At 68.3% G+C, this 56,769-nt stretch carries 58 protein-coding genes (2 of these 58 only partly in view); 39 read left to right on the top strand and 19 right to left on the bottom strand.

The features are described 5' to 3' along the window. Positions 1-79: the 5' portion of an SAV_6107 family HEPN domain-containing protein gene (locus C8D87_RS30175; RefSeq protein ID WP_109640533.1), read on the bottom strand. The gene continues 326 nt to the left of window position 1, outside the view; the window shows 79 of its 405 coding nt (coding positions 1-79); the start codon lies at positions 77-79; the stop codon falls past the left edge of the window. 203 nt (positions 80-282) lie between these two features. Between C8D87_RS30175 and C8D87_RS30180 the strand changes: the two genes are divergently transcribed. Continuing rightward, on the top strand, positions 283-771 hold the full coding sequence (locus tag C8D87_RS30180; RefSeq protein WP_233440110.1) for a YbaK/EbsC family protein: 489 nt from the start codon (positions 283-285) through the stop codon (positions 769-771). Beyond that, on the top strand, positions 768-1,328 hold the full coding sequence (locus tag C8D87_RS30185; RefSeq protein ID WP_109640531.1) for a GNAT family N-acetyltransferase: 561 nt from the start codon (positions 768-770) through the stop codon (positions 1,326-1,328). The genes C8D87_RS30180 and C8D87_RS30185 overlap by 4 nt, the downstream gene beginning before the upstream one ends. On the opposite strand, the gene def is transcribed toward C8D87_RS30185, so the two are convergent. After that, positions 1,325-1,837, bottom strand: a complete 513-nt coding sequence (def, locus tag C8D87_RS30190) for a peptide deformylase (protein ID WP_112229218.1) — start codon at positions 1,835-1,837, stop codon at positions 1,325-1,327. The genes C8D87_RS30185 and def overlap by 4 nt on opposite strands. A gap of 51 nt (positions 1,838-1,888) precedes the next feature. Here def and C8D87_RS30195 point away from each other — a divergent pair, with 51 nt between their 5' ends. Both C8D87_RS30195 and C8D87_RS30200 read left to right on the top strand, forming a co-directional pair. After that, complete coding sequence (locus C8D87_RS30195; protein ID WP_112229219.1) at positions 1,889-2,524, top strand: GntR family transcriptional regulator; 636 nt, start codon at positions 1,889-1,891, stop codon at positions 2,522-2,524. Continuing rightward, positions 2,521-3,507 carry a 1-aminocyclopropane-1-carboxylate deaminase gene (locus C8D87_RS30200; protein ID WP_112229220.1) on the top strand — a complete coding sequence of 329 codons (987 nt, stop codon included), beginning with the start codon at positions 2,521-2,523 and terminating at the stop codon, positions 3,505-3,507. Before C8D87_RS30195 ends, C8D87_RS30200 begins: the two co-directional genes overlap by 4 nt. Here C8D87_RS30200 and C8D87_RS30205 read toward each other — a convergent pair whose 3' ends face one another. Then, positions 3,508-8,052, bottom strand: coding sequence for an ATP-dependent helicase (locus C8D87_RS30205; RefSeq protein ID WP_170166632.1), 4,545 nt, complete (start codon positions 8,050-8,052; stop codon positions 3,508-3,510). A 110-nt stretch (positions 8,053-8,162) separates the two neighbouring features. On the opposite strand from C8D87_RS30205, the gene C8D87_RS30210 reads away from it, so the two are divergent. The 8 genes from C8D87_RS30210 (at position 8,163) to C8D87_RS30245 (ending at position 15,250) form a co-directional block, all read left to right on the top strand. After that, positions 8,163-9,989 (top strand): Hsp70 family protein, encoded by a 1,827-nt coding sequence (locus C8D87_RS30210; protein ID WP_112229222.1) that lies wholly within the window; start codon positions 8,163-8,165, stop codon positions 9,987-9,989. 52 nt (positions 9,990-10,041) lie between these two features. Then, positions 10,042-11,292, top strand: a complete 1,251-nt coding sequence (locus C8D87_RS30215) for an MFS transporter (protein WP_109640525.1) — start codon at positions 10,042-10,044, stop codon at positions 11,290-11,292. Positions 11,293-11,301: 9 nt separating this feature from the next. After that, positions 11,302-11,496 carry a DUF3046 domain-containing protein gene (locus C8D87_RS30220; protein ID WP_170155231.1) on the top strand — a complete coding sequence of 65 codons (195 nt, stop codon included), beginning with the start codon at positions 11,302-11,304 and terminating at the stop codon, positions 11,494-11,496. A gap of 146 nt (positions 11,497-11,642) precedes the next feature. Then, a complete protein-coding gene (gene recA / locus C8D87_RS30225) occupies positions 11,643-12,689 on the top strand; it encodes a recombinase RecA (protein ID WP_112229223.1) in 1,047 nt (348 codons plus the stop codon). A 14-nt stretch (positions 12,690-12,703) separates the two neighbouring features. After that, positions 12,704-13,213 (top strand): regulatory protein RecX, encoded by a 510-nt coding sequence (locus tag C8D87_RS30230; RefSeq protein ID WP_112229224.1) that lies wholly within the window; start codon positions 12,704-12,706, stop codon positions 13,211-13,213. After that, positions 13,176-13,841, top strand: coding sequence for a nucleotidyltransferase family protein (locus C8D87_RS30235; RefSeq protein ID WP_233442359.1), 666 nt, complete (start codon positions 13,176-13,178; stop codon positions 13,839-13,841). Before C8D87_RS30230 ends, C8D87_RS30235 begins: the two co-directional genes overlap by 38 nt. Before the next feature lie 45 nt (positions 13,842-13,886). After that, entirely contained in the window at positions 13,887-14,336 is a 450-nt protein-coding gene (locus C8D87_RS30240; RefSeq protein ID WP_109640522.1) for a MarR family winged helix-turn-helix transcriptional regulator, read from the top strand. A gap of 113 nt (positions 14,337-14,449) precedes the next feature. Beyond that, complete coding sequence (locus C8D87_RS30245; protein ID WP_112229225.1) at positions 14,450-15,250, top strand: alpha/beta fold hydrolase; 801 nt, start codon at positions 14,450-14,452, stop codon at positions 15,248-15,250. 61 nt (positions 15,251-15,311) lie between these two features. Here C8D87_RS30245 and C8D87_RS30250 read toward each other — a convergent pair whose 3' ends face one another. After that, entirely contained in the window at positions 15,312-16,118 is an 807-nt protein-coding gene (locus C8D87_RS30250) for a S1 family peptidase (RefSeq protein ID WP_112229226.1), read from the bottom strand. Between the two features lie 185 nt (positions 16,119-16,303). On the opposite strand from C8D87_RS30250, the gene C8D87_RS30255 reads away from it, so the two are divergent. The 4 genes from C8D87_RS30255 to C8D87_RS30270 all read left to right on the top strand — a co-directional run bounded on the left by C8D87_RS30255 (position 16,304) and on the right by C8D87_RS30270 (position 19,517). Beyond that, the gene (locus C8D87_RS30255; protein ID WP_109640519.1) at positions 16,304-17,047 is read left to right on the top strand and encodes a hypothetical protein; all 744 of its coding nucleotides are present in this window, start codon (positions 16,304-16,306) and stop codon (positions 17,045-17,047) included. A gap of 139 nt (positions 17,048-17,186) precedes the next feature. Continuing rightward, a complete protein-coding gene (locus tag C8D87_RS30260) occupies positions 17,187-17,954 on the top strand; it encodes an RNA ligase family protein (RefSeq protein ID WP_112229227.1) in 768 nt (255 codons plus the stop codon). Positions 17,955-18,021: 67 nt separating this feature from the next. Beyond that, positions 18,022-19,080, top strand: coding sequence for an AAA family ATPase (locus C8D87_RS30265; protein ID WP_215732529.1), 1,059 nt, complete (start codon positions 18,022-18,024; stop codon positions 19,078-19,080). Between the two features lie 56 nt (positions 19,081-19,136). After that, entirely contained in the window at positions 19,137-19,517 is a 381-nt protein-coding gene (locus C8D87_RS30270) for a hypothetical protein (RefSeq protein ID WP_112229229.1), read from the top strand. A gap of 173 nt (positions 19,518-19,690) precedes the next feature. Here C8D87_RS30270 and C8D87_RS30275 read toward each other — a convergent pair whose 3' ends face one another. Further along, a complete protein-coding gene (locus C8D87_RS30275; protein ID WP_170166633.1) occupies positions 19,691-20,908 on the bottom strand; it encodes a DUF4142 domain-containing protein in 1,218 nt (405 codons plus the stop codon). Positions 20,909-21,179: 271 nt separating this feature from the next. Here C8D87_RS30275 and C8D87_RS30280 point away from each other — a divergent pair, with 271 nt between their 5' ends. The 3 genes from C8D87_RS30280 to C8D87_RS30290 all read left to right on the top strand — a co-directional run bounded on the left by C8D87_RS30280 (position 21,180) and on the right by C8D87_RS30290 (position 24,900). Continuing rightward, the gene (locus tag C8D87_RS30280; protein ID WP_112229343.1) at positions 21,180-21,707 is read left to right on the top strand and encodes a sigma-70 family RNA polymerase sigma factor; all 528 of its coding nucleotides are present in this window, start codon (positions 21,180-21,182) and stop codon (positions 21,705-21,707) included. Positions 21,708-21,759: 52 nt separating this feature from the next. Further along, positions 21,760-22,137, top strand: a complete 378-nt coding sequence (locus C8D87_RS30285; RefSeq protein WP_112229231.1) for a hypothetical protein — start codon at positions 21,760-21,762, stop codon at positions 22,135-22,137. Positions 22,138-22,359: 222 nt separating this feature from the next. Then, positions 22,360-24,900, top strand: coding sequence for a BREX system ATP-binding domain-containing protein (locus C8D87_RS30290; RefSeq protein ID WP_170166634.1), 2,541 nt, complete (start codon positions 22,360-22,362; stop codon positions 24,898-24,900). Here the strand turns inward: C8D87_RS30290 and C8D87_RS30295 are convergent. The 4 genes from C8D87_RS30295 to edd form a co-directional block, all read right to left on the bottom strand. After that, entirely contained in the window at positions 24,860-26,095 is a 1,236-nt protein-coding gene (locus C8D87_RS30295; protein ID WP_112229233.1) for an MFS transporter, read from the bottom strand. The two genes, C8D87_RS30290 and C8D87_RS30295, sit on opposite strands and share 41 nt — an antisense overlap. Beyond that, the gene (locus C8D87_RS30300; protein WP_233442360.1) at positions 26,095-28,062 is read right to left on the bottom strand and encodes a PEP/pyruvate-binding domain-containing protein; all 1,968 of its coding nucleotides are present in this window, start codon (positions 28,060-28,062) and stop codon (positions 26,095-26,097) included. The genes C8D87_RS30295 and C8D87_RS30300 overlap by 1 nt, the downstream gene beginning before the upstream one ends. 214 nt (positions 28,063-28,276) lie before the next feature. Continuing rightward, a complete protein-coding gene (eda, locus tag C8D87_RS30305; RefSeq protein WP_233442361.1) occupies positions 28,277-28,924 on the bottom strand; it encodes a bifunctional 4-hydroxy-2-oxoglutarate aldolase/2-dehydro-3-deoxy-phosphogluconate aldolase in 648 nt (215 codons plus the stop codon). Between the two features lie 282 nt (positions 28,925-29,206). Further along, positions 29,207-31,063 carry a phosphogluconate dehydratase gene (edd, locus tag C8D87_RS30310; RefSeq protein ID WP_170166635.1) on the bottom strand — a complete coding sequence of 619 codons (1,857 nt, stop codon included), beginning with the start codon at positions 31,061-31,063 and terminating at the stop codon, positions 29,207-29,209. Between the two features lie 227 nt (positions 31,064-31,290). On the opposite strand from edd, the gene C8D87_RS30315 reads away from it, so the two are divergent. From C8D87_RS30315 to C8D87_RS30340, 6 genes are all read left to right on the top strand, one after another. Beyond that, positions 31,291-31,581, top strand: a complete 291-nt coding sequence (locus tag C8D87_RS30315; RefSeq protein WP_109640511.1) for a hypothetical protein — start codon at positions 31,291-31,293, stop codon at positions 31,579-31,581. Between the two features lie 84 nt (positions 31,582-31,665). Further along, positions 31,666-32,430, top strand: coding sequence for a hypothetical protein (locus C8D87_RS30320; protein WP_109640510.1), 765 nt, complete (start codon positions 31,666-31,668; stop codon positions 32,428-32,430). Between the two features lie 9 nt (positions 32,431-32,439). Beyond that, positions 32,440-34,308: a fumarate reductase/succinate dehydrogenase flavoprotein subunit gene (locus tag C8D87_RS30325; RefSeq protein ID WP_109640653.1), complete on the top strand. Its 1,869-nt coding sequence runs from the start codon at positions 32,440-32,442 to the stop codon at positions 34,306-34,308. Further along, complete coding sequence (locus C8D87_RS30330; protein WP_109640509.1) at positions 34,305-35,054, top strand: succinate dehydrogenase/fumarate reductase iron-sulfur subunit; 750 nt, start codon at positions 34,305-34,307, stop codon at positions 35,052-35,054. Before C8D87_RS30325 ends, C8D87_RS30330 begins: the two co-directional genes overlap by 4 nt. A 177-nt stretch (positions 35,055-35,231) precedes the next feature. Then, positions 35,232-35,648, top strand: a complete 417-nt coding sequence (locus C8D87_RS30335) for a hypothetical protein (RefSeq protein WP_112229234.1) — start codon at positions 35,232-35,234, stop codon at positions 35,646-35,648. A gap of 17 nt (positions 35,649-35,665) precedes the next feature. Beyond that, complete coding sequence (locus tag C8D87_RS30340; RefSeq protein ID WP_146771910.1) at positions 35,666-36,043, top strand: hypothetical protein; 378 nt, start codon at positions 35,666-35,668, stop codon at positions 36,041-36,043. On the opposite strand, the gene C8D87_RS30345 is transcribed toward C8D87_RS30340, so the two are convergent. Further along, a complete protein-coding gene (locus C8D87_RS30345) occupies positions 36,044-36,682 on the bottom strand; it encodes a response regulator (protein ID WP_170166636.1) in 639 nt (212 codons plus the stop codon). A gap of 135 nt (positions 36,683-36,817) precedes the next feature. Between C8D87_RS30345 and C8D87_RS30350 the strand changes: the two genes are divergently transcribed. From C8D87_RS30350 to C8D87_RS30360, 3 genes are all read left to right on the top strand, one after another. Continuing rightward, positions 36,818-37,099 carry a hypothetical protein gene (locus C8D87_RS30350; RefSeq protein WP_112229237.1) on the top strand — a complete coding sequence of 94 codons (282 nt, stop codon included), beginning with the start codon at positions 36,818-36,820 and terminating at the stop codon, positions 37,097-37,099. A gap of 91 nt (positions 37,100-37,190) precedes the next feature. Further along, positions 37,191-37,370, top strand: coding sequence for a hypothetical protein (locus C8D87_RS30355; RefSeq protein ID WP_112229238.1), 180 nt, complete (start codon positions 37,191-37,193; stop codon positions 37,368-37,370). After that, positions 37,355-37,618, top strand: a complete 264-nt coding sequence (locus C8D87_RS30360) for a hypothetical protein (RefSeq protein WP_112229239.1) — start codon at positions 37,355-37,357, stop codon at positions 37,616-37,618. Before C8D87_RS30355 ends, C8D87_RS30360 begins: the two co-directional genes overlap by 16 nt. A 49-nt stretch (positions 37,619-37,667) precedes the next feature. On the opposite strand, the gene C8D87_RS30365 is transcribed toward C8D87_RS30360, so the two are convergent. The 4 genes from C8D87_RS30365 to C8D87_RS30380 form a co-directional block, all read right to left on the bottom strand. After that, positions 37,668-38,558: an amino acid ABC transporter permease gene (locus C8D87_RS30365; protein ID WP_112229240.1), complete on the bottom strand. Its 891-nt coding sequence runs from the start codon at positions 38,556-38,558 to the stop codon at positions 37,668-37,670. Next, on the bottom strand, positions 38,555-39,202 hold the full coding sequence (locus C8D87_RS30370) for an amino acid ABC transporter permease (protein WP_112229241.1): 648 nt from the start codon (positions 39,200-39,202) through the stop codon (positions 38,555-38,557). The genes C8D87_RS30365 and C8D87_RS30370 overlap by 4 nt, the downstream gene beginning before the upstream one ends. A 78-nt stretch (positions 39,203-39,280) precedes the next feature. Further along, positions 39,281-40,174: a glutamate ABC transporter substrate-binding protein gene (locus C8D87_RS30375; protein ID WP_112229242.1), complete on the bottom strand. Its 894-nt coding sequence runs from the start codon at positions 40,172-40,174 to the stop codon at positions 39,281-39,283. 38 nt (positions 40,175-40,212) lie between these two features. Beyond that, complete coding sequence (locus C8D87_RS30380; protein WP_211337648.1) at positions 40,213-40,941, bottom strand: amino acid ABC transporter ATP-binding protein; 729 nt, start codon at positions 40,939-40,941, stop codon at positions 40,213-40,215. A 159-nt stretch (positions 40,942-41,100) separates the two neighbouring features. On the opposite strand from C8D87_RS30380, the gene C8D87_RS30385 reads away from it, so the two are divergent. Together C8D87_RS30385 and C8D87_RS30390 are read left to right on the top strand one after the other, a co-directional pair. After that, positions 41,101-41,778 (top strand): response regulator transcription factor, encoded by a 678-nt coding sequence (locus tag C8D87_RS30385; RefSeq protein WP_112229243.1) that lies wholly within the window; start codon positions 41,101-41,103, stop codon positions 41,776-41,778. Positions 41,779-41,809: 31 nt separating this feature from the next. Further along, the gene (locus C8D87_RS30390; RefSeq protein WP_109640498.1) at positions 41,810-43,195 is read left to right on the top strand and encodes a sensor histidine kinase; all 1,386 of its coding nucleotides are present in this window, start codon (positions 41,810-41,812) and stop codon (positions 43,193-43,195) included. A 39-nt stretch (positions 43,196-43,234) separates the two neighbouring features. On the opposite strand, the gene C8D87_RS30395 is transcribed toward C8D87_RS30390, so the two are convergent. Then, positions 43,235-44,149 (bottom strand): TAXI family TRAP transporter solute-binding subunit, encoded by a 915-nt coding sequence (locus C8D87_RS30395; RefSeq protein WP_233442362.1) that lies wholly within the window; start codon positions 44,147-44,149, stop codon positions 43,235-43,237. 57 nt (positions 44,150-44,206) lie between these two features. Between C8D87_RS30395 and miaB the strand changes: the two genes are divergently transcribed. Together miaB and C8D87_RS30405 are read left to right on the top strand one after the other, a co-directional pair. Continuing rightward, positions 44,207-45,673 (top strand): tRNA (N6-isopentenyl adenosine(37)-C2)-methylthiotransferase MiaB, encoded by a 1,467-nt coding sequence (gene miaB, locus C8D87_RS30400; RefSeq protein ID WP_109640496.1) that lies wholly within the window; start codon positions 44,207-44,209, stop codon positions 45,671-45,673. Next, positions 45,670-46,137 (top strand): Rv2732c family membrane protein, encoded by a 468-nt coding sequence (locus C8D87_RS30405; RefSeq protein WP_233442363.1) that lies wholly within the window; start codon positions 45,670-45,672, stop codon positions 46,135-46,137. The genes miaB and C8D87_RS30405 overlap by 4 nt, the downstream gene beginning before the upstream one ends. Positions 46,138-46,182: 45 nt before the next feature. Here C8D87_RS30405 and C8D87_RS30410 read toward each other — a convergent pair whose 3' ends face one another. After that, positions 46,183-47,517: a DUF349 domain-containing protein gene (locus C8D87_RS30410; protein ID WP_112229246.1), complete on the bottom strand. Its 1,335-nt coding sequence runs from the start codon at positions 47,515-47,517 to the stop codon at positions 46,183-46,185. 170 nt (positions 47,518-47,687) lie between these two features. Here C8D87_RS30410 and C8D87_RS30415 point away from each other — a divergent pair, with 170 nt between their 5' ends. Genes C8D87_RS30415 through dapF form a run of 3 tightly spaced genes read left to right on the top strand, consistent with a single transcriptional unit; the run spans position 47,688 to position 50,055 of the window. Continuing rightward, positions 47,688-48,368 (top strand): class III extradiol dioxygenase subunit B-like domain-containing protein, encoded by a 681-nt coding sequence (locus C8D87_RS30415; protein ID WP_112229247.1) that lies wholly within the window; start codon positions 47,688-47,690, stop codon positions 48,366-48,368. After that, the gene (gene miaA, locus C8D87_RS30420; RefSeq protein ID WP_215732530.1) at positions 48,365-49,273 is read left to right on the top strand and encodes a tRNA (adenosine(37)-N6)-dimethylallyltransferase MiaA; all 909 of its coding nucleotides are present in this window, start codon (positions 48,365-48,367) and stop codon (positions 49,271-49,273) included. The genes C8D87_RS30415 and miaA overlap by 4 nt, the downstream gene beginning before the upstream one ends. Beyond that, positions 49,261-50,055, top strand: coding sequence for a diaminopimelate epimerase (gene dapF, locus C8D87_RS30425; RefSeq protein WP_109640492.1), 795 nt, complete (start codon positions 49,261-49,263; stop codon positions 50,053-50,055). The genes miaA and dapF overlap by 13 nt, the downstream gene beginning before the upstream one ends. A gap of 18 nt (positions 50,056-50,073) precedes the next feature. On the opposite strand, the gene C8D87_RS30430 is transcribed toward dapF, so the two are convergent. Together C8D87_RS30430 and C8D87_RS30435 are read right to left on the bottom strand one after the other, a co-directional pair. Next, positions 50,074-50,955, bottom strand: coding sequence for an SMP-30/gluconolactonase/LRE family protein (locus C8D87_RS30430; protein WP_112229248.1), 882 nt, complete (start codon positions 50,953-50,955; stop codon positions 50,074-50,076). Beyond that, positions 50,948-52,189 (bottom strand): MFS transporter, encoded by a 1,242-nt coding sequence (locus C8D87_RS30435; RefSeq protein ID WP_112229249.1) that lies wholly within the window; start codon positions 52,187-52,189, stop codon positions 50,948-50,950. The genes C8D87_RS30430 and C8D87_RS30435 overlap by 8 nt, the downstream gene beginning before the upstream one ends. 54 nt (positions 52,190-52,243) lie before the next feature. On the opposite strand from C8D87_RS30435, the gene C8D87_RS30440 reads away from it, so the two are divergent. The 3 genes from C8D87_RS30440 to C8D87_RS30450 are packed head-to-tail and all read left to right on the top strand — an operon-like array spanning position 52,244 to position 55,165. Next, entirely contained in the window at positions 52,244-52,744 is a 501-nt protein-coding gene (locus C8D87_RS30440; RefSeq protein ID WP_267899894.1) for an ArsR/SmtB family transcription factor, read from the top strand. Between the two features lie 25 nt (positions 52,745-52,769). Next, positions 52,770-54,215, top strand: a complete 1,446-nt coding sequence (gene hflX / locus C8D87_RS30445; protein WP_109640488.1) for a GTPase HflX — start codon at positions 52,770-52,772, stop codon at positions 54,213-54,215. A gap of 35 nt (positions 54,216-54,250) precedes the next feature. Further along, positions 54,251-55,165 (top strand): SdiA-regulated/phytase-like domain-containing protein, encoded by a 915-nt coding sequence (locus C8D87_RS30450; protein ID WP_112229250.1) that lies wholly within the window; start codon positions 54,251-54,253, stop codon positions 55,163-55,165. A 193-nt stretch (positions 55,166-55,358) separates the two neighbouring features. Here the strand turns inward: C8D87_RS30450 and C8D87_RS30455 are convergent, their stop codons facing one another. Next, positions 55,359-56,453, bottom strand: coding sequence for a cytochrome P450 (locus tag C8D87_RS30455; RefSeq protein WP_112229251.1), 1,095 nt, complete (start codon positions 56,451-56,453; stop codon positions 55,359-55,361). Positions 56,454-56,577: 124 nt separating this feature from the next. On the opposite strand from C8D87_RS30455, the gene C8D87_RS30460 reads away from it, so the two are divergent. After that, positions 56,578-56,769, top strand: partial view of a GbsR/MarR family transcriptional regulator gene (locus C8D87_RS30460; protein ID WP_170166637.1) — the 5' portion only. Its footprint extends 570 nt past the window's final position; the window shows 192 of its 762 coding nt (coding positions 1-192); the start codon lies at positions 56,578-56,580; its stop codon lies off the right edge, out of view.

Raw genomic sequence — 56,769 nt, forward strand, 5'->3', positions numbered from 1 at the left:
CGAGCGAGTCGCGAGCCTGCTGCAGCAGCGCGAGCGCGGATGCGGGTGGCAACGGGATGGGGAAGTCGATGGCAGTCATCTCGGCCTCCTCGTGGCGTCGGTGAACGACGTCTCCGCCGAGGGGAAGCCGGCGGCTCCCGGAGGTGGGGTGCTTCCCCCACCCCACCTCCGGGGCATGGTGCGACTCGAACACATGTTCGAGTCCCTCTCAGCGTAGCTCCCGGCCGATGGATTCCTCAACCCGCCCCACCACGTGGGGGTCAGTCGTGGTCTGATGGTGATGTGAGTGCGCTCGAACACCCTGGAATCCGCAGAGTCGCCGAAGCCCTGCCACCCGCCACCGCCGAACGCATCGTCGTGCTGCCGGACGCCGTGCGGACCGCGGCAGCCGCAGCGGACGCGGTGGGCGTGCAGGTCGGCGCGATCGCGAACAGCCTGCTGTTCGCCGCGGTGCGCGACGGCGTGGCGACCCCGCTGCTGGTGCTGACCTCGGGTGCGCACCGGGCGGACACGTCACTCGTCGCCGAACTGGTGGGTGCGGACGCGGTGAAGCGCGCCGACCCGGAGTTCGTGCGCGAGCACACGGGCCAGGTGATCGGCGGGGTCTCGCCGGTCGGGCACCCAGCGCCGATCGAGACGGTGGTGGACGAGGCGTTGTCCGGCTACGAGGAGATCTGGGCGGCCGCGGGACATCCGCACGCCGTGTACCCCACGACCTTCGCGGAACTGGTGGCGCTGACGGGCGGACGTGTGGCGGTGGTGTCGTCATGACGGCGTCGCCACGCCTGGAGCGCATCGTCGAGATGTCCGCGTCCGAGCTGAACCTCCGCCTCGGTGAAGCGCTCGCGCTGTACGTGACCGCGATGAACTACCCGCCCAGCACCGTCGAGCAGCGTGCCCCGATGTGGCTCGCGCACATGATGCGGGAGGACTGGCGCTGCGTCGTGGCGCTGGGGGAGCAGGACGAGCTCGTCGGCATCGGGTACGGCTATCGCGGCGCCGCCGGGCAGTGGTGGCACGAGCAGGTGCGGCGTGGGCTGATGGCCGTCGCGTCACCCTCCGTCGTCGAGGACTGGCTCACCGACTACTTCGAGCTGACCGAGCTCCACGTGCTGCCGCGCGCGCAGGGCCGTGGCCTCGGCGAGGACCTGTTGCGCCGGCTCTTGGAGAGCGTGCCGTCGTCCCGCGTGCTGCTGTCCACGCCCGAAGGCCCGAGCAAGGCGTGGAAGCTCTACCGGCGCGTCGGTTTCCTGGACGTGTTGCGGCACTACCAGTTCACCGGCGACCCGCGCCCGTTCGCGGTGCTCGGCCGGATGCTGCCTCTCTAGCTCGCCCAGAACCACTCCGACTCCCGTGCCGCGCGCAACGCCTTGCGCCGCAGCTCCGGAGTGAGCCGGGACAGGTACAGCTTCCCGTCGAGATGATCGGTCTCGTGCTGCAAGCACCGCGCCAGCAATCCGGTTCCGCGCACGACCACAGGCTCGTTGCGCAGATCAACGCCACGCACGACGGCCTCCTGTGCGCGCACCGTCGGGTACCAAAGTCCTGGCACTGACAGGCATCCCTCGCCGTCGTCCTGCGTCTCCTCGGACAACTCGACGATCTCCGGGTTGATCACGTACCCGGTCAGCCGTCCGTCCTCGGTGGGGACGTCGTAGCTGAACGCGCGCAGCCCCACCCCGATCTGCGGCGCCGCGAGCCCGGCTCGCCCGTCGGGCTTCACCGTGTCGAGCAGGTCGCTGATCAACGCTTCGAGGTTGCGGTCGAACCGCGTCACCGGGCCGGCACGGCTCATCAGCACCGGGTCACCGAAATATCGGATATCGCGTACTGCCATGCCGTCCAGCCTAGGTTGCGATCACCGGACCACGCCCCTACTCTCACCAATATGCAATATATTGGATATGGGTCACTGAAGGAGCGGGCGGCCGCCGAGATCAGGTCGGCGATCGTGCGCGGCGACCTCGAACCGGGCACCGCCATCAAGGACGTCGAACTGGCCGAGAAGCTCGGTCTTTCCCGCACCCCGGTGCGCGAGGCGCTCGCCACGCTGGCCGACGAGGGTCTCGTCGAGACCAAGCCGCACGCGTACACCCGTGTCACCGCGCTGGAAGCGGAGCCGGTGCTCGACGCGCTCGTTGTCGTGCAGTCGATGCATTCCCTCGCGACCGGCCTGGTCGTGAAGTCGCGGTCGATGACGGCCGAGGACATCGCCGCGATGCGCGCCGCGAACAAGGCCTTCAAGAAGGCGCTCGACGCCAACGACGCCGTCGCCGCCCTGGCCGCCGACGACGAGTTCCACGCGGTGGCCGTCCACCGCTGCAACAACTTCGCGATCGCCGCGACCATCGACCGCTACACCCCGCTGGTCCGCCGCCTCGAACACAGCAGGTTCTCCTCGCCCAACGCCCGTCACTCCGTGACCCAGCACGACCAGATCATCGAGGCGTGCGAGCAAGGCGACCACGCGCTGGCCTCGACCCTGGTCGACAAGAACTGGAGCACGCTGCAGGAGGAACTGTGAACAGATTCCCGCTTCTCTTCGGTCCCTCGCCGGTCCACCGCCTGGACCGCCTGACCGCGCACCTCGGCGGCGCCTCGGTCTGGGCGAAGCGCGAGGACTGCAACTCCGGCCTCGCCTACGGCGGCAACAAGACGCGCAAGCTCGAATACCTCGTCGCCGACGCGCTCGCCACCGGCTGCGACACCCTCGTGTCGATCGGCGGCATCCAGTCCAACCACACCCGCCAGGTAGCGGCCGCCGCGGCGCGCGCGGGCCTGAAAGCCGTGCTGGTGCAGGAAAGCTGGGTCGACTGGACCGACGTGGGCCACGACCGGGTGGGCAACATCCTGCTCAGCCGCATGATGGGAGCCGATGTCCGCCTGGTGAACGCCGAGTTCGGCATCGGCGTCAAACCCGCCTGGGAACAGGCCATCGAGGACGTCCGCGCGTCCGGCGGCAAGCCCTACCCGATCCCGGCCGGCGCCTCCGACCACCCGCTGGGCGGCATGGGCTTCGCGAACTGGGCCGACGAGGTCCGCCAGCAGGAAGCCCAGCTGGGCGTCTTCTTCGACACCATCATCGTCTGCTCGGTCACCGGCAGCACCCAGGCGGGCATGGTCGCCGGTTTCGCGAACGACGCCAACCGCCGCGTGCTCGGCATCGACGCGTCCGCCAAGCCCGCCGAGACTCTCGACCAGATCACCCGCATCGCCCACAACACCGCCAAGCTCCGCGAGGTCACGGTGTCCGAGAAGGACATCCTCCTCGACGACCGCTTCCACGCCGGCACCTACGGCATCGCCGACGAGTCGACAGTGGACGCCATGCGGCTCGGCGCCCGGCTCGAAGGCATGATCACCGACCCCGTCTACGAGGGGAAGTCGCTGGCAGGCCTCATCCACCTCGTGTCGTCGGGTGAGATCGACCGCGACTCCACGGTTCTCTACGCCCACCTCGGCGGCCAGCCGGCCCTGAACGCCTACAGCTCGCTCTTCCCCGCCTGATCAAGCTCTCAACCGCAGTCCCTTCGGTGTGGCACGGAAACCCGCTTCCTGCAGCACCGTCGCGAGGTGCGAGGTCAGCGCGACCTCGCCGTCGGCCCGCTGCACGGCGAGCTGACCGAGCCAGCCGTCACGGACCGCCCGGCTCAGCGCGTTCGCGGCGACGCGCAACGTCGGGTCGTCGTCGGTGAAGGACAGCAGGGACTTGCCGCCCCGCTCGACGTACAGCGCCGGGCTGCCGTCGACCAGGACCGCCAGCGCACCGGCCTTGCGCGCCGGCCGGTGTTTGCCCTCTCCCAGCGGATCCGGCCACGGCAACGCGGCACCGTACGGCTGGGCCGGGTCGGCCGCCGCGAGCACCACGGCAGCCTGGTCGGCCTGCGCCGGCTGACCGGGCGGACGGGACAACGCCCGCAGCCGGTCCACCGCGCCGCGCGCCGCGAACTGGGCCGCGCCCAGCCCTTCGACGACGTAGCCGCGGATCACCTGGCCCGATTCCTCCATGGCCCGCAGGACCTTGTAGACGCCGCTGAACCCACCGGTCACGCGTTCGGTGTCGAGGGCGCCACGGGTCAGCACGCCGTGGCGTTCCAGGAAAGCCTCGGCTCTGGCGTGCGCCCGGCGAGTCGGGTCTTCCGCCGGGCTCACCGCCAGCGACCAGCGGCCCGCGGCCGTCGGCGGACCCGTGCGCGACGGCATGTCCGGACGAGCCGCCCGCAGCCGGGCGTAGCGACCCCGCGGAGCGCTGCGGCGAGGTTTGTGGGCCGCGCCGCCACCGGACACCAACGCGCGCAGCGGAGACAGCGTGTCGTTGGTGATCAGGCCCGCCCACACCAGGTCCCACAGCGCGCCGACGACCTCGGCGTCTGTGCACTCCACGAACAGCGAGACCCGGTTGACCACCTGCCGGAAGAACAGCGCGCCACCGGACAGGGTCTCCAGGACCGCCGTGTGCAGCGGCGACTCCGGGATCGACTCCGGCACCAGGTCGGGCAGCAGCAGATCGGCCACGTCCGTCGGGGCCAGCGCGATCCAGCCGTCGCCACCGGCCAGCGAACCGCAGCCCGTCCACGTCACCTCGCCGGAGGCGGTCAGCTCGTCCAGCAGCGCCGGGTAGTAGCCCGGCAGCCGGGAGGGCAGCAGCAGGGATTCCAAGGCACTCGCGGGAAGTGGCGCTCCCGCGAGCTGTTCCACCACCGAGAACACGTCGTCGACCGTCGGCGCCGAACGCAGCCGCCGGCCCAGACCGTGCCACGACGGCAGGAACCGGCCCAGCGCCGCCGGTTCGACCGGCTCCACCTCGGAACGCAGGCGGGCCAGCGAGGCGCGGCGCAGGCGGCGCAGCACGTCCGCGTCGCAGTATTCGGTGTGCGTGCCGCCGGGCCGCAGCTCACCGCGGACCAGCCGGCCCGTGGCCGCCATCCGTTCCAGGACGCCCGTCACCACGGCCACGCCCAGACCGAAGCGAGCAGCGGGTTCCGCGGCGGCGAACGGGCCGTGGGTGCGGGCATAGCGGCTCAGCAGGTCGCCCAGCGGATCGGCCACCGGTTCGGTGAACGCCTCAGGGACACCAACCGGGAGCGCGGCACCGAGCGCGTCGCGGACCCGGCCGGCGTCTTCGATCGCGATCGTGCGTTCCTCACCGGCGATCCGGACGCGGATCGCCCTGCGCGCGGACACCAGCTCGTCCAGCCACGCGCGGGGCACGCCGCGTTCGAGAGCCTCCGCGTCGGAGAGATCTCCCAAGAACCGCAACAGGTCCGCGGTGTCCTCGGCGTGCCGCGGGCGGCGGTCCTCGGTCAGGCGCCGCAGGCTGCGCTCGACCTCGGCCACGACCTCCGGGTCCAGCAGTTCCCGGATCGCCTCGGAGCCGAGCAGCTCCGCGAGCAGCGTCGAGTCGAGGGACAGCGCCGCCGCACGGCGTTCCGCCAGAGGAGCGTCCAGCTCGTAGAGGAACATGCCGACGTACCCGAAGAGCAGGCTGCGGGCGAACGGCGACGGCGACGGCGTCTCCACCTCGACCACGCGGACCCGGCGCGCGCGGACGTCCGACATCAGCTCGCGCAGGCCCGGCACGTCGTAGACGTCCTGCAGGCACTCGCGCATCGCCTCCAGGACCACCGGGAACCGCTCGTACTTCGCCGCCACCGACAGCAGCTGCGCCGAGCGTTGCCGCTGCTGCCACAACGGGGTGCGCCGTTTCGGATCACGGCGGGGGAGCAGCAGCGAGCGGGCCGCGCACTCGCGGAACCGGGCCGCGAACAACGCCGAGCCGCCGACCTCGGCCACCACGATCTGTTCGACCTCGTCGGGATCGAGCAGCACGTCCTCGGCGCTCGCCGTGATCTCCACGCCCTCGAAGTCGAGCGCGTCGGGCAACCGCAGCACGATGCCGTCGTCGGAGTGCGCCGCCTGCACCTCGACGCCACGGCGTTCGCGCAGCCGTGCCGCGATCGCCAGCGCCCACGGCGCGTTGACCTGGGCGCCGAACGGGGAGTGCACCACGAGCCGCCAGTCACCCAGCTCGTCGCGGAACCGTTCCACCAGAACGGTTCTGTCGTTCGGGACGTGCCGCGTCGCCTCCCGCTGCTCGCTCAGGTACGCCAGCAGGTTGTCCGTCGCCCACTTGTCCAGCCCGGCGGAGGCGGCCCGTTCGCGAGCGGCCGAATCCTCCATCGTGGACACTTCGCGGAGGAACTTGCCCATCGCGCGGCCGAGTTCCAGCGGACGGCCCGGTGCGTCGCCCTTCCAGAACGGCATCCGCGCGGGCTGACCCGGCGCGGGCACCACGATCACCCGGTCGTGGGTGATGTCCTCAACCCGCCACGACGACGTGCCCAGCAGGAACGTGTCGCCGACCCGCGACTCGTAGACCATCTCCTCGTCGAGCTCGCCGACCCGTGAACCGGGACCGTTCTCCGATGGCGGCGTCATCACCGCGAACAGCCCGCGGTCGGGGATCGTGCCGCCGGACGTGACCGCGAGCCGTTGCGAGCCGGGCCGCCCGCGCAGCTCGGAGTTCACCCGGTCCCACGTGATCCGCGGCCGCAGCTCGCCGAACTCCTCGGACGGGTACCGGCCCGACAGCATGTCCAGCACCGCGTGCAGCGCCGAGTCCGGCAGCCCGGCGAACGGCGCCGCCCGCCGCACCAGCGCGGTCAGCTCCTCGACCGTCCACGTCTCCATCGCCACCATCGCGACGATGTGCTGTGCCAGCACGTCCAGCGGGTTGCGCGGGAACTTCACGGCCTCGATCGCGCCGTTCTGCATCCGCTCCGCCACCACCGCGCACGACACCAGGTCGCCGCGGAACTTCGGGAACATGACGCCCCGCGACACCGCGCCCACCTGGTGCCCGGCGCGGCCGACGCGCTGCAGCCCCGAAGCGACCGACGGCGGCGCCTCGACCTGCACGACCAGGTCGACCGAGCCCATGTCGATGCCGAGCTCCAGCGACGACGTCGCCACCACGCACGGCAGCCGCCCGGACTTGAGGTCTTCCTCCACCGCCGTGCGCTGCTCGCGTGACATCGACCCGTGGTGCGCGCGGGCCACGGACGCGGTCTTCTGGACCGTGAGCCCCGACTGACCGATCGCCTCGGCCGGGAAGGACTCCAGCTCGGTGGCTTCCTCCGCGAGCTCGTTCAGGCGCGCGGTCAGCCGTTCGGCGAGTCGCCGCGAGTTCGCGAAGACGATCGTCGACCGGTGTGCCCGCACCAGTTCGAGCACCCGTGCCTCGACCGACGGCCAGATCGAGGCGCGCTGCTCGGCTCCCGCCGCCGAGCCCGAGACCTCACCCGTCGGCTGGCCGAGCAGCGACATGTCCTCGACCGGCACCTCCACCTCGACCTGGATGGTCTTGGGAGTCTTCGGCTGCACCACCGACACCGGGCGGCCGCCGGAGAGGAACGTGCTGATCTCCTCGACCGGCCGCACCGTCGCCGACAGCCCGATCCGCTGCGCCGGCCGTTCGAGCAGCGCGTCCAGCCGTTCCAGCGACAACGCGAGGTGCGCGCCGCGTTTGGTGCCGGCCACCGCGTGCACCTCGTCGACGATCACCGTCTCCACGCCGCGCAACGACTCGCGCGCCGACGAGGTCAGCAGCAGGAACAACGACTCCGGCGTCGTCACCAGCACGTCCGGCGGAGTGCGCCCGAACGCCCGCCGTTCCTCCGGGGACGTGTCGCCCGTCCTCATCCCGACCGTGATCGACGGCTCCGCCAGTCCCAGCCGGTGCGCGGCCTGCCGGATCCCGGCCAGCGGCGCGCGCAGATTTCGTTCGACGTCCACCGCCAGCGCTTTCAACGGCGAGACGTAAAGGACCCGGCACCGTTTTTTCGGCTCCGCGGGTGCGCCGGAAGCAGCCAGCCGGTCGAGTGCCCACAGGAACGCGGCCAGCGTCTTGCCGGAACCCGTCGGGGCGATGACCAGCGCGTGCTCGCCCGCCGCCGCGGCCGCCCACGCGCCGGTCTGCGCCTGGGTGGGCGCGGCGAAAGCCCCGGCGAACCACTGCCTGGTCGCCGGTGAGAAAGCCTCCATCACGTCCATGGGCACCATCATGACGGCGGGGTCTGACAATTTCTGATTACGCAGGTCCGAGCACCTGCCGGAGGCCGCTGTGGCACGATCACCGAAGTACGTCCTGCGAGGGGAGCACGGTGCGCGTCCTGTCCGTCGACCTGGGCACCGCCAACACGGTTGCGGTGCTGTCCGACCACGGTGTGGTGGATCTGGACGGAGGGCCGACCATGCCCTCGTCCGTCTACCTCGACGAGGACGGCACCCTTCGCGTCGGCAGGGAAGCGGAGCGGCGTTCGCGCCAGGACCCGTCGCGCTACGAGCCGAACCCGAAGCGCCACATCGACAAGGCGACGATCAAGCTCGGCGAGACGAACCTGCCGGTCAACGACGCGCTCGCGGCCATCTACGCGCGCGTGTTGGAGTCCGTGACCCCGTTGCTCGGCGGCGGTCAGCTCGACGAGATCCGCCTCACGCACCCCGCCGAATGGGGCCCGACCAGGCGCAACAAGCTGCTGTCCTCGGCGAGGCTCGCGGGCATGACCGGCCAGCTCGTGCCGGTCCCCGAGGCCATCGCGGTCGCGTCGCTCGGTGGCGGCCGCCCGCTCGCCGTCTACGACTTCGGCGCCGACACGTTCGACGTCTCCGTGCTCGACTCCGAGCACCGCATCCTCGCCGACGGCAGCCTCAGCGACGTCGGCGGCCTCGACGTCGACCAGGCGCTGCTGGAGCACATCGGCCGCGCGGTCTCCCACAAGGACCCGGCCGGCTGGCAGCGGTTGCTGCGCCCGGTCACCGTGGACGACCACCGCGCCCGCCTCGGCCTGCGCGAGGAGCTGCGCCTCGCCAAGGAGGACCTCTCCGAGCTGCCTCAGGTCGAGGTGATGATGCCGGAGCCGTTCGAGAAGGTCGTCGTCACGCGCGCCGAGCTGGAGGCGCTGATCCGGCCGAGCCTGATCCGCAGCGCCGAGCTCCTCATCACCACCGTGCAGAAGGCCGGTGTCACGCCGGAGCACGTCTACCTCGTCGGCGGCTCCTGCCGGATGCCGCTGGTCGCCCAGGTCATCGCGGAGAAGGTCGGCATCGTCCCGACCAACCCCGACCACCCGGAGACGATCGTCGCGTCCGGCGCGCAGGTCGTGGACCGCGCGACGATCACGTTGAAGGCAGAGGACGACAAGCCCAAGTTCGTCGAACCGCCCACGGTCGTCACCACGCCGGTCAGCCCCTCCGTCAGCGGCTCGTACCCGGTCAGCCCGACGACCAGCGGCTCGTACCCGGTCAACCCGAACGTGAGCGGGCCGTACTCGGCGAGCGGCTCGTACCCGGTCACCGCGCCGTACCAGGTGAACCCGTCGGTCAGCGGCAGCTACCCGATGAACTTCCCGCAGCAGGCGCCGAAGAAGGACAACAAGAAGGTCCTCCTCGGCATCGGTGGCGCGGTCGTGGCGCTGGCCGTCGTGATCGGCGCTGTGTTCGCGTTCTCCGGTCCGGACCTGCCCAGCGCGGACGAGTGCAAGGACGACACCGCCCAGGACGGCCAGGGCTTCACGAAGTGCCTGCGCCAGCTCGCGGGCCACGTGCCCGACGGCGGAGGCTGCGAGAAGGCCGGCTCCGCGCAGATCACCGGCATGGAGGAGATCAAGGGCACGGTCGTGAGCTGCACGATCCGCGACGGCTACGAGGTCCAGTACATCCTCACCGACAGCGTCACCGGCGCCGAGAACAACGCCGACGCCATCGCGAAGTCGTTCCAGACCGACCGCGTCGAGGCCGACTGGACCGGCAACGGCCTGGAGGGCACCTACCGCGCGGCCACCTCGACCGGCACCGGTGTGCTGGTGTTCACGGCCAAGGGGCGCCCCATGTTCGGCATCCTCACCAAGCACGCAGAGGAGAACGCCGACGAGCTCAAGCCGGACGAGATCGCCGATTTCTTCGAGAACTCCGTTCAACCGGGTGAGTAAGCGCCCCTGATGGACCTGTCGGCGCGCGGCTGAGCGTGCCACCATCGCGATCATGGTGACGGTCGCGCCGCAGGTCGAACGCGTGCAGCGCAAGGTCGTCCGCGTGCTGACCGGCACCCAGGTCCTGGGGTCGGCCGCGGTGACGATCGGGCTCGCGATCAGCACGCTGATCGCCGCGTCGCTGTCCGGATCCGATGCCGTCGGCGGGCTCGCGCAGACCGCGGCCGTCGCCGGAGCCGCGTTGCTCGCCCTGCCCGGTGCCCGTCTGGCGCAACGGCGTGGGCGCCGGCCCGCGCTCCTCCTCGGCTACGGGGTGGGCGCGCTCGGTGCGTTGGTGGCCGCTGTCGCCGTGAGCGCCGGGCTGTGGCAAGTGCTGCTGGTGGGGCTCCTCCTGTTCGGAGGGGCGTCCAGCGCGAACTACGCGGCTCGTTATGCCGCAACGGATCTGGCGGATCCGCAACGCCGCGCGCGCGAGCTGTCCCGTGTGGTGTGGGCGGCCATGATCGGCGCGATCATCGGGCCGAACCTCGCCGATCCCGCCGGGCGGACGGCTGCTTCGCTGGGGCTGCCGGTGGGCGCGGGACCGTTCCTGCTCGCCGCTCTCGTGCTCGGCGCGGCGGCGCTGGTGATCCAGCTCGGGTTGCGGCCGGACCCGTTGGTCGTCGTGAAAAGCACTCGACCGGTTGAATCTCCGCACTGCTCCGGCGGAGGCACACCCGGTGGTCTGAGGATCTGGGGATCGCTCGGGCCGATGGCGCGGCTTGCACTCGTTGGAGTGATGTTGTGCCACACCGCGATGGTCGGGCTGATGTCGATGACGCCGGTGCACATGAACCACTCCGGGTCGTCGTTGCGCGTGGTCGGCATCGTGATCAGCCTGCACGTCGCCGCGATGTACGCCGCGAGCCCGTTGTTCGGGTGGATGGCGGACCGGCTCGGGCGCGTGCCGGTGCTCGCGATCGGCGCGTCGCTGGTGGTGGCGGCGTCCGGGATCGCGGGGATGGCGCCGTCGCACGACGCTCCGCAGCTTGCCGCGGGACTGGCGCTGCTCGGGTTCGGCTGGTCGGCGGGGCTGGTGTCGGGATCCGCACTGCTGACCGAGTCCGTGCGGGTGGAGGACCGGCCGGCCGCGCAGGGACTGTCCGATCTGGTGATGAACGTCGGTGGCGCCGTTGGTGGCGCCGTGTCCGGGATCGTCGTCACCGCGTGGTCGTACGCGGCGCTCGGGCTGATCGTGGGGTTCACCGCGCTGCCGCTGCTGATCGTGTGCCTCTTCGCATCGCTGCACAGGCCCGTTCGTTAGTGTCTGCAGGTGCGCATCACCATGTTCCGCAAGCTCATGGCAGGGGAGTTCGGCCAGGTCAGGGCCGAGATGATCGCCCGTGACCACGTCCTGTCGTCGCTCGGCGGACGCACCGCCGACGAGGCTCTGGAGGCGGGGATCGGGGCCAAGGAAGTCTGGCTCGCGGTCTGCGACGCGTTCGAGATTCCCGAGAATCGTCGCTGAGCTGGCCCTTCGGAGTGTCGCGTGTGCTCGAACACGTGTTCGGCTAGAGTGGCCCCGACCCCGGCTTCGCGAAATTGTCAGACCCCGCCAGTAGCGTCAGGTCCAACATGACGAAGCAACGGCAGACGACAAGAGGTGGACCCAAGATGGCACCCGCAGCACCCGACCGGGACAAGGCGCTCGAGCTGGCCCTGGCGCAGATCGACAAGCAGTTCGGCAAGGGCTCCGTGATGCGCCTCGGCGAAGAGGGCCGCGCCCCGATCGAGGTGATCCCGACCGGTGCGATCGCGCTGGACGTGGCGCTGGGCATCGGCGGTCTGCCGAAGGGCCGCGTCGTCGAGATCTACGGTCCTGAGTCCTCCGGTAAGACCACCGTGGCCCTGCACGCCGTCGCGAACGCCCAGAAGGCCGGCGGCATCGCGGCGTTCATCGACGCGGAGCACGCGCTCGACCCCGAGTACGCGAAGAAGCTGGGCGTCGACACCGACGCGCTGCTGGTCTCCCAGCCCGACACCGGTGAGCAGGCGCTCGAGATCGCGGACATGCTGGTCCGCTCCGGCGCGCTCGACATCCTGGTCATCGACTCGGTCGCCGCGCTCGTGCCGCGCGCCGAGATCGAGGGCGAGATGGGCGACAACCACGTCGGTCTGCAGGCCCGCCTGATGAGCCAGGCGCTGCGCAAGATCACCGGTGCGCTCAGCGCGTCCAACACGACCGCGATCTTCATCAACCAGCTGCGCGAGAAGATCGGCGTGATGTTCGGCTCCCCGGAGACCACGACCGGTGGTAAGGCGTTGAAGTTCTACGCCTCCGTGCGCCTGGACGTCCGCCGCATCGAGACCCTGAAGGACGGCGGCGAGCCCGTCGGCAACCGCACCAGGGTCAAGGTCGTGAAGAACAAGGTCGCGCCGCCGTTCAAGCAGGCCGAGTTCGACATCCTCTACGGCCAGGGCGTCTCGCGCGAGGGCTCGCTCATCGACATGGGCGTCGACCAGGGCATCCTGCGCAAGTCCGGTGCCTGGTACACCTACGAGGGCGACCAGCTCGGCCAGGGCAAGGAGAACGCGCGGAAGTTCCTGCGCGACAACCCGGACATCGCCAACGAGATCGAGAAGCGCATCAAGGACAAGCTCGGCATCGGCGCCACCCTCGACGCCGAAGAAGCCGCTCCCGCTGCGCCGGTCGAGTTCTAAGAGGTAGCAGAAGGTTGGACGAGGCTGAGGAGCAGCGCAAAGCGCGCGACATCTGCTACGCGCTGCTCACCGCTCGCGCCCGATCCCGGCAGGAGCTTCACGACGCGTTGCTGCGCAAGGGGATCAGTGCCGGTGTGGCCGAGGTCGTGCTCGGCAAGTTCGACCGCGCCGGCCTGATCGACGACGCCCAGTTCGCCGAGATGTGGGTCCGTTCCCGCCACACCTACAACGGTCTGGGCCGCCGTGCCCTCGCCATGGAACTGCGCCGCAAGGGCGTGGCCGACGAGGTGGTGGCCGAGGCCGTGGCCGCGGTGGACGGTGAGGCGGAGGAGGAACGGGCCCGCGAACTGGTCCGCAAACGCCTGCGCACGATGTCCGGTGTGGACGAGACGGCGAAGATCCGCCGTCTCGTGGGGGCGTTGGCGCGCAAGGGTTACGCGGAAGGGCTCGCGTACCGGGTGGTGCGCGACGAACTGCGCGCCGCCGGTGACGAGGCGTCGGCTCTGGACGAGCCCTGGTCGTGAGACCGGTGCCGTGCTGATCGGCCGGCTTCCCGTGGACGAACAGGTCGACGCACTTCGTGCTGCACTCGCCCGCAACGAGGTGCTGATGGAGGTCCTGGCCCGTGCCGCGAAGCTCGGCCTGCCGGGGTGGTACCTGACGGCCGGATGCGTGTTCCAGACCGTGTGGAACGTGGTCACCGGCCGCCCGCCGGCCGAGGGCATCAGGGACTACGACCTGTTCTACTTCGACGACTCCGACCTCGGCTGGGATGCGGAGAACGAGGTCATCCAGACAGGTGCGCACGTTTTCCGCGACCTGCCGGCCGTCGTCGAGATCCGCAACGAGGCACGCGTGCACCTCTGGTACGAGGACCACTTCGGCGTTCCGTGCGAGCCGTACACGTCCACCGAGGCGGCCATCGACTCGTTCGCGGCCACGACCTGTTGTCTCGGCATCCGTGTCGACCGTGACGATCGGTGGCGGATCTACGCGCCGCACGGCCTCGCCGACGTGTTCAACCTCGTCGTCCGCCCGAATCCCGTGCTCGCTCCCCGCAGCGTCTACGAGGCGAAAGCCCGGCGATGGCGCGAACAGTGGCCAGAACTCACGGTGCTGCCCTGGCCTGAACACGCTGGCGACGTCCCGTAACCGATCTCGCCGCTTGGCCGTTTCGTCCCGAGTAGCCTGAAACCCGTGAGCACCACTCCCGACACGTCCGCCGCCACTCCCACCGTCGCGGACCTGCTCTGCTTCGACCTGTACACGACGTCGCGAGCGGTCACGGGCTTCTACCGCCCGATCTTGGACAAGGCGGGCATCACCTACCCGCAGTTCCTCGTGATGCTCCTGCTGTGGGAGCGGGACTCGCGGCCGATCCGGGAACTCGTCCAGGAGCTCGACCTCGAGTACAGCACGCTGTCGCCGTTGATCAAGCGGCTGGAGAAGAGCGGGCTGCTGGTGCGCGTCACGCACCCCGACGACGAGCGGTCCGTGCTCGTGCAGCTCACCGACAAGGGCCGTGACCTGCGGTGGATCGGTGCCGAGATGACCAACCGCCTCGGCGAGGCGCTCGGCATGACCAGCGATGAGATCACCGTCCTGAGGAAGGCGTTGAACCGGGTCAAGCACGGCGCCGAGCGCTAGTGGCCTGAAACACATCGCACACGAGGTATCTCGTCCGGTAACTTACATCGTGTACGACCTAATCGAGCGCGATGAACCGTCACCGCGGTGTCCGACGAGAGAGTGAGAGAGCAATGCGAGTTCGTAAGGTGTTCACCGTTCTTGGGACGCTGCTGGCCCTGGCTGCTTCCGTTCCGTCGGGTGCCGGTGCCACGGAGGCCGCCGGGAAGTCCGGCGCCAAGAAGCCGACCATCGTGCTGGTGCACGGCGCGTTCGCCGACGCGTCCAGCTGGAACGGTGTAGTGGAACGCCTACAGCGAAAGGGATTCCCGGTAGTCGCCGTCGCGAACCCGTTGCGCGGCCTCAGCTACGACGCGAACTACCTGCGCAAGGTGCTCGCCTCGATCGACGGTCCGATCGTTCTCGCCGGACACTCCTACGGCGGCATGGTCCAGTCCCAGGCCGCGCTCGGGAACCCGAACGTGAAGTCGCTCGTCTACGTCGCGGCGTTCGCGCCGGAGAAGGGCGAGAGCGCGCTCGAGCTGTCGAACAAGTTCCCCGGCAGCACACTGGGCGACACACTGCAGATCATCGACCTCGGTGACGGCACCAAGGACTTCGCGATCCAGCAGGACAAGTACTGGCAGCAGTTCGCGGCCGACGTGTCCCGCCGGGACGCGACCATCGCGGCGGCGACGCAGCGGCCGGTCAACGACAGTGCGCTGACCGAAGGCGCCGGCGAGCCCGCGTGGCACACCGTCCCGTCCTACTTCGTGGTCGCGGGCAAGGACAAGAACATCCCGATCGTGGCGCAGAAGTGGATGGCCGAGCGCGCCCACGCCCGCGCCGTCGTCGAGGTCGGCAACGCCTCGCACTCGGTGGCCGTGTCCCACCCGGAGACCGTGGCCGACCTGATCGTCCGCGCGGCGCGGTAGTGAAAGCGGAAAGCCGGGGCGCTGCAGGGGCGTCCCGGCTTTCGTCATGCGCGGTGTTCGCTCATCGGGGCTTCGCGACCTTGCACCCCGGCAGCGACAAGTTCAGCGTCGTGCCAGGACCGAAGCAGGACACGAAGTCGAACGTCTGCTGGCCGTAGTTGGTGCCCTTGCGGACGGTGACCCTGCCGGCGGCGTTGACCTCGCACGGGTTGTTCATCGTGCAGCGTCGGCCGCTCTCGTTGCCGGTGTTGTTGACACCGACGACCTGGCCGCTCACGTTGTCGATGATCGGCGAACCCGAAGTGCCGCCGATGGTGTTGCACGACGACGTGTAGCGCAGCGAGTCACGCCAGGTCCAGTCGGCTTCCTTGAGCTGGTACACGAAGCCGTCGATCTGGCAGGGGTAGATCTTCTTCCAGTAGCCGGAGACGACGCGGATCTGCGTTTTCGCCACGGGATGCGAGGCCGACAGCTCCAGCGCGCGGCTGCCGTACTGCTGCTGGATCTGCCCGTACGTCGTGTTGAGCTGGTAGAACGCGGCGTCGGTGCCGGTCATCGTCGCGTAGAGGAGTTTCGTCGAGCTCAGGTTCGCGATCTTCGAGCCGGAGGCGCCGAGCAGATCGAACCTGCGCTCCTTCACCGTCGTGTTGACGAACACCTGGCCGGGCTTCATGAGTTCGACGCAGTGTCCGTTGGTGAGAACGAGCGCCTTGTCCGCGGCGGTCGAGGTCGGCAGCCGGACCAGCGAACCGGAGCAGTTGTCGAGTTTCACGGCGCCGGTGAAATCGACGGCGGCCTGTGCGGGCGCTGTCGTGACGCCGAGTGCGGCGATCGCCGCGAGCAGGGATCCGACGAGTTGTCGTGCCATGTGCAAGTTTCCTTTCACGGATGGCATCCAGCACCAAGCCTCTACGGATCGTAGCCATTCCGCTACCTTCGGAAGTCGGCTGGCGGGCCGCGAGTAACTCGATCGAGTGAGGATGCAATGCCCGGCTAACGGGTGAAGCAGATCAATCGACGTCGTGGTCACACTCGCAACCGCCAGGAGCCGTGATGACCTATTCGACGCAGCCCGCCTACGCCCCTCCTCCGGTCGCACCGCAGAAGCCCGCGAGGTTCGGTGCGCTCGCGTGGACCGCGTTGATCCTCGGGATCGTCGGTGTTGTCTGCTCGTGGGTCATCTTCCTCAACAACCTCACCGCGATCGCCGCGTTCATCGGGATCGTGCTCGGCGTGATCGCGTTGTTCGGCACGCGCAAGATCCTGGCGGCCATCGGCGTCGTTCTTTGTGTCACGGCGATCGCCTTCACCGTGGTGGCGCAGCAGTCCGCGGTCAAAGAGCTCGACAAGGTTCTCGACCAGGGCGTCGTGAGCGAGACTCCGAACCAGGAAGCGCTTGCCGAACCTCTGACCTGGGGCACGCGCTACACGTGGGCGAACGGCCTCTCGGTCGACGTCGCCGCGCCCGTCGCGTGCACGCCCGGCGAGTACGCGGCACCGCAGGGCATCGTCCGCGGGACGAAGTTCAAGGTCACGATCACCAACGGCACGAGCGCCGCGTTCGAGACCGCGCTGCTGTCGCTGGGCAACGACGCCCAGTTCAACGAGCAGAAGGCTCCGAAGGTGTTCGACACCAGCGGGGGTTGTAACAGCACTGTCGACAACGCGACTGTGCTGCCCGGCAAGACCTACACCTACGAGGTCTCGTACTCGGTGGGCGCGCAGCCCGGTGAGATGCAGCTCGTGTTCGAGCCGAGCTTCAACTCCGAGAAGGCGGTGTTCGTCGGTCAGGCGTAAGCCGTTCGCGAGCGGGCGCTCGGACGGGTTACAAGACGGGTGCCGTTCCGCGTGATCGCGGGACGGCACCTCGTCATCAACCATCGGTCCGGCGTAAACCGTTAGCGACCGGGTGCTCGGACGGGATACAAATCGAGGCATGTTGCGCAAGTACCCGCGAACGCCCCACCTCGAGGGCTCGCGCCTGCAACCGGGCGACGAGGACCTCGACCAGGTGCCGTTCCGTGCGATCGCGGGACGGCACCTCGTCGTCGAGGAGAAGCTCGACGGCGCCAACGCGGGCATCAGCTTCGACTCCTCCGGCGTGCTGAAGTTGCAGTCACGCGGCCATTTCCTGACGGGTGGACCGAGAGAGCGGCAGTTCGCGCCGTTGAAGGCGTGGGCCGCGACGCACCAGGGCGTGCTGTGGGAGAGGCTCGGCACGCGCTACGTCCTCTACGGGGAATGGTTGTACGCCAAGCACACCGTGTTCTACGACGCGCTGCCGCACCACTTCTGCGAGTTCGACCTGCTCGACCGCGAAACCGGCGACTTCCTGTCCACACCGGAACGCCGCCGCGTGCTCGAAGGAGCGCCGGTGGTGGCCGTGCCGGTGCTGCACGAGGGCCCGTTGCGGACGTTGAAGGATCTGACGGCGCTGATCGGTCCGTCGACGTGCCGCACGCCCGCGTGGCGTGATGCGCTGGTCGAGGCGGCCCGTGCGGCGGGTCTGGATCCGGAAGTCGTTGTCGCGGAAACAGATTCCGACGACCACATGGAAGGCCTCTACATCAAGGTGGAGGAGAACGGCCGCACGGTCGAGCGCTACAAGTGGGTCCGGCCGACCTTCGTCACCGCCGTCCTGGACTCGGGCAGCCATTGGCAGGACCGCCCGATCCTGCCGAACAGGGTGGTGTCCCGTGTTTGAGCAACTCTGCCCAACCGGTCCACAGTGGACTCTGGATTGGAACGCCGTCCGGTCGGCGTTCGCATGGGTGCGCGCGCTGGAAGGCGTGCCGCAGGATCCGATCCATCACGCGGAAGGCGACGTCGCCACGCACACCCGCATGGCCTGCGAGGCGCTCGTCGCACTGCCGGAGTGGAGGGAGCGCCCGGAACCCGATCGCGTGCGCTTGTTCGCCACGGTGTTGCTCCACGACGTGGCGAAGCCGTTCCGCACCCAGATCGAGGACGGCCGGATCACCGCACACGGCCACTCCCGCGCCGGAGACCTGTTGGCACGCAAGGTGTTGTGGGAGATGGACCGACCCATCGCCTGGCGCGAACACGTTGCCGCGCTGGTGCGCCACCACCAGGTGCCGTTCTGGGCGCTGGAACGCCCCGATCTCGACCGCATCGCGTTCCGGGTGAGCCTCGTCGCCCGCAACGACGACCTGGCGACGCTGGCCCGCGCCGACATCCTCGGCCGGATCTGCGGTGACACCGAATCCGTGCTGGACAACATCGCCCTGTTCGAGGAGTACTGCCGCGAGCGCGACTGCCTCGACCGCCCGCGCGAGTTCCCCTCCGACCACGCGCGGTTCCAGTACTTCCGCACCCCTGGCCGCGATCCGGACTACGCCGCCTACGACGACACCCGCGTCGAGGTGACCGTGCTGTCCGGCCTGCCTGGTGTCGGCAAGGACCATTGGATCGCCGCGAACCGGCCGGGCTGGCCGGTGGTGAGCCTCGACGCCGTGCGCGCACGGCTCGGCATCGCTCCCGACGGTGACCAACGCGCGGTAGCCGCCGCAGCCTTCGACGAAGCGCGGACGCTGCTGAGGGCAGGGGAGCGGTTCGTCTGGAACGCGACCAACATCTCCCGCCAGCTCCGCGAACGTTGCATCGGCCTGGCCGCCGACTACCGCGCCCGAGTCACGCTCATCGGCCTCGAAGCCCCGAAGACCGTGATCCACGCACGCAACCGCACCCGCCCCGAGCCGGTGCCGGCCGCGGTGATCGACCGGCTCGTCGGCAAGTGGGAGGCGGTTGATCTCACTGAAGCGCACGCCGTCGAACGGGTGGACACGGCACAAGTACCGACACGTACATAGCCCTGCCCCCGATGCCTCATACAAGGGAGCCTCGCCCACCCTTGGAGGCACGCGTCATGACCGACGTTCCGCTGACCAGATCCGTCCGTCTTATCTTCGAGTTCGCCGCAGACGGGGTCCGCCTCGTGGAGCAGCACCCGGTCAACATCACGGTCGGCCTGTCCCGCGACCACCAGGCCGGCGACTACGTGGAGGTCCGCGACCGCGACGGCCGCATCATCAGCCGCGTGCCGGTCCGGGTGGGCCTCGGCACCAGCGTCGAGACCTTCCCCCAAGATCCATATACCGGTTCGGACGCCCCGCGCGTCCTCACCGTCGTGGTGCCCGCCCCACCCGAGGCCGACCACGTCGCTGTCATCCGCGACAGCGAGCGCGGCGCCAACAGCACCATTCAGTCCGGCATCGAGGTTCTCGGCACGTTCCGCCTTCAACGTTGATTATGTCAACCTCCCACGCCGCTGACCTGCGCCCTAGCAATGAGTCTTTTGACGACGTCGTCAAAAGACTCATTGCTAGGGCAGGGAGGCGCGGTGCCCGGCGGGCTGGCGGACGGCCCGCTGGGCGCTGATATATCGGAGGGCGAGGGCTGCGGCCGATATATCGGTGGAAGTCAGCGTCGGTGCTCGCCGCGGTGGCCGATGGCGCGGACCAGCCAGAGCGTGCCCGCGCCGGCGACGACGAGGACGGCGATGCCGGTGAGGAAGCCGACGCTAGTGGGGGAGTCGTCCGGCTGGGGTGGCGAGCTGTTGTTGGACTTGGGCTGGGCGATGGCCGGGAGGTCGGTCATCTGAAGGGAGTTCGCCTTCACCAGGCCAGTGCCCTCCAGCAGAAGCATGTGCTTGAGCAGGAGCGTGAGACCGGTCTGTGCGGCTACCCGCGCCGGGACGCTCTTGGTCGTCGCGCGCGCCTGGGCGACCTGGACGATGAGCGAGCCGTCGGCGGCACGCGACAGGTTCGCGTACATGCGGTCGAACTCCTCACCCGAGCTGGACGAGATGGCGTTCGCCCACGACTTCTGTTCGGTCGTCGGTTCAGCCGGGAGATCAACGCCGATCTGGCCGGCCGCCTCGTTGACCGTGGCGGTGAGCTGGGTGTGCTCGGCGGCGAGCTGGCCCGCGACCTTGCGGACCTTCGCGTCACGGGCGCGGTCGGAGCTCTCGCGGCTCGCCGGTTTCTGCCAAAGCGAATGCTGCATGAGCAGAACGAGCAATTCCCGGTCCGAAGGTTCGACGTTCTGACCGATGACGCGAACTGCGTTCAGCTGAGCCTTGGCCGTCACCAATTCGAGCGCGGACGGGTCGACCAGGCCGGTGTTCTCCAGGACCGTCATCGTGCGGATCAGCATTTGCACCGTTTGGTGGGCGAGCGTGCGAATTGCGGTGTTCTGCGTCGTGGCGCGCGTTTGTGTCGCCATTACGAGAAGTCCGCCCTGTGCCTGCCGGATGATCGTCGCGTAGGCGCGGTCGTGGTTGTCGCCGGTGCGTCCGGCCATCTCGTTGATGAGTGACTGGTGTTCACTGTTCGCGTCGTTCGGCAGTACCACGCCGAACTCGCCGGCGGTTTTGAGCAGATCGACGTCGAGTCGGGAATGTCCTTCGAAGATATCCTTTCCGGCGTTGCTGATTCCTGCATTGGTGGTGCGTGTCGGAACCTCTTTGCTGACAGGAATCAACCACGAGTTTGCTTGCCGCAGAGATACCATGAAAGAGCGGTCTGGCGGTTGCACGTCTGTGGACTGCGCATTCGCGGGGACTGCTCCGATGAATGCCCCGAAAAACACCGCTGACGTGACGGCGAAAAGCGCTGCGTGCTGTCCCAGCGTGCCCAACCGGTGACGCATAGTGCCCGTTCCCTCCCGCGATCGAGCTGCCTTCAAAGGTGATACGCGCTGGTTGGGCTGGGGTTCACGACGCATGCGCACCTGTCGATGTGACGTGCATCACGGTAAGATCTGCGAACCATTCGCGCCATATTTACGTACCCGAGAGGATTTCGCGTTCCCGTTGTAGGATGCATGGGATTCCATGCTCGGCCACCGAGTCGCTAGGCCTGCCGCCCGAAGCGAGACGTCGCCGATACCTGGGGAGGGCGCAAGCTTCATGGTTGATCAGGTCAGGGTTGCTGAAGCCCATCAGGACGAGGAATTGCTGACGTTGCTCTACGGGCAGTTCCAGCGGATGTTGTTCTCCCAGGTCCTGTGTCTGACCAACTACGACCGTCAATGGACCGAGGATGTCGTCCAGGAGACGTTGATCAGGGCTTGGCAGAACTCCGAGCACCTTGTTCGTGAACCGGGGATGTTGCGCGGATGGCTTTGTACCGTCGCTCGTCGCATTGTGATCGACGGATGGCGCAGCCGGCAGGCGCGCCCGCAGGAAGTCGAATTGCTTCGTCCGGACATCGCCGAATCTCCCGACGACACGGAACAGACACTTTCGGTGATGGTCATTACCGAAGTTGTACGCCAATTGAGTGACGAACACCGTTCAGCTATCTACGAAACGTATGTCATGGGTCGGACGGTGAAGGAGGCAGCGGTCGTTCTCGGAGTCCCGGAAGGAACCGTCAAGTCCCGGCTGTACAAGGCGATGCACACCATCCGCCGGGCGCTGCAGGACAGGAGCTAGCGTGATGGTGACACGTCAACCACATCACGAGCACGTGTACGTAGTAGGAGCCGTGGACGACGAAAGCCGCACGGGCCCAGACGGGCCGTGCGGTGACGTTGCGGCGTATGTGCTCGGGGTCCTCGAACCCGCGCAGCATGTGATCTTCTCCCGGCACCTAACCGGGTGCGAGAGCTGCCAGGGCGACGCGGCCGACTTCGGCATGTTCGCGCCGACGCTGCGTCAGGTCGTCAGTCAGCCGACGGAACAACAGCCGTGCCACATCAGCCGCAGCATCCTGCTGGTGGCGGCAGGCGTCGTGGTGGCCATCGCCGCGGTGCTGTCGGTCGTGGAGTCGCTGTCCTCGCACGCCGAGCCGGCCGAACTCGGCTCTCTGACCCGCGCGGCCTCTGTGCACGGTGAGCCGTTTCCGCTGTTCCGTCACGTGTGAGCCGGTGGCCGGGCCGATGAGCAGGCAGGCGAGGCGGAGCCATCCGCGCATCAGCCTGGCCCAGATCATCGGTCGCTCCCGCACAGCTCACAGTTCCGTTCACCATTACCTGTGGGTAAGTTTGCCCGACGACGAAGCGCAGGTCTTTACGGTCCGCACCGAAGGAACACCGAAACCTTCGAGCCGCGGTCCTCTCGGTACCGAAGGCAGGGGTACGTAGAGGTGACATCTCCACTACTCGGCCGGGACGCGGAACTCGCAGCTCTCGGACGTTTGCTCGATGACGCACTGCGGGGGACGGCATCCTGCGTGGTCGTCACCGGGGGCTTCGGCATCGGCAAGTCCGCGCTGCTCGACGCGTTCACCGCCGAGGCACGGGAGCGCGGCTTCACCGTCCGCCTGGCCAAGAGCGCCCGGCTGGAAAGCCACTTACCGGGTGCGGTGGTGCGGCAGCTCGCGCCGTGCCTTGCGAACGAACGTGACCTCGAAGAGCTGTACGCCCGTGCCGCGAGCTCCGCGCGCAAGGCACCGATCCTTATGGTCGTCGACGACGTCCACGTCGCCGACACCTTCTCCAAGCGCGCGCTCGCCTACCTGCGGCCACGCCTGCAGGGCATGCCGGTCGTCATGGCTCTCGGTGCCTCCCAGGGCTACCTCTCCACGGACGAGGTGACGCTGCCCGAGATCGCCGGCGCCCACCCGCACCGCATCGACCTCGCCGGCCTCGACGTCACGGCCATCGCGCAACTCACCGAAGACTTCCCGGACAGGGACCCGCAGCGCTGCCACGAGCTCACCGGCGGCAACCCGTACCTGTTGCAGGCCCTGCTCCGTGAGGAAGGCGAGGGCTCGGCCGCGGTCGGCGAGATGATCGGCATGCGGCTGCGCGAGTACACCGGTGCCGCCGAAGTCGCCCGATCCGCCGCGGTGCTGGACGGTGACGCCGGTCTCGAACTGCTGTCCGCGCTGACCGGGTTCGACGCGCTACCCGCCGTCGACACGCTCGTCCGCCTCGGGGTGCTCGCCGACACCGACCCGTTGACGTTCCGGCATCCGTTCGTGCGCAACAGCATCCTCGCCGACATGCCGATCGCCGTCCGTTCCGCGGCACACGCCCGCGCTGCCTGGCTGCTGTTCGAGTCGGACGCCCCGGACGAACGCGTCGCCGAGCACGTGCTGAAGGCCAGGTCCGTCCGCCTGCCGTGGTCGGTGGACCTGCTGCGCGAGGTCGGTGGCATCGAGCACCTCGAACGGGCGCTCGACGAACACCTGTCCGATGAGGACCGCCTGGCGATCGAGGTCGAGCTCGGCCACGCCGAACACCTCAAGAACAACAGAGAAGGCCGTGACCGGGTCCGGGACGCGCTGACCGCCTGCGAGGACCCGCACCTCGCGGCGAACGTCGCGCTGTCGTTGATCCAGAACATGTGCACCGGCTCGGACGCGCACTTCGCGGTGTCGCTGGCGATCATGGTGATCGCCCGGCTGCTGCCGGAGGACCGCGACCTGGTCTGGCACCTCGTCTGCACGACCTATCTCCTCTCCGCCAACCGCGACGCCCAGATGGCCCACTGCGCCGGCAAGTACTTCGACGACCTCGTCGGCGACATCCCGCAGGACCCGAATCTGAAGCGCGCGCGGTCGGCGTTGCTCGCGGTCGGCAACGCCCGCAGCGGCGACTCGTCCGCGGAAGCCGTCGAGCACGCGCTGGACGCGCTCGACGGCGAGTGGGTCGACGTTTTCGGCGAGCCCTACCTGTTCACGTTCTTCGTGCCGGTGCTCGCCGACGATCCGGCGCACATCAACAAGCTGTGGCTCTCGCACAGCACCGCGCCGGTCTCACACGACCCGCACCTGCGCCGCGGAATGCTGAGCATGATCGCTCGCGCCGCCGCCTTCCACAACAGCGGTGATCTCGCCCGTGCGTACACGTTCCTGACGCCACCGGTGGCGACCGGCAACACGGAATGTCCCTCGGTCCTGCTGGCCTCGGCGAAATTCGCCGAGGTGTGCATCGAGATGGGGCAGTTCGACGAGGCGGCTCCGCTCGTCACCGAAGACGGCGACCTGTTGCAGCACATCAACGTCTGTTACGCCCGCGGCCGGCTGAAGCTCGCGTCCTGCCACGCGGAGGGTGCGCTGGAAGACCTGTTGGAGGCGGGCCGGCGACTCGCGGCACGCGAGATGCCCAACCCGGCACTGCTGGCGTGGCGTCACCACGCCGTGCGCGCGTACCTGGCGCTGGGCAACCGTGACGACGCTGCCCGGCTCGCGCACGAGGAGCTGGACCTGGCCAAGCGGTGGGGTTCGACGCGCGTCATCGGGACCGCGTTGATGAGCGTCGGCATCAGCACGGACGACATCGATGTCCTCGTTGAGGCGGAACAGCTTCTCGCCTCGTCACCGCACCGGCTGCTGCACGCACAGTCGTTGTACTGGCTCGGCCACCACCTGCGCCGCAAGGGCCGTACCGAAGCCGCGGCCCCGCATCTGCGCCGCGCCTTCGACCTCGCCCGCCAGCTCAGCGCGCACCCGCTGGCGAAGCTCGCCGGGGACGAGGTCCGCGACAAGGACGACCAGGTGCAGGGCCTGACCAGGCAGGAGAACAGGGTCGCGCGGATGGCGGCGCAGGGCCTGACGAACCGGCAGATCGCCGAGACCCTGCACCTGACCCGCCGCACGGTGGAGTTGCACCTGTCGAGTGCCTACCGCAAGCTCGGCATCACGGGACGAGCCGAGCTCGTCGCCGCCTTGTGGTCCTGACCGCGATCAGCAACCCTGCCAGCAAGGCCATCAGGATCACGGTGACGGCGGACGACAGCACCAGGAACTCGTTGAGCCGCCCGCCGGCGAGGTAGGCACCGAGCGCGACCGCGACGACCGCGCACACGGCACGGTCCATGATGGACTCCATCGAGAGAAGCGTTGCACGGTAACGGGAATCCGGGATCGCGTCGTTGAGCAGCTTCTTCTGGATGGGGAAGCTCATGCCCGCCGTCACGGAGAACAGGCACAGCAACACGATCGTCACAACACCGCCCGAGGGCACGACGAAGCCGATCGACAACGCCATCACGACGGTCAGCAGGAACACCGACTTCGCGGGCCCGATCTTCTTCGACAGCCAGAGCGGGCGCGCGGCGGCGACCGCCTCGAAGATCGTCATCGCGGCGAGCACCGAGCCGTACCAGTTGACCGAGACGTGCTTCGACTCCAGCACCGGCTGGAACAGGTTGACCTGCAGGATCCGGACCAGCGTGAACATCGCGATGCCCTGGATCATCAACAGCAGCAGCCAGCGGGACTTGCGCAGCGCCCCGAACGCGCCGCCGACGCCGGCGAGCAGCTCCGAAGTCTTGCCCGCCGGCCGTTCCCAACCAGGAATCGGCGGCAGCTTCAGGGCGAGCACCACCGCGATCGCGGCGTTGATCGCGGTGAGCCAGTACGGCGACGGCATGTTCCACTGCATCAGCAGGCTGATCACCGGCCAGTACACGATCTTGCCGACCAGGCTGTACGAGCGGCCGACGCCCTCGACCTTGAGGTAGAGGTGCCCGGCGTTGTGCGCGTTGAGGTACTCGTAAAGGTACGCGCTCTGTGCGCCCGAGATCAGCGACCTGGCCAGCGCGATCAGCAGGAAGTGGATCAGGAACCCGGTGTAGTTGCCCGCGAACACCGGCACCGTGTTCGCGACGACCAGCACGCTCGCGCCGAGCCACAACGACGTGCGGTAGTCGAAGCGGTCCGCGACCATGCCGGTCGGGATCTCCATGAGGCAGAACGCGATGTAGTAGATCGACTGGATGCCGAAGATCTCGGCGTCGGAGAGCCCCAGCTGCTTCTGGTACTCGTAGAAGATCGGGATCCACAGCAGCAGCCCGAAGAAGAACTGGAAGCCGTACGTCAGGCGGACGGCACGCGCCACTTCCGGAGTCGCCGGTACGCGAAGACCCAGCATCAGATCGAGTACGGCCGCAGCTGCAGGACGTACAGGATCTCGTCGGTGGCGAGCCACTCGATGTCGACCGGCGAGTCGAACGTGTAGTCCGGCGAGAAGTGCGACTGCAGCAACCGGCCCACGATCGCGAGCCGCTGCAGCTGTGCGTGCCCCTTGACGTCCAGGTCCTCCTTGGCGTCACCCAGGGAAACCGTGCGGCCGCCACCCTCCACAGTGGAGTAGAGGTACTGCATGGGCTGCTTCGAGCCCTCGACGACGTCGGTTACGTTCGGCGAGACGTTGATGTAGACGTTGCGGAAGTCGTTGCGGTTCATGGGGTTCGTGGTGACCATGACGCCGCCGAAGTCCGCGTTGACCTGCTCCTGGATCACGACGCCCATGAAGCAGTCGTCGAGCGAGATACCTGCCTGCTGTCGCAGCCGCACGCTGCGCGCGGAGACGAGGGACGCCCACACCTCCTTGACCGACTCCACGATCTTCTCGGCACTGGTGACGTGGTTGTACGACTCGTAGATGCCCGCTGCGGAGAACCCGGCAAGGTCCTCGGCGTTCGACGAGCTGCGCACCACGAACGTCCTGACACCCGCGAGGTTCTCGACGAGTGCGGTGTCCAGGTCGGACAGCAGGTAGTCGGGCACGCGTGTCTTGCGGATCAGCTGCTGCAGCTCGACGCACAACGGCTCGATCTCGCGGGCGTTGAGCTCCAGCGCCATCTTCAGCTTGCCGATGGCCTGCTGGATCTTCGGCGACGACTCCAGGAAGCCCTGGTGCATCGAGAACGGCAACGCGACGCCGCGCGGCACCCGCACCCGTTCCGCGAGCAGCTGCTGGGCGGCGGCGAGCAGGTCGGCGTCTTCGTCTTCGCCGAGGAGTTTCGCCAGGTAGGGCATGAGGTTGTCGCGCGGCGGACGCGGCACCGAGAAGAAACCCAGCAGCCGGCGTGGCGACTCGGCCGCGAGCACGTGGTGCAGCTCGCCGAGGTTCGCGGCCTTGGTCCCGTAACGATGGCTGTCGTTGTAGCGGATCTTGCTGAGGTTGAGGATCGGGTTGTAGGTGTCCTCGGGCTCTTCGAGCGTGACGCGCTGCGCGTACCAGGCGGGGCGCTGGCCGAGATCGTCCGGCTCGTCGATCAGCCGCAGTCCGACCGAGGCGCCCTTGGCCGACACCTCGTACTCGACCCACTGGCCGTCGAGGTCCTCCCGGTCGATCAGGTCGAACGCGCCGATCTGGATGGCGTTCGGAATGGACCAGCCCGTCGCCAGAACGTTCGTGTGCGACAGGGGAGTGGTGTGGCTCGCGTTGATGATACCGGCGAGCCGCGGAATGTCGTCGGGAACGCGGTGCATCACGACGATGTCGAACCACTCCAGCATGTTCTCCCGGTACTCCTGCTCGGTGCGAAATGCGCGCAACCGGCCCCTCGTCGTGCCTGGGTTCAACGCCACGAACTCGGCCGTCGAGAACAATTCGTGCGCGAGGATCCGTGGAAGCCTTTCCACGGGAAGCTCCGCGACTTCCTGCTCCTGGAGATGGTTGGCGGGCTTGAAGAACAACGGCACCACGGCGTCGACGTTCCTGCGCACTTCCGCGTAGAAGAACTCGATCATGTCGGCCGACATGGTGTCGACCTCGACCGTCTCCAGCGAGAACATGCGCTTGTCCTCGCGCTTGTGCAGCGACAGGATGCCGAGGAAGAACCGCCGGTCAGGGGAGTGGTAGAAGCTCTGGTTGAACTCGTCGATCCGTGCGCGCATCTCCTGCTCGCCGATGCCAAGGATCTCCTGGCCGATGTAGATCGCGTGGAACTCGTTGCGCGCGTTGTTCAAGAAGTGGATCGTCTCGTTGTGTCGGTCGACGACCACCTTGACGAAGGAATAACCACCCAGACTGCCGGACAGCTGGTTGAACGCCGACATGGTCAGCTGTTCTCCGACCAACCCCGCCACGTCGGCTTCCTGGACAGCCACATCCGCTCCTCTCTTGCGCCATTGCAACGAGCGAGTGTGACACCGGGGAGGTGAGCGTTATTCCGGAAGAAATCTCAACTGGCGGCTGTTCGGCTCGCCTTTCCTCAAACCCCGATCAATCAGAGACCGGCGTCACCACCTGTTGGGGGAAGAATCCAACGTGGTGGAACGCCGGTCTCGTGATGTGAGCCGAATTTCCGGTTCGTGACCTGGCTTACCCGAGCCGGCTCGCCTCGCGGGCGAGGGTTTCGATGCGGTCCCAGTCGCCGTTCGCGAGGGCGTCCTTCGGTGCCAGCCACGAGCCGCCGACGCAGCCGACGTTCGGCAGCGCGAGGTAGGCCGGCGCGGTCTGCGGCGTGATGCCGCCGGTCGGGCAGAACTTCACGTGCGGGATCGGCCCGCCGATCGACTTCAGGTAGTCGACGCCACCCGCGGCCTCGGCCGGGAAGAACTTCAGCGCGGACAGCCCGCGCTCGGCCAGCCGCATCACCTCGGACACGGTCGCCGCACCCGGCAGGTACGGCAGCCCGGTCGCGTCGGCGGCGTCGAGCACCCGGTCGGTCGTGCCGGGGGTGACGAGGAACGCCGCCCCGGCCTTCGCCGCCTGCTCGGCGTGCTCGGGTGCCGTGACGGTGCCCGCGCCGATCACGATCTCCGGCACCTCGCGGGCGACGTTCTCGATCGCGGCGAGTGCAGCCGGGGTGCGCAGCGTGAGCTCGATGACGCGGACACCACCGCGCAACAGCGCCTGGGCGAGCGGCACGGCGTGATCGGCGTCGTCGACCACGACGACCGGGATGACGGGCGAGAGCGCGAGCAGGTCGGCGCCGGTGGTCGCTCCGAGATTGTCGCCGTTGGCCACGGTGTCACTCCTTGATCGAAAACCGATATATCGCATGCTGCCACACGCCACCCACACCCCATCCGGATGCAAAAAACGTTTGCGGACGAAGTCAAAAGACTCATTGCAAAGGTGGGCGAGGGTGGACGGACGGGGCGGGCGGTGGTGAGGTCGGCGGGCGGGTTGGGTTGAGCGTCGCCGCCCCTTTGCAATGGGTCTTTTGACGACGAAGTCCAAAGAGTCATTGCTAAGGGCCAGGTCAGCGGCTTGGGTAGGGCCAATATATTGGTGGTGCGGGCGGGGCTAGTGGTGCGTGACCGGGGCGAAGTGGTCGGCGGTGATGGGGCCGAACACCGTCGCGCCGCGGTCAGCAGGTCCGACGGTACGACGCAAAGCGGCGAACAGCTCGCGACCGGTGCCGACCCATTCGCGGCCCGTCGGGGGGAAGTCCACGAGCGGGCGCGAGGCGAGCTCCTCCGCGGACACGTGGACTTCGAGGGTGCCGGCGGTGGCGTCGAGACGGACGATGTCGCCGTCCCGGACCCGGCCGAGCGGGCCGCCGACCGCGGCCTCCGGGGTCAGCTGGATGGCGGCGGGGATCTTGCCCGAGGCGCCGGACATGCGGCCGTCGGTCACCAGGGCGACCTTGTAGCCGCGGTCCATCAGGACACCGAGGGGCGGGGTCAGCTTGTGCAGCTCGGGCATGCCGTTGGCCTGGGGGCCCTGCTGGCGGACGACGACGACCACGTCGCGGTCGAGCTCGCCTGCCTTGAAGGCCTCCTGGAAAGCCTCCTGCGTGGTGAACACGCGGGCGGGCGCCTCGACGACGTGGTTCTCGGACGCCACCGCGGAGACCTTGATGACCGAGCGGCCGAGGTTGCCGGAGAGCATGCGCAGACCGCCGTCGGAGGCGAACGGGTCCGAGACCGGGCGCAGGACGTCGAGGTCGAGCGAACGGCCGGGGCTGTCGACCCAGACCAGCTCGCCGTCGGCCAGCATCGGCTCCTGGCGGTAGCGGTCGAGGCCGTGACCCGCCACGGTGTTGACGTCGTTGTGCAGCAGGCCGGCGTCCAGCAGCGTTCCGACCACGAACTGGACGCCGCCGGCGGCCTGGAAGTGGTTGATGTCGGCGCTGCCGTTCGGGTAGACCCGCGCGATCAGCGGCACGACGGCGGACAGGTCCGAGAAGTCGTCCCAGCTCAGCTCGATGCCCGCGGCGGCGGCGATGGCGACCAGGTGCATCGTGTGGTTCGTGGAGCCGCCGGTCGCCAGCAGTGCGACCACGCCGTTGACCACGGCCTTCTCGTCGACGATGTGCGCGATCGGCGTGTAGCGCTCGCCCTTGGCCATCTCGACCGCGCGGCGGCCGGCGTGCTCGGTGAGGGCGCGACGCAACGACGTGCCCGGCGGGACGAACGAGGCGCCTGGCAGGTGCAGGCCCATGACCTCGACGACCATCTGGTTCGAGTTCGCGGTGCCGTAGAACGTGCAGGTGCCGGGGGAGTGGTACGAGGCGGCCTCGGCTTCGAGCAGGTCCTCGCGCGTTGCCTTGCCCTCCGCGTAGAGCTGCCGGACGCGAGCCTTCTCCTTGTTCGACAGGCCCGTCGCCATCGGGCCCGCGGGCACCAGGATCGACGGCAGGTGGCCGAACGACAGCGCGCCGATCAGCAGGCCCGGCACGATCTTGTCGCAGACGCCCAGCAGGACCGCGGCGTCGAACATCTCGTGCGACAGGGCGACGCCGGTGGACATCGCGATGACGTCGCGGCTGAACAGCGACAGCTCCATGCCCTCGCGGCCCTGGGTGATGCCGTCGCACATGGCGGGCACGCCGCCCGCGAACTGGGACACGCCGCCGGCGGTGCGGACCGCGTCCTTGATCCAGGCCGGGTACTCCTGGAACGGCTGGTGGGCCGACAGCATGTCGTTGTAGGACGACACGATCGCGACGTTGGACTTGCGCAACGCCCGCAGCGCCGCCTTGTCGCCACCGGTGATTCCGGCGAAGCCGTGCGCCAGGTTGCTGCACGCGAAGCCGGACCGGGAGGTACCGTCCTGCGCGGCCGTTGCCACACGTTCCAGGTACACGCGGCGCGAGTCAGCGCTGCGGGCGGCGATCCGGCGTGTGACCTCTGTCAGTACGGGATGCAGTTGGCTCATGGGTTTCTCCGGGTCATCACGGGCCGTGGTGGGGCCCTCACGAGACGACAACGGTGGCGTCCCACGGACGGGCGTGACGCCACACACAGTAAGTCATGGCTGGTCGTAGACACAAAAACGATTCAGTAACTGGGAAGGAACCAGTTTTGAATCTTGGCGTGTGGTGCTTGTCACATGGCTTGAGATTGGGCAGAGTGCGGGGCACGACCTTGGAACGGAGGTGTCCCATGACGTCCACGGAGATCGTCGAACTGCGCCGGGTCATCGGTCAGATGCGGCACTGCGTCAGCTCCTTGCGCGCCAGGTACGGCGACGTGGCGGCTGTCCAACGCCTTGCCAACGACGTTGAACGCATGGACATCGACGCCACCGAACTCGTCGACCTCAGCACCCCGAGGCAGCGGGAAGCGCCTCAAGTGGAACGCGAGGTCGTGGTCGTGCCCGACACGCCCTACGACGAGTCGTTGTGGAAGGACGCAGACGACGAAGGACTCGGTGGCTACCGCAACCGGACCTGAGCCGAGCTGATCACACGGCCCCCGCCTGACGCGGGGGCCGTATGCGTTCCTCCACAACGACGTGGACCCCCAGAAAGGTGAGTAATGGCGAGGGCAGAGATCGCCGCCAGGACTCTGCGCACGGACCGATGGTGGTTGCCGCCGCTGACGACCTTCGTCGGCCTGCTGCTCATCTCGATCTACGCGGCGTTCCGCACGTTCCAGGGGGACTACTACTGGGTCGACCAGTACCACTACCTCACACCGATGTACTCGCCGTGCCTCACCGAGGAGTGCGTCCCCGCGGCCTCGCACTTCGGTCAGTGGTTCCCGGCGCTACCGGGCTTCCTGACCCCGCCGGTGATCATCATCCCGTTCCTGCTGGGGTTCCGGATCACCTGCTACTACTACCGCAAGGCCTACTACCGGGCGGCCTGGGCGTCGCCGCCCGCGTGCGCCGTGGCCGAGCCGCACAGCAAGTACACCGGCGAGACCCGGTTCCCGCTGATCGCGCAGAACCTGCACCGCTACTTCTTCTACGCGGCCTCGATCCTGCTGCTGATCAACATCTACGACGCGGTCCTCGCGTTCGGCACCGGCGTCGGCCTGGGCAACATCATCCTGCTCGTCAACGTGGCTCTGCTGGGCGCGTACACGCTGTCGTGCCACTCGTGCCGCCACATCGCGGGCGGGCGGCTCAAGCACTTCTCCAAGCACCCGGTCCGGTACTGGATGTGGACCCAGATCTCGAAGCTGAACAACCGGCACATGCTGCTCGCGTGGGCTTCGCTGATCTTCGTCTGCCTCACCGACCTCTACGTCGCGCTGGTCGCCTCGGGAACGATCTCCGACCTCCGCTTCATCAACTAAGGAGTGGTTTTGCCCGAGCTGGAAAGGCATTCGTTCGACGTCCTCGTGATCGGCGCGGGTGGTGCCGGTCTGCGTGCCGCGATCGAGGCCCGTGAGCACGGCATGCGCACCGCGGTTCTCTGCAAGTCGTTGTTCGGCAAGGCCCACACGGTGATGGCGGAGGGTGGCATCGCCGCCGCCATGGGCAACGTGAACTCGTCGGACAACTGGCAGGTGCACTTCCGCGACACCATGCGCGGCGGCAAGTTCCTCAACAACTGGCGGATGGCCGAGCTGCACGCGCAGGAGGCACCGCAACGGGTCTGGGAACTGGAGACGTACGGCGCGCTGTTCGACCGCACCAAGGACGGCCGCATCTCGCAGCGCAACTTCGGTGGCCACGAGTACCCGCGCCTCGCCCACGTCGGTGACCGCACCGGTCTCGAACTGATCCGCACGCTGCAGCAGAAGATCGTTTCGCTGCAACAGGAGGACTACAAGGAGTTCGGCGACTACGAGGAACGCCTGCGGGTGTTCCAGGAGTTCACCGTCACCGACCTCGTCAAGGACGGCGACCGCATCGCCGGCGCGTTCGGCTACTGGCGCGAGTCCGGCAGGTTCGTGCTGTTCGAGGCACCGGCGGTGATCCTCGCGACCGGCGGCATCGGCAAGTCGTTCAAGGTCACCTCGAACTCGTGGGAGTACACCGGCGACGGCCACGCGCTGGCACTGCGCGCTGGCGCCTCGCTGATCAACATGGAGTTCATCCAGTTCCACCCCACCGGGATGGTCTGGCCGCCGTCCGTGAAGGGCATCCTCGTCACCGAGTCCGTCCGCGGTGACGGTGGCGTGCTGCGCAACTCCGACGGCAAGCGGTTCATGTTCGACTACATCCCCGAGGTGTTCAAGGACAAGTACGCCGACAACGAGGAGGAAGCCGACCGCTGGTACACCGACCAGGCCAACAACCGGCGCCCACCGGAGCTGCTGCCGCGGGACGAGGTCGCGCGGGCCATCAACTCCGAGGTGAAGGCCGGCCGCGGGTCACCGCACGGCGGCGTTTTCCTCGACGTGTCAACACGTCTGCCCGCCGAGGAGATCCGGCGCAGGCTGCCGTCGATGCACCACCAGTTCAAGGAGCTGGCGGACGTCGACATCACCGCGCAGCCGATGGAGGTCGGACCGACCTGCCACTACGTGATGGGTGGCGTCGAGGTCGACCCGGACACCGGATCCTCTTCCGTGCCGGGCCTTTACGCCGCCGGTGAGGTGTCCGGTGGCATGCACGGCTCGAACCGGCTGGGCGGCAACTCGTTGTCGGACCTGCTCGTGTTCGGCCGGCGTGCCGGTGCGGGAGCCGCGGAGTACGTGCGGGCGATGGACGAACGCCCTGTCGTGGCCGAGGAAACCATCACCGAAGCGCGGGCGACGGCGCTCAAGCCGTTCCAGCAGGAGGGCGGCGAGAACCCGTACACGCTGCACATGGAGCTGCAGCAGTCGATGAACGACCTCGTCGGCATCATCCGCCGCGCCGGTGAGATGGAAGAGGCGTTGCAGCGGCTGGAGAAGCTCAAGGAACGGGCCCAGTCGCTGACGGTCGAGGGACACCAGCAGTTCAACCCGGGCTGGCATCTCGCGCTCGACCTGAGGAACATGTTGCTCGTGTCGGAATGCGTGGCGAAGGCGGCGCTGCTGCGCACGGAGTCCCGCGGTGGCCACACCCGCGACGACCACCCGTCGATGGACGCCGAGTGGCGGCGGAAGCTGCTGGTCTGCAGGGCTTCCGGTGACGGGGCCGTCGTGGAGGAGAAGCCGCAGATCCCGATCCGCAGCGACCTGCTGGACCTGTTCGAACGCACCGAGCTGGAGAAGTACCTCACCGCCGAGGAGTTGTCATGAGCTACCAGGGGAAGTTCCGGGTGTGGCGCGGTGACGACTCCGGCGGCGCGCTGGAGGACTTCACCGTCGAGGTCAACGAGGGTGAGGTGGTGCTCGACATCATCCACCGGCTGCAGGCGACGCAGGCACCGGACCTCGCGGTGCGGTGGAACTGCAAGGCGGGCAAGTGCGGGTCGTGCTCCGCGGAGATCAACGGCCGCCCACGCCTGCTGTGCATGACGCGGATGTCGGTCTTCGACGAGTCGGAGACGATCACCGTCACGCCGATGCGGACGTTCCCGATCATCCGCGACCTCGTCACCGACGTGTCCTTCAACTACACCAAGGCGCGGGAGGTCCCGTCGTTCGCGCCGCCGAAGGACCTGGCCCCCGGCGAGTACCGGATGCAGCAGGTCGACGTCGAGCGCTCGCAGGAGTTCCGCAAGTGCATCGAGTGCTTCCTGTGCCAGAACACCTGCCACGTGGTGCGTGACCACGAGGAGAACAAGGAAGTGTTCTCGGGGCCGCGTTTCCTCATGCGGGTCGCCGAGCTGGAGATGCATCCGCTCGACACGGCCGACCGCGTCGACCAGGCGCAGGACGACCACGGGCTCGGGTACTGCAACATCACCAAGTGCTGCAGCGAGGTGTGCCCCGAGCACATCCACATCACCGACAACGCGCTCATCCCCATGAAGGAGCGCGTGGCCGACCGCAAGTACGACCCGATCGTCTGGCTCGGCAACAAGCTGTTCAGGCGTTCGTAGCAACCATCGTCGCGTGGGCCGGGGATCGTACAACCGGCCCACGCGACGGCGTGGTGTTTTCCCTCATTTGGCACGTTCGTGGCTTCCTCCCCGTTTTCGGCGCACCGATGCCGTTGGCCGGTGCTGTACTGACGGCGGATCGCATTGAGCGGTCCGGTACGAAAATGGGGGAGCGGAATGCGAAAGCTGTTCGTCGCCGGTGTGGCGGCATTGATGGCCTGCCTGGTTGTTCCGCCCGCCGCGTCGGCTGAGACGCCGGCCGCCGCGTCGTGGTGCGCCCCTCCAGGTTCGGAGGGAAACGGGACGATGAACGTGTTCATCGTCCCGACGAGCGGCGACAACTGCGGGGTGCTCCGGATGGTGGCGCAGCTCGCGCCCGTGTCAGGCCTGCCGACCCAGACCGGGTTCTTCCGGATGTACGGCCCGAACGGGCACATCGGTGACAGCACGACCAAGTACTGGACGTATCAGGAGTCGTATCGCGTCGACGTGAACCAAAAGGCGTTCGACGGTTCGTTGTGGTGCGCGGAGTTCTGGATGCAGACCGGATCCACGTTCACCCGCGGCAGCGAACCGGTTTGTGCCGAGTTCTGACATTTCCTGGGGGAAACATGAAGATTCGTGAATTGATGCTGTCCGTCGCGATCGCGGCCGCCTTGCTGCCGACCGGCGCCGCCGCGGCGATGCAGGAGAGCACGAACGGGACGTGCGGGCCTGTTCCGACGCAGAGCGAGTGCCAGATCGCGACGTTGAACTTCCCGGGCGGTAGGCTCTCCGTCGACGTGGACATCGTCCGAAGCTGGCCGTTCGGCAACTACCGGACGACGTGGGACGTGTGGGCCAGCCACGGGCCGACCGGCTGCAAACGCGAGATCTGGGCGGACGACCCCGCCGGTTCGTGGGTGTGCGAGAACGTCCACGCGGGCGGCGTCTCGTTGACCGTCGACAAGCAGACCCCGGACTTCGCCCACCTCGGCATGCGCTGGTAGTCACCCGGCCAGCTGCGGCGTGACCAGCCCGGACTCGTAGGCCATCACCACGGCCTGGGCCCGGCTGGTCAGCCGCAGCTTGGTCATCACGCGGTTGAGGTGCGTCTTCACCGTGCCCTCGGTGACGGTCAGCTTGCTCGCGATCGAGGCATTGGTCAGGCCGGTGCCGACCAGCCGGAGAACCTCGCGTTCGCGGTCGGTGAGATCGTCGAGACCGACCGGGGCCCACGGCGCGACCGGCACGTCACCGCGCAGATAGGCCGCGACGAGCCGGCGCATGACGGTCGGGCTGAACTGCATCTCGCCGGACGCCACCGCGCTGATCGCGGCCAGCAGCCGGGCGGGCTCCGACTCCTTCAGCACGAACCCCGCCGCGCCCAGGCGCAACGCCTCGTGGACGTACTCGTCCAGGTCGAAGGTCGTCAGCACCAGCACCCGCGCGGACGTCGCGACGCGCTTGAGCGCGCTCAGCCTCGGCAGACGGATGTCCAGAAGGATCACGTCCGGCGCGGACGACTGGGCCAGCCGCACGGCGGTCTCACCGTCCGCGGCCTCGCCGACGACGGTCAACTCCGGTGTGGCGTTCAGCAACGCGACCAGGCCCGCTCTGAACAACGGCTGATCGTCAACCACAAGCACGCGCGTCACAATGCCCCTCATCCATGTGACGTCACCGCGGTAGATCCCCCCAACCGGAAGCGTACCGCGAAAGTTGACGGGAGATCCACTGTTCGTGAGACGACCCGGTTCCGCTTCGCCGATACGTTGCGGCGCATGCGAACCGCATCGGCCGACCTGCTCGCCGTCCGCACGATCACCGCCGACGGCTCGGACGTCTACTTGCGAATCACGTCGAGTCCTGCCGACCTGGAGATCCGGTGGTACCGCGATGGTGACCAGCGGGTGTCCGGCAGCCCCGTGCTGTTTCCGGCGGGTGATCGTTCGCGTCGCCGCATCGGCTCGAACTTCCGCGCGGGCACCACGTTCTGCCTGGGGGTCGTCGGTGCTTCGGGGGACGCCTGGTGCGGCGTCGTCGACTGGAACGTCTACTCCTGAAGGAGAACTTCAGATCACTTGGTTCACCACGGCCCACACGATCACCGTCGCCGGGTCGAACATCGACGCCAGGGTCGCGCTCGGTGGCGTCATGCAGCTCGCCTGGTACAAGTGCGGTGACCGCACCACGCGTGGCGCGTTCGTGCGCATGGAGGAGACCCGCAAGCACGTGGGCACGAACTTCAAGGCGGGCACCAAGTTCTGCCTCGCCTCGAACAGCCCGTACACCGAGGGGACCGTCGGAGGAACGCTGTGGTGGAGCGGTACCTGACCGCGGCACTCGCGGTGGGTCTGGTGTCCGGGTGCGCGTCACCTCCGCCACAACCACAGCTCGTGGATCAGCGGCAGTACGCGAAAGCCGTGCGGGACAGCTCTTCCGCCTTCACGTGGCCGGACGGCCGCAAGCCGGACCTCGACGTGCTCGCGGAGAAGTCGGGGCCAGGACCGGACAAGGCGGGAGACGGTGCGCAGGCCGCCGACTACGTGACGTCGAACTGCGAGTCCGTGGTCTGGCAATAGGAACGGGGCATGTCCGAAGTGGACATGCCCCGTTCCGCTGACGGACGGATCAGACGGCGCCCATCGTGCCGGACACGCCGGACGCTTCGCCGAGCTGGACCATCTTGGCCTTGTCCTCGTCCAGCTTGATGACCTTCTTGTTGCGGCGGTTGCGCTTCTCCAGGTAGTTCGCGAACCACGTGAGGAGCAGGCACAGTCCGATGTAGATGGCCGCGACCACGATCATCGTCGGGATGAGCGGGCGGCCGAACTGCAGCTGACCACCGATCTGGCGGCCCCAGTACAGCAGCTCCTCGAAGGTGATGAGGAAGCCGAGCGCGGTGTCCTTCAGCAGCACGACGAGCTGGCTGATGATGGTCGGCAGCATCGCCCGCAACGCCTGCGGCAGCAGCACGAGCACCATCACCTGCGTCTTGCGCATGCCCAGCGCGTACGCGGCCTCGCTCTGGCCCTTGGGCAGCGAGTTGATGCCCGCGCGGAACACCTCGGCGAGCACCGAGCCGTTGTACAGCATCAGGCTGAGCACGACCGCGGTGAACGCGGAGAGCTTGATGCCCGTCGACGGCAGGCCGTAGTAGAAGAAGAACATCATGATGACGAGCGGGATCGCGCGGAACAGCTCCACGATCACCGCCGCGGGTGCGCTGACCCACTTGTGGTCCGACAACCGGGCCGCCGCGAACACCGCGCCGAACAACAGTGCCAGCACCGCGCCGACCGCGAACGCGCTGAGCGTGCGGCCGAGCGCGTCGATCAGGGAGAGCTGGATCTGCTTGTACTCGAACCAGCTCCACTTGCGGCCCTCGAACTGGCCGGTGTCGAAGAAGCGCCACACCACGTAGCCGACGAGCGCTGCGATCGCGACGCTGCCGACGACCGCGTACGCGCGGTACCGGGTCCTGGCCCGGGGACCGGGAACGTCGAACAGAACGGTGCTCATCGGGCCACGCTCCAGCGCTTCTCGAGAACCCGCTGCAGGTACGTCAGCGGCATGACCAGCAGGACGAAGATGGCGGCGACCCACAGCATGCCGGTCAGGGTGTCCTCACCGAGCTCGGACAGCGCGTCGCGGATGGCGCCCGCTTCCCGGACCGAGAAGCCCGCCGCGACGGTGGTGTTCTTCAGCAACGCGATGAACGTGCTCACCATGGGCGGGACGACGGACCGCAGCGCCTGCGGCAGCACGATGCTGCCGAGCATCTGGGTGAACGTCAGGCCCAGCGCCCGTGACGCCTCGGCCTGGCCGACCGGCACCGTGTTGATGCCGGAACGGACGACCTCGCAGACGAACGCCGACGTGTAGAGCGACAGCGCCACGACCGCGGCGGTGAAGAACTCGAACTTGATGATCTCCAGGTAGGGGTACGCGAACACGAAGAACACGAACACCAGGGTGAGCGGCGTGTTGCGCACGACCGTCACGTACAGCGTGCCGGCCCCGCGGAACACGGGAACCGGGCTGACGCGCAGCATCGCGAGGAAGATGCCCAGCAGCAGCGACGCGATCCCGGAGACCGCGAACAGCTTCAGTGTGTTCGCGAAGTGGTGCACGAACAGGTCGATATTGCGGGTGAGGACGCCCATCGAATTCCTTGCCGTCGTCCGTCGTCAATGGAACGGCCGGTGGACCCGCCGCGCGAGTCCACCGGCCACAAAGGAACGTCAGTACTTCTCGAGGGTCGGGTGCTTGCCTTCCGAACCCGACTTGCCCAGCGTGTTCTTGTAGATCTCGTCCCACTTGCCGTCGGACAGCGACTTCTCGAGGATCTCGTTGACCTTGTCGCGCAGGGCCTTGTCGTCCTTCGGGAGACCGATGCCGTACTTCTCCGTGGAGAACGTCTGGCCGACGACCTTCAGCTTGTCCGGCTCGGCGGCCGCGTAGCCCTTGAGGATCGCGTCGTCGGTGCTGACCGCGTCGACCTCACCGTCGAGCAGCTTCGTCACGCACAGCGAGTAGCTCTGCAGCTCGACCACGTTGGCGTCGGGCTCGACGAGCTTCTTGTCGCGCAGGAGCTTCGCCGGCGTCGAGCCCGTCACGGAGCAGACCTTCTTGCTCTTGATCGTGTCCGGACCCTTGATGTCGGTGTTGTCCTTCTTCACCAGCAGGTCCTGGCCCGCGATGTAGTACGGGCCGGCGAAGGACACCTTCTCCTTGCGGGCGGCGGTGATGGAGTACGTGCCGACGTAGTAGTCGACGTCACCGTTGATGATCGCCTGCTCGCGAGCCGCGGACTGGATCGTCTTGAACTGGATCTTGTCCTCGGCGAAGCCCAGCTGCGCCGCGATCAGCTTCGCCATGTCGATGTCGAAGCCCGTGTACTTGTTCGTCGTCGGGTCCTTGTAGCCCAGACCCGGCTGGTCCTCCTTGACACCGACGACCAGCGAACCGCGAGCCTTGATCTTCTCGAACGTCGGCGAACCCTCGACCTTGACGTCCTTGGCCACGTCGAAGACACCGGCGGGTGCTCCCGTGTCGGTGCCGGTGCCTTCCTTGCCACACGCGGTCAGGGCGAGACCACCCGCCAGCAGCACCGCCGCAAGGGTGCGAACCCTCATCGTCCTTCTCCTGCCTTCGTTCGAAAGTGGGCTGACTTCTAGTGAGTCAGGATCTTGCCAAGGAAGTCCTTCGCGCGGTTGGACTTCGGGGCCGAGAAGAACTCTTCCGGGGTGGAGTCCTCGACGACCTCGCCGTCGGACATGAAGATCACCCGGTCCGCGGCCTTGCGGGCGAAGCCCATCTCGTGCGTGACGACCAGCATCGTCATGCCGTCCTTGGCCAGGCCCGTCATGACGTCCAGGACTTCCTGGACCATCTCGGGGTCGAGGGCGGAGGTCGGCTCGTCGAACAGCATCACCTTGGGCTTCATCGCGAGCGCGCGGGCGATCGCCGCACGCTGCTGCTGTCCACCCGAGAGCTGAGCCGGGAACTTCTCCGCCTGGTTGGCGATCCCGACCCGCTCCAGCAACTCCATCGCGGTCTTGCGGGCCTCGCTCGCCGGAGTCTTGCGCACCTTCACCGGAGCGAGCATCACGTTCTCGATGATGGTTTTGTGCGCGAAAAGGTTGAAGGACTGGAACACCATGCCGACATCGGCGCGCAGGCGTGCCAGTTCCTTTCCTTCGGCGGGAAGAGGCTGCCCGTCGACCTCGATGACGCCGGAATCAATCGGCTCGAGTCGGTTGATGGTCCGGCACAGGGTCGACTTACCGGAACCCGACGGCCCCAGCACGACCACGACCTGCCCCTTCGGCACCTCCAGCTGCACGTTCCTGAGCACGTGCAACGGGCCGAAGAACTTGTCCACACCCGCCATACGAATCATCGGCGGGGTAGAGGCGGCAGTCATCCAGTCCTCCATTTGGGGTCGTCGGCGTTGGCGGAAACCTAGGTGTCCGCCACCACACCAGTCCAGGACATTGAGCAAGACTTAGGGTCTCAACTCTGTCACAGGCAGACATCGGTTGCCCGGGAGGTAGCGAAAGTGCGCGTGCTGCTCGTCGAGGACGACGACAGGGTCGCAGAGGCCTTGGTCCCAGCCCTGACCAGACGGGGTTTCCAGGTGGACCGGCAGGCCACTGGCCGCGGCACGCTCGACCGCCTCACCGGCGTCGACGTGGTGCTGCTCGACCTCGGCCTGCCCGACATGGACGGCGTGACGCTGTGCCGTGCGATCAGGGCGGCCTCGGACGTCGCCATCATCGTGGTGTCGGCGCGAGGGGAGATCGACGACCGGATCCTCGGCCTGCACGCCGGGGCGGACGATTACCTGGTCAAGCCCTATGACGTGGGCGAACTGGTGGCACGCGTGCACGCGGTGCGCCGCCGCCGGGGCGCCGATCCCGTCGGGGTGGGAGCGGTGTCGACGGAGGTGTTCGAGACCGGAGACGTGCGGGTCGACCTGGGGCGCCACGAGGTCACCGTGGCGGGTGAACCCGTCGCCCTTTCGCGCAAGGAGTTCCAGGTGCTCGCGCTCGTGATGGCGGCGGGTGGCGCGGTGTGCACGCGGGAGCGGATCCTCGCCGAGGTGTGGGGGAGGACGTGGTCCGGCGCGAACCGCACGCTCGACGTCCACGTCGCCACGCTGCGTACCAAGCTCGGCCGTCCGGCGTTGCTGGAGACCGTGCGCGGAGTCGGTTACCGGCTGGGACAGGTGTCGTGAATCTTCACCTGATCGGGTTGGGTGACGGCTCGTGAGGTCCCGGCTGCTGGGCGTGGTGCTCGCCCTGATCGTCCTGGTGCTCGTCGGACTGGGCCTGCCGCTCGGGCGCGGGGTGGCGGCCGCGGAACAGCAGGAGATGTTCCTCGACCGCCTCACCGACACGAGCCGGTTCGCCTCGCTGGCGCAACGGCCGTTGATCGACGACAAGCCGCACCTGCTGCGGCCTGAGCTGGAGCGGTACAGCGAGCTCTACGACATCGGCGTGGCCGTGGTGGCCCGGGACGCGCCGACGGTGCCGGTCGTCGCGTCCCGCAACGACCTCGCGCTCGGGGACAGCGCCGTCCAGGACCTCGTGAGCAAGGCCTTGGCCGGACGTCTGCCGGTCGCGCCGCCGCTGTTCATGCCGTGGAGCGACACCAAGCTGGTGCTCGCCGAACCGGTGCTGGTCGACGGCGAGGTGCGGGGCGCGGTGATCACGTTCTCGCCGACGTCGAAGACCCGGTTCGAGGTGCTGGCCTGGTGGGCGTTGCTGCTCGCGGCGAGCCTGCTGGTGCTGGCGCTCGCGGTGCTGCTGGCGCTGCCGGTGGTGCGGTGGACGTTGCGCCCGGTGCAGGCGCTGGACGACGCGACCGGAAAGTTGCTCGCCGCCGTGGTTTCGGGCCGGCCGGTGCCGCCGGTGGGGGCGGAGAGCGGGCCACCGGAACTGCGCCAGCTCTCGCGGTCGTTCGACCAGATGGCCGCGAACGTGAGCGATGTGCTTGCCTCGCAACGGGCATTCGTCGCCGACGCCTCACACCAGCTGCGCAACCCGTTGACCGCGCTGAAACTCCGGCTGTCCAACCTGGAGGGTCACGTCGACGCCGAGGCCGAGGTGCACCAGGTGGAGGCGTTGAGCGAGGCCGACCGGCTGAACCGGATCCTGGACGAGCTGCTCGCCATGGCGCGCGCCGAGTCCAGTTCGGTCGATCCGGTGCCGGTCGACGTCGACAAGTCGGTGGCCGCGCGTCTGTCGGCGTGGCAGGCGGCCGCGACGGCCAAGGAAGTCCACCTCGTGCTCGACGGTGAGCGCGTCGGCATGGCTCTCGCGCCGCCGCGTGGCGTGGAAACGGTGCTCGACGCGCTTCTCGACAACGCGTTGAAGTTCACCCCGGAGGGGACGCTGATCGTGGTCGACGTGCGCAAGGACGGCGACGTCGTCCGGCTGTCCGTCGCGGACCACGGCCCCGGTCTGCAGGCCGACGAGCTCGAACGCGCGACCGACCGGTTCTGGCGCAGTCCCGCTCACCAGAACGTGGCGGGCTCCGGTCTCGGGCTTTCGATCGTGCGTCTCGTCGTCGAGCGGGTCGGCGGCAGCGTCCGCCTCGAGTCGCCGGAGGACGGCGGCCTGAAGGTGATCATCGAGCTGCCCGTCGCGTGATGTGCGATATCCAATACGGGATATCCGATATATTGGATATCACACTTTGGACTCGCGGTAGTAGCGCATGGCGCCGTTGTGCAGCGGAACCGGCGACGTCTCGATCGCCGACCGCTGCTCGATCGTGCGGGCCGCCGAGTGCGCCTTCACCAGTTCCGGCTGTCCCTCGAACAGCTGCCGCACCAGCGCCTCGGCGACGTCGTCCGGCATGGAGTCGGTGACGAGCAGGAAGTTGCGCACGACGAGCGTGATGACCGGCCCGGACTGCAGGTTGTACGTGGAAGCCGGCAGCGTCGCGGACCCGTACACGGGATATTGCTCGCGGAATGACGGCAGCTCGTCCTTGAGGTCGAGCATCCGGACCCCGAGCTCTTTGGTCAGCTGCGTGATGCGCGTCGTCGGCAACCCGCCGGACCAGAAGAACGCGTCGAGCTTGCCCTCGCGCATCCACTTGGCTGATTCCTCGAGACCGAGGTTCTGCGTCTGCGGCGTGACGTTCCTGGACTTCAGCAGGCGGCTCGCGATGATCTCGACGCCCGACTCCTCCGCGCCGATCGACACGCGGAGCCCGGACAGCTCGCTGAGCTTCGTCACCGGCAGGTCGGCGCGAACGATGACCTGCAGGTAGTCGTCGTGCATGCGGGCCAGCGCGCGCAACCGGGAGGCGCCCTCGACCTCCTCGAGCGCGTCCGCCTGCGAGAAGCCGACCTGGGCCTGGTTGTTGACCAGCCGGGTGACGTTGTCCTTGGACCCGACCGTGGCCACGACCTGGGGTCGCGCGATGCCGAGACGCCCGCTCCAGATGTCCGCGAGGCCGTTGCCGAGCCGGTAGTAGACGCCGCCCTCGCTGCCGGTGGCCATCGTGATCTTGATGTTCTCCACCGTGCTGCCACAGCCCGTCAGGACCGTTGCGGCGGTCAGCAGGCTCACGGCGACATGCACTCGTCCCAGCACCTGCGCATCGTGCCACGCGGGCGTTCTACGCTTGCACCCGACGAAAGGTTGGTTGCAGTGACCCGCAGTTACCAGATCCGCACGTTCGGTTGTCAGATGAACGTGCACGACTCCGAGCGGCTCGCCGGTCTACTGGAGGACGCTGGCTACGCGCGGGCCGCCGAGGACGAGCAGGCCGACGTCGTCGTCTTCAACACCTGTGCGGTCCGCGAGAACGCCGACAACAAGCTCTACGGCACCCTCGGCCACCTCGCGCCGCAGAAGGCAGCGAAGCCCGGCATGCAGATCGCCGTCGGCGGCTGCCTCGCGCAGAAGGACCGCAGCGAGATCGTCCGCCGCGCCCCGTGGGTCGACGTCGTGTTCGGCACGCACAACATCGGCTCGTTGCCGGTGCTGCTCGAACGCGCGCGCCACAACGAGGAGGCGCAGGTCGAGATCCTCGAGGCGCTGGAGACGTTCCCCTCGTCGCTGCCAGCCACCCGCGACTCCGCCTACTCGGGCTGGGTGTCGATCTCGGTGGGCTGCAACAACACCTGCACGTTCTGCATCGTGCCGTCCCTGCGCGGCAAGGAGAAGGACCGCCGCCCCGGCGACGTGCTCGCCGAGGTCGAGGCACTCGTCGCGGAGGGCGTGCTGGAGGTGACGTTGCTGGGTCAGAACGTCAACTCCTACGGCGTCGAGTTCGGCGACAGGTTCGCGTTCGGCAAGCTGCTGCGCGCCTGCGGTGGCATCGAGGGCCTTGAGCGCGTGCGCTTCACCTCGCCGCACCCCAAGGACTTCACCGACGACGTCATCGCCGCCATGGCCGAGACACCGAGCGTGTGCCATCAGCTGCACATGCCGTTGCAGTCAGGTTCGGACCGCATGCTCAAGGCGATGCGCCGCTCGTACCGCACCGAGAAGTACCTCGGCATCATCGACAAGGTCCGCGCCGCGATGCCGGACGCCGCGATCACGACGGACATCATCGTGGGCTTCCCCGGCGAGACCGAAGAGGACTTCCAGGGCACGCTCGACGTGGTGCGCCAGGCGCGGTTCTCCTCGGCGTTCACGTTCCAGTACTCCAAGCGTCCCGGGACCCCGGCCGCCGAGCTGCCCGACCAGCTGCCGAAGGCCGTCGTGCAGGAACGCTTCGACCGTCTCGTAGCGCTGCAGAACGAGATGACGCACTCGTTGAACATCGAGCAGGTCGGCCGCACCGTCGAGGTCCTCGTCGCGACCGGCGAGGGCAAGCGCGACGCCGAGACGCATCGCATGAGCGGCCGCGCGCGCGACGGACGCCTCGTGCACTTCACGCCCGGTGCCACGGCCCCGCGTCCTGGCGACGTCGTGGAGACCGTCGTCACGTACGCCGCCCCGCACTACCTCGTCGCGGACGGCGAACCGCTGACGTGGCGCCGCACCAAGGCGGGTGACCGCTCCGAGGCGGGCATCAAGCCCAAGACCGCGGGCGTCGGCCTCGGTCTGCCGTCGTTCGGCGCTCCGGCGCCGCTGCCCGCCGTGTCGGGGTGCGCTGCCCAGTGAGCGACGAAGAATTTCTGCGCAAGGAGATCGACGCGGTGGAACAGCAGGCGGCCCGGCGCATCGATCCCGGCACCGGCGCGCTCACGATCTCGATCGCGGTGCTGGCGTTGCTGGTGTCGCTGATCCTGCCGTGGGTCGGCGACGACACGGGCCTGAACGTGCTGCTCGGTGAGTCGGCGGGCTTCGTGCCGCGGCTGTTCTCGTTCTTCGCGCTCGGCATCGGCGTGCTCGGCTCCGGCGTCACGCTCGCGGTCCGCCGCTGGGGCCTGGCGTGGGTGTGCTCACTGGGACTGTTCGCGGGCTCGGTCACCGGTGTGCTGTCGATCTGGACGCAGCAGACGACCACGAGCAACAAGACGATCGGGCCGGGCCCTGGCATCGGTCTGATCATCGCCGTGATCGCGGTGATCGTCCTGCTGGTGAAGTGGGTCAGGATCGCGGCCTCGCGTCCGCCGCAACTCTGACATGACGAAGGCCCCCTCCTCGGAGGGGGCCTTCGTTCATCGGAACTAGCGGGTCGCCAGCGCCTGCTCGGCGGCGGCGAGCCACTCGCGCCACTGCGCGGCCTGGGCCTCGGCCTGCTCCGTGCGGCGCTTGTCGCCCGCGGCACGGGCCTTCGCGGCCTGCGCCTCGAACTGCTCCACGCGCTCGCGGAACTGCGCCACGCGCGCCTCGGCCTCGGGGTCGGATCGGCGCCACTGCGCGTCGACCGCGCCGCGGACCCTCTCCTCGATCGCCCGCAGCTTGCCCTCGAGCTCGCGGATGCGCTCGCGCGGCACCTTGCCGATCGCGTCCCAGCGCTCCTGGATCTTGTAGAGCTGCTGACGCGCCGACTCGAGGTCGGACGACGGGTCGATCGTCTCGGCCTCGGCGAGCAGCTCCTCCTTCAGCTTCGCGTTCGCCGCGAACTCGGCGTCACGTTCGCTGAAGGCCTCGGAACGCTTCTGGAAGAACGCGTCCTGCGCGGCGCGGAACCGCTGCCACAGCGCGTCGTCGGCCTCCTTGGGCGCACGCCCGGCGGCCTTCCACTCGACCATCAGCTCCTTGTAGCGACCGGCCGTGGGGCCCCAGTCGTCGGAGTCGACGAGCTTCTCGGCCTCCTCGACGAGCGCCTGCTTGGAGGCCTTCGCCACCGAGCGCTGGCGGTCGAGGTCGGCGAAGTGCGAGCCACGACGGCGGTTGAACGCGTCGCGCGCCTTCGAGAACCGGCGCCACAGCTGCTCGTCGGTCTTGCGGTCGACGCCGCGGATGGTCTTCCACTCGTCGAGGATCGCGCGCAGCCGGTCGCCCGCGACCTTCCACTGGGTCGACTCGTTCGCGATCGACTCGGCCTCGTCGACGAGCGCCTGCTTGCGCGCGACGGACTGGGCTCGGGCGGCCTCCTTGGCCTCCTTCGCCTTCTCCATGCCCGCCTCGGCCTGCTCCAGCACGAAGTCGACTCGCCTGGCGAGCGCCGCGAGGTCGCCGACCACGGCGGCTTCCGCGAGCTGCTCCTTGACGTGCTTCGCGCTGGTCAGTGCGTGCTTCGGGTCACCGGCACCCGACTGGAGCCGCGTCACGAGCAGCTCGACCTCGGTGCGCAGGTCGTCGAACCGCCGCGCGAAGTGCGCGAGGCCCTCGACCGGCTCGCCGGCCTGCCACGACCCGACGGCGCGTTCGCCGTCCGCGGTCTTCACGTACACGGTGCCGTCGGCGTCCACGCGCCCCCAGCGGTCAGGGTGGTCCGACGCCACGGGGACGGCCGGAGGCGTCGCCTGCGCGGTCTCCTTCGGCGTTTCCTCGACTCCACCCTCGGCTGGGGCGGTCTCCGCCACGGCCTCCGGTGTGCTGTCCTGCTCCGACATCGCCGGTTCCTCCCATCTGACGCCCGTGCCTGCCACGGGCGCCCCGCCACTGGCGGGGCCGATGCAATACGGGCGCTGGAGGGTCTCCCGTCCCCAGTTCCCCGCGCGCATTCAAACAGGTCAGAGCTCGACTCGGTACTGGGAGTCCACGATAGGTAGCCTCATTCGTCGTGATCACCCGTGCCGCGGTGGTGCCGCACCCGCCGCTTCTGGTGCCAGAACTGGTCGCGGGAGCCACCGCGGAAACCGAGCCCGTGCGGGCCGCAACCCTTGCCGCAGCAGGGAAACTGCCAGGTCCGTGGGTTGCTGTCGCGGTCGGCGACAGCGGCCCCGCGACGATCGTGCCCCCGCTGTCGGGAACTTTTCTCGGTTATGGGGTCGATGTGGTGGTGTCACTCGGCGGTGACCTGCGTCCGGACCCGCGAATTCCGTTGCCTGTGCTAATCACCGCGTGGCTTCGCGAACACTGCGCAGCCGAGGTGTCACGCATCGAACTCGTGCCCCCGGACATGCCGCCTTCCGAATGTGTCTCGTTTGGACAACAACTCGCTTCCGAGGACGCCGGCCTGCTGATTCTCGGTGACGGTTCCACAAGACACGGCTTGCGTTCGCCAGGTTCCAACGACGAGCGTTCGGGACCTTTCGACTCGCACGTGCACGATCTGCTGGCCGCCGCCGATGTGGACGGCCTGCTCGACCTCGACCCCGAACTCGCCCGCGAGCTGGGTGCGCAGGGCCGCGCGGCGTGGCAGGTCCTCGCCGGCGTGCCCGGTCCGTGGCGCTGCGCGAGCGCCGAGTTCTTCGCACCGTTCGGCGTGGGCTACCACGTCGCAGTCTGGGAGCGCCCGTGATCACGCCCATCGCTGTTGTCGGACCCACCGCGACCGGCAAGTCCGACCTGGCCGTCGCGCTCGCGGAACGGTTCGGGGGAGAGGTCGTCAACGCGGACGCCATGCAGCTCTACCGCGGCATGGACATCGGCACCGCCAAGATGACGTTCGCCGAACGCCGCGGCATCCCGCACCACATGCTCGACGTCCTCGACGTCACCGAGACCGCGTCCGTCGCGGCCTACCAGCGCGAGACGCGGGCCGTCGTCGAACGCCTGCTCGCTTCCGGTCGCCCGCCGATCCTCGTCGGAGGATCCGGCCTGTACGTGCAGGCCGTGCTCGACGACCTGAAGTTTCCCGGTACCGATGACGCCGTGCGCGAGCGTTACGAGGCGGAGCTCAGCGCTGTCGGCCCGGAGGCGTTGCACCGGCGCCTGCAGGAGCTCGACCCGGCCGCGGCGATCGCCATCCTGCCTTCGAACGGCCGTCGCATCGTGCGTGCCCTGGAGGTCATCGAGCTGACGGGGCAACCGTTCTCCGCGAACCTCCCCAAGCCCGGTCCCGCGCGCTACGGCACCGTCCAGATCGGTGTCGACCGCGAGGTGTCCGAACTGGACACGCGCGTCGATCTGCGCGTGGACATGATGTTCGCGGCTGGTCTGGAGGACGAGGTGCGCGCGCTGGTGAAGCTCGGCCTGCGCGACGGCAAGACCGCCTCGCGGGCGCTGGGCTACCAGCAGGTGCTGTCCGCAATGGACGGAGCGTGCACGATCGACTTCGCCGCGGAGGAGACGAAACGCGCCACCCGCCGGTTCGTGCGCAGGCAGCGTTCGTGGTTCCGGCGTGACCAGCGCATCACCTGGTTGGACGGTGCCAGGCCGGATCTCGTCGAAGCCGCCGGTAACCTGGTCCCGTGGAGTTCGTGAAGGGGCACGGCACGGAGAACGACTTCGTCATCCTGCCCGACCTCGATGACCAGCTGGACCTGACGGTGGCGCGCGTCCAGGCGCTGTGCGACCGGCAGCGCGGCCTGGGTGCGGACGGCGTGCTGCGCGTCGTGCGCTCCGAGGGCAAGTGGTTCATGGACTACCGCAACGCCGACGGCTCCATCGCCGAGATGTGCGGCAACGGCCTGCGCGTCTTCGCCCGCTACCTCGTCGACGCGGGCCACCAGCCGCAGGGCGAGTTCGTGGTGGGCACGCGGGCGGGGGACAAGACCGTCATCACCCACCCGGACGGCTCCGTCACGAACGACATGGGGCCCGCGCGGGTCACCGGCACGTCCATCGCCGCTGTCGACGGCCAGGGCATCGGCGGCTTCGCGGTCGACGTCGGCAACCCGCACCTGGCGTGCGTCACCGAGACCCCGGTCGAAGGCTTCGACCTCACCGTGCCTCCCGGCTTCGATCCGGTGATGTTCCCGCACGGCGTCAACGTCGAGCTGGTCAACGTGATCGGCCAGGACGCCCTGCGCATGCGCGTCTACGAGCGTGGCGTCGGCGAGACCCGTTCCTGCGGCACCGGCACCGTCGCATCCGTCGCGTCGTGGCTCGCCGGCCAGGGCCAGACGACCGGCTCCGCCACCGTCGACGTCCTCGGCGGCCAGGTGTTCGTGACGATCGAGCCGACGACGTCGACGCTCACCGGACCCGCCGTGCTCGTCGCGCGCGGTGAACTCGACAAGTCCTGGTGGGACGCCCTGGCCTGATATATCGCATCCGATATATCAGCTGAGTTCGCAGACCTCGATCTTCCCGTGCCGCTCGGGCTTGACCACGTTCGGATGCGAGTCCGGCGCCGTCAGGCACACGAGCTTGTCGCCGACGACCGCGACGGCGAAGCACGTCTGCGTCGTCTCGACCCGGTGCGTGATCTTGCCGCCCTCGGTCACCCGGAACGCCGCCGCCTGCAACGCCGGCGCCACCCACACCCCGTCGCCGTCGCCCGCGATCCCGTCCGGCGCGATGCCGAACTCCTTCACCTCGGCCCACACCCTGCGGTTTTGCAACGATCCGTTGCGGTCGACCGAAAACGAAGTCAGTTGGAATGCAACGGTCTCGGCGACGACCAATATGTTGCCGCTCTCCGACTCGCCCGTCGGGTCGGGCAGCAGGGCCATGCCGTTGGGGAACTTGAGGTCCTCGGCGACGACGCTGACGGAGCCGTCGGGCTGGACGAGTGCGAGCGCGGCGCCCTGCGGGTCGAAGTCCGGTTCGAGCAGTCGCGGGATGCCGACCTCGTCGATCAGGCCGTGCAGGTCGAAGCCGAAGTTGCCGACGTACGCGCGGCCCTCGCCGTCGACGAGCATGTCGTTGGTGTGGAAGGTCGCGATATCCGATATATCGGCGTGCAGGACCAGGTCATCGCCCTCGAGGCGGCGCACGGTGCGGTCGAGCATGGACACGACGAGCATGCGTCCGTCGGGCAGCCAGCCGAGTCCGGACGGTTGACCGTCGAAGGCGACGACGACCTCGTCGTCACCGGTCGCGAGGTCGAGCGCGTGCACCTCGCCCGCATAGAAGTCGGAGTAGTAGAGGCGACCGTCGGGGCCGCGTCGCGGCCCCTCTCCGAAGTGAAGACCGTCCCGCAGCACCGTGGTGTCAGCCATGGGCCTCGACGCTAGCTTCGGCCGGCAGGTCACGCATCGTCCGCAACGGTGAGAACAACACCCACGCCGCCCCGGCGACGGCGCCGATGAGAGAGATCCACAGCGTCGGCACGATCCCGATCCACGAGCCGAGCCCGCCGCCCAGGAGTGCGCCCAGCGGCGTCGAGCCCCACACCACCCAGCGGATCGAGGCGTTCATCCGGCCGAGCAGGTGGTCGGGGCAGATCGCCTGCCGATAGCTCACCTGGCCGACGTTGTAGACGACGATCCCGAACACGTTCACCGCGAGGCCGACCATCGGGAGAACCAGCCCCCAGCCGTCCGAGATGAACGGCAGCGCCAGGGTGAAAGGCCAGGTCAGCAGTGGAATGAGCCAGATCATCCGAGCCTGCCCGACGAGCAGGCCGATCTTGTACGCGAAGGCCGCGCCGAGCACACCGCCGACGCCGCCCGCGCTGAGCACCAGGCCCGCCGTTCCCTCGCTCAGCTTCACGGTCTGCAGCAGGAACAGCACCATCACGGCGGCCTGGATGCCGTGGAAGAAGTTCGACGTGCCGGTGCACGCCACGATCTTGCGCAAGGTGGCGTTGCGGAAGACGAACCGCAGTCCCTCCATGACCTCGCGACGCAACTGCGGGTCGGGGTGGCGTTCCGGCGCCGGCTCCACGGTCTTGATCCGGACCAGGAAGAACGCCGAGCTCAGGTAGCCGAGTCCGGTCGCGAGCACACCGTTGGCCGCGCCGAGGAACTGCGCCGCGTAACCACCGATCGCCGGTCCGGACACCTCCGCCACCGACAGGCTGGCCTGCAGCTTCGAGTTGCCCTCGACGAGCTGACCGCGCCCGACAAGCGACGGCAGGTACGACTGGTAGGCGACGTCGAAGAACACCGTGCACACGCCCACCGCGAGGCTCACCACGACCAGTTGCGGCAGGCCGAGCAGCCCCAGCCACCACGCGACCGGAACGCTCAGCATCAGCGCGGCGCGGGCGACGTCCATCGCGATCATCAACGGTTTGCGGCGCATCCGGTCGACCCACACGCCCGCGGGCAGGCCGATCACCAGGAACGCCATCTGGCTCGCCGCGGCCAGCAGGCCCATCTCGAACGGTGTCGCGTTCAGCACACCCGCCGCGAGCAGCGGGACCACCGTCATGCCGACACTCGCGCCGAACTGGCTGATCGTGTCGCCCATCCAGAGCCTGCGGAAGTCGGGGTGCCCCCAAAGCGCCATGCCGACGAGTCTGCGCTGAGTGATTGGAAGCGGTCAATCACTTAGACTGAACGCGTGCCACTTTCCCGGAAGCGACGACCCGCGACGAAGGAAGAGGCCGCGGCTCTCAGCTCTGACCTGCGGCTTCGGATGATCCGCATGACGTTCGACCGCCCGCTCACCAACAAGGAGCTGGCGCAGCGGCTCGGCAAGGACCCCGCCACGACGCTGCACCACGTGCGCAAGCTCGTCGCCGCCGGATTCCTCGAAGCGATGCCGCCACGCGCGGGCAACCGGGGCGCCAAGGAGATCCCCTATCGGTCGACAGGCCTGTCGTGGCAGCTCGACAACAGCGAAAATATGGTCGCCGTCGGCGAAGCGATGCTGCACGCTTTTCTCGGCGAGGTTGCCGACATCGGGCTCGAGAACGTGGATCAGAGCCGCCTGGTCGTCACCGTCGACCCGGAGGAACTAAAACAGCGGCTCGCTTCGTTGTTGGATGAGCTGGCCGCGCAACCGGTCAGACCGGAAGTTCCCCGTGTGGCGATCTACCTCGCGGTGTATCCGGGGGACTGAAGGTCCGTGGGACGATGAAGGGCAAATGACGGAAAACATCCAGAGCACAGAGTTCGACACCGAGTGGGAAGACGACTTCTCGACAGGTGACTACGAACTCGCCGAACGCGCCGCACTGCGCCGTGTCGCCGGATTGTCCACCGAGCTCGAGGACATCACCGAGGTCGAGTACCGGCAGCTTCGCCTGGAGCGGGTCGTGCTCGTCGGGGTGTGGACCGAGGGCACGGCAGCGGACTCCGACGCCTCCCTCGCCGAACTCGCCCGCCTCGCCGAAACCGCTGGTTCCGAGGTGCTCGAGGGCGTCGTGCAAAGGCGTGACAAGCCAGATCCCGCGACGTACATCGGCTCCGGCAAGGTGGCCGAGCTGCGCGACGTGGTGCAGGCGACCGGCGCGGACACGGTGATCTGCGACGGTGAGCTCTCACCCGGCCAGCTGCGTCAGCTGGAGGAGAAGCTGAAGGTCAAGGTCATCGACCGGACCGCGCTCATCCTGGACATCTTCGCGCAGCACGCGCGGTCCAAGGAGGGCAAGGCCCAAGTCGAGTTGGCCCAGCTGCAGTACCTGATGCCGCGTCTGCGCGGCTGGGGTGAGACGTTGTCGCGGCAGGCCGGTGGTCGTGCCGGCGGCGGCAACGGCGGTGTGGGTCTGCGCGGTCCCGGTGAAACCAAGATCGAAACCGACCGTCGCAGGATCCGTGCGCGCATCGCCAAGCTGCGCCGCGAGATCGCCGCGATCGGCGTCATCCGCGAGACCAAGCGGAGCCGCCGCACGGCGAACGAGATCCCGAGCGTCGCCATCGCGGGTTACACGAACGCGGGCAAGTCGTCACTGCTCAACGCGCTGACGGACGCCGGAGTCCTGGTGGAGGACGCGCTGTTCGCCACCCTCGACCCGACGACCCGCCGCGCGCTGACGCCGGAAGGCCTGCCGTACACGCTGACGGACACCGTCGGCTTCGTCCGGCATCTGCCGCACCAGCTCGTCGAGGCGTTCCGCTCGACGCTGGAGGAGGTCGGCCAGGCCGACCTGCTCGTGCACGTGGTCGACGGCTCCGACGGCATGCCGGAGAAGCAGGTCAGCGCCGTGCGCGAGGTCCTCGCCGAGATCAACGCGAAGAACGACACGCCGATGCCGCGCGAGCTGCTCGTCGTGAACAAGATCGACGCGGTGGGCGACCTGGGCCTCGCGAGGCTGCGGCACCTGTTCCCGGACGCGTCGTTCGTGTCGGCGCACAAGGGCCTCGGCATCGAGGAACTGCGGGTCCGCATCGCCGAGCTCATGCCACGCCCGGAGGTTGTGGTCGAGGCGCTCGTGCCGTACGCGCGCGGCGAGGTCGTCGCCCGCGTGCACCGCGACGGCGAGGTGCTGTCCGAGAAGCACACGGAGTCGGGCACGCTGCTCAGCGCCCGCGTGCGCCCGGACCTCGCCGGCCTCCTCGAGGAGTTCGCGACGAACGGAACGCCTGCTTGATCCCGCCTCCACCGGTGGACGTGTGCCCGGTAGTCATGCAGGAGCTCTCCGGGCTCACGTCCGACGGAAAACAGTTCTTCGCCGTCAGCGACAGCGACAACGGCACGCTGCGCATCCAGGTCCTCGGCCGCGACTGCGTCGTGAAACGCACGATCACCGCGCCCGTGGACCCCTTCGACGTCGAAGACCTGGCGATGACGCCGGACGGCACCCTCTGGGCCGCCGACACCGGCGACAACAACAAGTCCCGCTCCACGGTCGCCTTGCACAAGGTCTCACCTTCAGGCGCCGTGGAGCGGTTCCGCGTCACCTACCCGGACGGCAAACACGACGCCGAGGCGTTGCTCATCGACAAGTCCGGCATGCCGTACATCGTCACCAAGGAACCCCTCGGCTCCGCGCTGGTATATCGCCCTACGGCGGCGCTCCGAACCGATATATCAGTTCCGTTGGAGCAGGTGGCCCGCGTAACGCTGTCCAGCACGGACACCCCAGGCGGACCCCTGGAAGGCACCCTCGACTCGCGCCTGGTGACCGGCGCCGCCTCTATGGCCGACGGCTCCGCCATCGCCCTGCGCACCTACACCGACGCCTATCTCTTCCCGGTCCCCGACGGTGACGTGGCCAAGGCCCTGTCCGGCGACCCGGTCCGCGTGCCTCTGCCGAACGAGCCCCAAGGCGAGGCCATCGCCTTCGACCCGGACGGCACCCTGCTGTCCGCCTCCGAAGGCGCGGGCACCCCGATCCGCGCCGTGGCCGGAGCCGCCGCCCTGGCGCAGCCACCCGCGCCGACGACCACGACGCCGCCGCCACCCGCAGCCGACCAACCCCAAGCCGCCCCGCCGAACTCGTCGAGCTCCTGGCAGAACTGGCCCCTGGCTCTGACGCTCGGCAGCATCGTCCTCATCGCCGCATTGGTCATCGGCCTGCGCCTGCGCCGTCGAACCTGACCGCGGCCTCTCCGCTGCGTCACCGCCGCTCGGCCTGCCGCTAACACAGTTCGCCGTTCACCCCTTTCCTGATCTTCGTCGGGGCCCGCTGACCTGCTCCTTAGCAATGACTCTTTTGACCTCGTCGTCAAAAGAGTCATTGCTAAGGCAGTTGGGAGGCGGGCCAGGCCGACCGATATATCAGTTTCGGGGCTCAGTCCCAGGCGACGGGCATGCGTTCCAGGCCGCCGATCACGAGGCTCGCCCGGTGGGGGAGTTCGTCCTCGGGGACGGCGAGGCGCAGCTTCGGGAAGCGGGTGAAGAGGCCAGGAAAGGCGATCTTCAGCTCGATCCTGGCGAGATGCTGGCCGATGCACTGGTGGATGCCGTGGCCGAACGCGAGGTGCCCGGCCGCGCCGCGGGTCAGGTCGAGGAGTTCGGGCTCGGTGTAGCGGGCCGGGTCGTGGTTCGCGGATCGCAGCTCGACGAGGACGGTGTCGCCCTCGCGCACGAGGACGCCGTCGATCTCGACGTCTTCCAGCGCTGTGCGGACGGTGGCCGGAGTCAGGCTGATATATCGCAGGAGCTCTTCGACGGCGGCCTCGGGATCGGCGAGCATCGCGGCGACTCTCGCCTGGTCGCGGAGCAGTTCCAGCATGCCGAGCGACAGCATGTTCGTCGTCGTGTCGAGGCCGCCGCCGAACAACGCCATGCCCATCGAGGCCATTTCGTCGTTGGTGAGGTCGCTGTCCGCGTTGACCAGGTCGCTCAGCAGGTCGTCGGTCGGGTTCGCGTGTTTCGCCGCGACCATCTCCAGCATGAACTGCTGGAGCCGTCCGAACGCGGCGAACATCGCCTCCGCCTCGCCGGGCTCCGCGCCGCTGCCACCGGCCAGCAGGACGGCGTCCTGCTGGAACTCCGTGCGGCGCTCGTACGGGACGCCCAGCAGTTCGCAGATCATCAGGGCCGGCACCGGCACCGCGAAGTGCTCCACCAGGTCCGCGGGCGAGCCCTGCGCCGCGAGCTCCTCCAGGTGCTCGGCCGTGATGGCTTCGAGCCGCTCGGCGAGCAGCCGCATCCGCCGGACGGTGAACTGACCGGTCAGCTTGCTGCGGTAGCGGGTGTGGTCCGGCGGGTCGTGGTCGGTGAACGCGCCGGGCGGCGACGGCGGCGCGTCGCCGGGGCTGCCCGGACCGAACGGGTTGTGCATCAGGTCCGGGCGGATGCTGAAGCGGTTGTCGGCGAGCACGGCGCGCACGGTCGCGTAGTCATGTGCTCGCCAGCCGACGTGCCCGTCCGGGTACGTCATCGGGCTGAGTGTCATTGCCTCCCCCTTGCAACGAGATCTTTCTCCTTCTTGCAAGCTAAAAACGTTTGCGGACGAAGTCAAAAGACTCATTGCAATGGCTTGGAGTGCAAGGCACGATGAGGTTGTGCCTGGTAAGCGGCTAGATCAAGAGGAACGGCAGCTCATCGCCCAGTGGCTGTGGGACGGGCTGGGGTACTCCGAAATCGGGAGGCGGTTGCAAAGGCCGGCCTCGACGATCCAGCGGGAAGTGGCTCGCAACGGGGGTCACAACAACTACCGGCCGGGCGCCGCGCACCAGGCGGCGAGCGAGCGGGCG

The organism is Lentzea atacamensis, from assembly GCF_003269295.1.
In the GTDB taxonomy this organism is placed as follows: Bacteria; Actinomycetota; Actinomycetes; order Mycobacteriales; family Pseudonocardiaceae; genus Lentzea; species Lentzea atacamensis.

Coding starts and splice junctions, on each gene's coding strand:
- C8D87_RS30215 (WP_109640525.1), top strand. CDS start 10,042: ATGGTGACGGTCGCGCCGCAGGTCGAACGCGTGCAGCGCAAGGTCGTC.
- C8D87_RS30350 (WP_112229237.1), top strand. CDS start 36,818: ATGCGAACCGCATCGGCCGACCTGCTCGCCGTCCGCACGATCACCGCC.
- C8D87_RS30370 (WP_112229241.1), bottom strand. CDS start 39,202: ATGGGCGTCCTCACCCGCAATATCGACCTGTTCGTGCACCACTTCGCG.
- C8D87_RS30410 (WP_112229246.1), bottom strand. CDS start 47,517: ATGTCGGAGCAGGACAGCACACCGGAGGCCGTGGCGGAGACCGCCCCA.
- C8D87_RS30340 (WP_146771910.1), top strand. CDS start 35,666: ATGAAGATTCGTGAATTGATGCTGTCCGTCGCGATCGCGGCCGCCTTG.
- C8D87_RS30295 (WP_112229233.1), bottom strand. CDS start 26,095: ATGCTGGGTCTTCGCGTACCGGCGACTCCGGAAGTGGCGCGTGCCGTC.
- C8D87_RS30255 (WP_109640519.1), top strand. CDS start 16,304: ATGACCTATTCGACGCAGCCCGCCTACGCCCCTCCTCCGGTCGCACCG.
- C8D87_RS30335 (WP_112229234.1), top strand. CDS start 35,232: ATGCGAAAGCTGTTCGTCGCCGGTGTGGCGGCATTGATGGCCTGCCTG.
- hflX (WP_109640488.1), top strand. CDS start 52,770: ATGACGGAAAACATCCAGAGCACAGAGTTCGACACCGAGTGGGAAGAC.
- C8D87_RS30205 (WP_170166632.1), bottom strand. CDS start 8,052: ATGGACGTGATGGAGGCTTTCTCACCGGCGACCAGGCAGTGGTTCGCC.
- C8D87_RS30195 (WP_112229219.1), top strand. CDS start 1,889: ATGCAATATATTGGATATGGGTCACTGAAGGAGCGGGCGGCCGCCGAG.
- edd (WP_170166635.1), bottom strand. CDS start 31,063: ATGAGCCAACTGCATCCCGTACTGACAGAGGTCACACGCCGGATCGCC.
- C8D87_RS30375 (WP_112229242.1), bottom strand. CDS start 40,174: ATGAGGGTTCGCACCCTTGCGGCGGTGCTGCTGGCGGGTGGTCTCGCC.
- C8D87_RS30320 (WP_109640510.1), top strand. CDS start 31,666: ATGGCGAGGGCAGAGATCGCCGCCAGGACTCTGCGCACGGACCGATGG.
- C8D87_RS30450 (WP_112229250.1), top strand. CDS start 54,251: ATGCAGGAGCTCTCCGGGCTCACGTCCGACGGAAAACAGTTCTTCGCC.
- C8D87_RS30330 (WP_109640509.1), top strand. CDS start 34,305: ATGAGCTACCAGGGGAAGTTCCGGGTGTGGCGCGGTGACGACTCCGGC.
- C8D87_RS30430 (WP_112229248.1), bottom strand. CDS start 50,955: ATGGCTGACACCACGGTGCTGCGGGACGGTCTTCACTTCGGAGAGGGG.
- recA (WP_112229223.1), top strand. CDS start 11,643: ATGGCACCCGCAGCACCCGACCGGGACAAGGCGCTCGAGCTGGCCCTG.
- C8D87_RS30250 (WP_112229226.1), bottom strand. CDS start 16,118: ATGGCACGACAACTCGTCGGATCCCTGCTCGCGGCGATCGCCGCACTC.
- C8D87_RS30355 (WP_112229238.1), top strand. CDS start 37,191: ATGCAGCTCGCCTGGTACAAGTGCGGTGACCGCACCACGCGTGGCGCG.
- C8D87_RS30380 (WP_211337648.1), bottom strand. CDS start 40,941: ATGATTCGTATGGCGGGTGTGGACAAGTTCTTCGGCCCGTTGCACGTG.
- C8D87_RS30280 (WP_112229343.1), top strand. CDS start 21,180: ATGGTTGATCAGGTCAGGGTTGCTGAAGCCCATCAGGACGAGGAATTG.
- def (WP_112229218.1), bottom strand. CDS start 1,837: ATGGCAGTACGCGATATCCGATATTTCGGTGACCCGGTGCTGATGAGC.
- C8D87_RS30365 (WP_112229240.1), bottom strand. CDS start 38,558: ATGAGCACCGTTCTGTTCGACGTTCCCGGTCCCCGGGCCAGGACCCGG.
- C8D87_RS30245 (WP_112229225.1), top strand. CDS start 14,450: ATGCGAGTTCGTAAGGTGTTCACCGTTCTTGGGACGCTGCTGGCCCTG.
- C8D87_RS30260 (WP_112229227.1), top strand. CDS start 17,187: ATGTTGCGCAAGTACCCGCGAACGCCCCACCTCGAGGGCTCGCGCCTG.
- C8D87_RS30435 (WP_112229249.1), bottom strand. CDS start 52,189: ATGGCGCTTTGGGGGCACCCCGACTTCCGCAGGCTCTGGATGGGCGAC.
- C8D87_RS30270 (WP_112229229.1), top strand. CDS start 19,137: ATGACCGACGTTCCGCTGACCAGATCCGTCCGTCTTATCTTCGAGTTC.
- C8D87_RS30185 (WP_109640531.1), top strand. CDS start 768: ATGACGGCGTCGCCACGCCTGGAGCGCATCGTCGAGATGTCCGCGTCC.
- C8D87_RS30315 (WP_109640511.1), top strand. CDS start 31,291: ATGACGTCCACGGAGATCGTCGAACTGCGCCGGGTCATCGGTCAGATG.
- C8D87_RS30455 (WP_112229251.1), bottom strand. CDS start 56,453: ATGACGTACCCGGACGGGCACGTCGGCTGGCGAGCACATGACTACGCG.